The 43,215-nt window shown below is 70.4% G+C and carries 36 protein-coding genes; 21 read left to right on the plus strand and 15 right to left on the minus strand.

The genetic code is table 11. The features are described from left to right. Positions 1-270: 270 nt before the first annotated feature. From nagE to X946_RS21135, 6 genes are all read right to left on the minus strand, one after another. Positions 271-2,064, minus strand: a complete 1,794-nt coding sequence (gene nagE / locus X946_RS21110) for an N-acetylglucosamine-specific PTS transporter subunit IIBC (protein ID WP_038751531.1) — start codon at positions 2,062-2,064, stop codon at positions 271-273. Positions 2,065-2,168: 104 nt separating this feature from the next. Beyond that, positions 2,169-4,781: a phosphoenolpyruvate--protein phosphotransferase gene (gene ptsP, locus X946_RS21115; protein ID WP_038751533.1), complete on the minus strand. Its 2,613-nt coding sequence runs from the start codon at positions 4,779-4,781 to the stop codon at positions 2,169-2,171. Between the two features lie 25 nt (positions 4,782-4,806). Next, positions 4,807-5,814 (minus strand): SIS domain-containing protein, encoded by a 1,008-nt coding sequence (locus X946_RS21120; protein ID WP_038751536.1) that lies wholly within the window; start codon positions 5,812-5,814, stop codon positions 4,807-4,809. Then, positions 5,807-6,910, minus strand: coding sequence for an N-acetylglucosamine-6-phosphate deacetylase (nagA, locus tag X946_RS21125; RefSeq protein WP_038751539.1), 1,104 nt, complete (start codon positions 6,908-6,910; stop codon positions 5,807-5,809). Before nagA ends, X946_RS21120 begins: the two co-directional genes overlap by 8 nt. 100 nt (positions 6,911-7,010) lie before the next feature. Further along, positions 7,011-7,745: a GntR family transcriptional regulator gene (locus X946_RS21130; protein WP_038751540.1), complete on the minus strand. Its 735-nt coding sequence runs from the start codon at positions 7,743-7,745 to the stop codon at positions 7,011-7,013. A gap of 615 nt (positions 7,746-8,360) precedes the next feature. Further along, positions 8,361-9,284 carry a LysR substrate-binding domain-containing protein gene (locus tag X946_RS21135; protein ID WP_038751542.1) on the minus strand — a complete coding sequence of 308 codons (924 nt, stop codon included), beginning with the start codon at positions 9,282-9,284 and terminating at the stop codon, positions 8,361-8,363. Positions 9,285-9,728: 444 nt separating this feature from the next. On the opposite strand from X946_RS21135, the gene X946_RS21140 reads away from it, so the two are divergent. From X946_RS21140 to X946_RS21240, 21 genes are all read left to right on the plus strand, one after another. Next, the gene (locus tag X946_RS21140) at positions 9,729-11,495 is read left to right on the plus strand and encodes an AMP-binding protein (protein WP_038751544.1); all 1,767 of its coding nucleotides are present in this window, start codon (positions 9,729-9,731) and stop codon (positions 11,493-11,495) included. Positions 11,496-11,575: 80 nt separating this feature from the next. Next, positions 11,576-12,652, plus strand: coding sequence for a hypothetical protein (locus X946_RS21145; protein WP_038751545.1), 1,077 nt, complete (start codon positions 11,576-11,578; stop codon positions 12,650-12,652). A gap of 57 nt (positions 12,653-12,709) precedes the next feature. After that, positions 12,710-12,958: an acyl carrier protein gene (locus tag X946_RS21150; protein ID WP_038751547.1), complete on the plus strand. Its 249-nt coding sequence runs from the start codon at positions 12,710-12,712 to the stop codon at positions 12,956-12,958. Between the two features lie 32 nt (positions 12,959-12,990). Then, positions 12,991-13,878, plus strand: a complete 888-nt coding sequence (locus X946_RS21155; RefSeq protein WP_038751550.1) for a hypothetical protein — start codon at positions 12,991-12,993, stop codon at positions 13,876-13,878. Next, positions 13,875-14,435 (plus strand): hypothetical protein, encoded by a 561-nt coding sequence (locus tag X946_RS21160; RefSeq protein ID WP_038751553.1) that lies wholly within the window; start codon positions 13,875-13,877, stop codon positions 14,433-14,435. Before X946_RS21155 ends, X946_RS21160 begins: the two co-directional genes overlap by 4 nt. 18 nt (positions 14,436-14,453) lie before the next feature. Beyond that, entirely contained in the window at positions 14,454-15,437 is a 984-nt protein-coding gene (locus X946_RS21165) for a ferritin-like domain-containing protein (RefSeq protein ID WP_038751557.1), read from the plus strand. 4 nt (positions 15,438-15,441) lie between these two features. After that, positions 15,442-16,440, plus strand: a complete 999-nt coding sequence (locus X946_RS21170; protein ID WP_038751560.1) for a 3-oxoacyl-ACP synthase — start codon at positions 15,442-15,444, stop codon at positions 16,438-16,440. Beyond that, positions 16,430-17,626, plus strand: coding sequence for a PLP-dependent decarboxylase (locus tag X946_RS21175; RefSeq protein ID WP_038751563.1), 1,197 nt, complete (start codon positions 16,430-16,432; stop codon positions 17,624-17,626). Before X946_RS21170 ends, X946_RS21175 begins: the two co-directional genes overlap by 11 nt. A gap of 7 nt (positions 17,627-17,633) precedes the next feature. Beyond that, a complete protein-coding gene (locus tag X946_RS21180) occupies positions 17,634-19,193 on the plus strand; it encodes an acyl-CoA ligase (AMP-forming), exosortase A system-associated (protein ID WP_038751565.1) in 1,560 nt (519 codons plus the stop codon). Positions 19,194-19,210: 17 nt separating this feature from the next. Beyond that, complete coding sequence (locus tag X946_RS21185) at positions 19,211-20,299, plus strand: 3-oxoacyl-ACP synthase (RefSeq protein ID WP_038751568.1); 1,089 nt, start codon at positions 19,211-19,213, stop codon at positions 20,297-20,299. Continuing rightward, positions 20,296-22,167: an acyl-CoA dehydrogenase gene (locus X946_RS21190; RefSeq protein ID WP_038751571.1), complete on the plus strand. Its 1,872-nt coding sequence runs from the start codon at positions 20,296-20,298 to the stop codon at positions 22,165-22,167. Before X946_RS21185 ends, X946_RS21190 begins: the two co-directional genes overlap by 4 nt. 1 nt (position 22,168) lies before the next feature. Then, positions 22,169-23,320, plus strand: coding sequence for a citrate/2-methylcitrate synthase (locus X946_RS21195; protein ID WP_038751574.1), 1,152 nt, complete (start codon positions 22,169-22,171; stop codon positions 23,318-23,320). 40 nt (positions 23,321-23,360) lie between these two features. Further along, positions 23,361-24,026 (plus strand): class I SAM-dependent methyltransferase, encoded by a 666-nt coding sequence (locus X946_RS21200; RefSeq protein WP_038751577.1) that lies wholly within the window; start codon positions 23,361-23,363, stop codon positions 24,024-24,026. Next, positions 24,023-25,090 carry a TauD/TfdA family dioxygenase gene (locus tag X946_RS21205; protein ID WP_038751580.1) on the plus strand — a complete coding sequence of 356 codons (1,068 nt, stop codon included), beginning with the start codon at positions 24,023-24,025 and terminating at the stop codon, positions 25,088-25,090. Before X946_RS21200 ends, X946_RS21205 begins: the two co-directional genes overlap by 4 nt. A gap of 5 nt (positions 25,091-25,095) precedes the next feature. Continuing rightward, positions 25,096-26,121 (plus strand): ATP-binding cassette domain-containing protein, encoded by a 1,026-nt coding sequence (locus tag X946_RS21210; RefSeq protein WP_038751617.1) that lies wholly within the window; start codon positions 25,096-25,098, stop codon positions 26,119-26,121. After that, the gene (locus X946_RS21215) at positions 26,114-27,205 is read left to right on the plus strand and encodes an ABC transporter permease (protein WP_038751582.1); all 1,092 of its coding nucleotides are present in this window, start codon (positions 26,114-26,116) and stop codon (positions 27,203-27,205) included. Before X946_RS21210 ends, X946_RS21215 begins: the two co-directional genes overlap by 8 nt. 26 nt (positions 27,206-27,231) lie before the next feature. Then, entirely contained in the window at positions 27,232-27,765 is a 534-nt protein-coding gene (locus tag X946_RS21220) for a hypothetical protein (protein WP_038751585.1), read from the plus strand. A gap of 43 nt (positions 27,766-27,808) precedes the next feature. Further along, positions 27,809-29,161, plus strand: a complete 1,353-nt coding sequence (locus X946_RS21225; protein ID WP_038751588.1) for a diaminobutyrate--2-oxoglutarate transaminase family protein — start codon at positions 27,809-27,811, stop codon at positions 29,159-29,161. A gap of 74 nt (positions 29,162-29,235) precedes the next feature. Then, on the plus strand, positions 29,236-30,237 hold the full coding sequence (locus tag X946_RS21230; protein ID WP_038751620.1) for a fatty acid desaturase family protein: 1,002 nt from the start codon (positions 29,236-29,238) through the stop codon (positions 30,235-30,237). 214 nt (positions 30,238-30,451) lie between these two features. Continuing rightward, positions 30,452-31,648: an MFS transporter gene (locus X946_RS21235; RefSeq protein WP_038751590.1), complete on the plus strand. Its 1,197-nt coding sequence runs from the start codon at positions 30,452-30,454 to the stop codon at positions 31,646-31,648. A 43-nt stretch (positions 31,649-31,691) separates the two neighbouring features. Beyond that, complete coding sequence (locus tag X946_RS21240; protein WP_038751593.1) at positions 31,692-32,513, plus strand: hypothetical protein; 822 nt, start codon at positions 31,692-31,694, stop codon at positions 32,511-32,513. 127 nt (positions 32,514-32,640) lie between these two features. Here the strand turns inward: X946_RS21240 and X946_RS21245 are convergent, their stop codons facing one another. From X946_RS21245 to X946_RS21280, 9 genes are all read right to left on the minus strand, one after another. Then, entirely contained in the window at positions 32,641-35,838 is a 3,198-nt protein-coding gene (locus tag X946_RS21245) for an error-prone DNA polymerase (RefSeq protein ID WP_038751596.1), read from the minus strand. A gap of 5 nt (positions 35,839-35,843) precedes the next feature. Further along, positions 35,844-37,319 (minus strand): Y-family DNA polymerase, encoded by a 1,476-nt coding sequence (locus X946_RS21250; RefSeq protein ID WP_038751598.1) that lies wholly within the window; start codon positions 37,317-37,319, stop codon positions 35,844-35,846. Next, positions 37,252-37,962 (minus strand): translesion DNA synthesis-associated protein ImuA, encoded by a 711-nt coding sequence (imuA, locus tag X946_RS21255; RefSeq protein WP_038751601.1) that lies wholly within the window; start codon positions 37,960-37,962, stop codon positions 37,252-37,254. The genes X946_RS21250 and imuA overlap by 68 nt, the downstream gene beginning before the upstream one ends. 601 nt (positions 37,963-38,563) lie before the next feature. Further along, positions 38,564-39,358 carry an ABC transporter ATP-binding protein gene (locus X946_RS21260; protein ID WP_038751603.1) on the minus strand — a complete coding sequence of 265 codons (795 nt, stop codon included), beginning with the start codon at positions 39,356-39,358 and terminating at the stop codon, positions 38,564-38,566. Beyond that, positions 39,359-40,255 (minus strand): ABC transporter permease, encoded by an 897-nt coding sequence (locus X946_RS21265; protein ID WP_038751606.1) that lies wholly within the window; start codon positions 40,253-40,255, stop codon positions 39,359-39,361. Between the two features lie 264 nt (positions 40,256-40,519). Then, entirely contained in the window at positions 40,520-41,491 is a 972-nt protein-coding gene (locus X946_RS21270) for an ABC transporter substrate-binding protein (protein ID WP_038751609.1), read from the minus strand. Between the two features lie 260 nt (positions 41,492-41,751). Then, on the minus strand, positions 41,752-42,570 hold the full coding sequence (locus X946_RS21275) for a MetQ/NlpA family ABC transporter substrate-binding protein (RefSeq protein WP_038751611.1): 819 nt from the start codon (positions 42,568-42,570) through the stop codon (positions 41,752-41,754). Then, complete coding sequence (locus tag X946_RS31910; RefSeq protein WP_081989920.1) at positions 42,571-42,723, minus strand: permease; 153 nt, start codon at positions 42,721-42,723, stop codon at positions 42,571-42,573. Beyond that, on the minus strand, positions 42,720-43,215 hold a 496-nt coding region (locus X946_RS21280; RefSeq protein ID WP_038751614.1), incomplete at its 5' end, for a methyl-accepting chemotaxis protein. The genes X946_RS31910 and X946_RS21280, both read right to left, overlap by 4 nt.

Below are 43,215 nucleotides of genomic sequence, written 5' to 3' on the forward strand. Positions count from 1 at the left end.
GAGGTTCGAGGTTCGAGGTTCGAGGTTCGAGGTTCGAGGTTCGAGGTTCGAGGTTCGAGGTTCGAGGTTCGAGGTTCGAGGTTCGAGGTTCGAGGTGCGAGGTTCGAGGTGCGAGGTGCGCCTCCAACGTTCAACGCCCGAAGCGCGAAAACGACCCGCGCGAAACGCCGCGTCAAAGAAAAAACGGCTTGCGACAGCCGCAAGCCGTTTCCCGTATGGCGCGATCGAACCGAACCCGCGCCGCGGATTCGGCCGACCCACGTCGTCGCGTCAGGCGGGCTGCGCCGCCGCGCCGCCGTCCGTCGAAGGCAGGCGCACCGCCAGTTGCTGCGCGTAGCGCGCTGCCGCCGGGCCGCAAACGATGTGGAACGTGTCGCTCGCGACCCACGCGACGTCGAGCGTCGCGAGGCGCTGGCGATCGACCGCCGACGGATCGCGCACGACGACACGCAGGCGCGTCGCCGCGACCGCGTCGAGCGACGCGACGTTCGTCGCTCCGCCGAACACCGCGAGCCAGCGCGTCGGCTCCGGATCGAGCGGCCCCGCCTGCGCGCCAGCGGCCGATGCCGCAGCGCCGGTCGCGGCCGCGGCCGCCGACGCGGCAGCCGCCGGCGCGGCAGCCGCCGGCGCGGACGACGCCGCACCGCTGCCGAGCGTCGTGCGAATCTCGTCGGCGATGAGGTCCGCCTCCGGCCCGATGATCACCTGCACGCTGCTGCCGCCGCGCTTGAGCACGCCGCGCGCGCCGATCGTGCGCAGATCCGCTTCGGACACCTTGCCGGGATCGACGACGGACAGACGCAGGCGCGTCGTGCACGCGTCGACGACCGACAGGTTCGCCGCGCCGCCAAGCGCCGCGATGTAGCGCTGCGCGCGCGGCACGGCGGCGCCCGCCGTCGGCGCGACGAAGCCGCCCGACGCGAACGACTGCACTTGCGCGTCGGCGCCCGCCGGCTCGCGGCCCGGCGTCGCCATGTTGAACTTGCGGATGCAGAAGCGGAACAGGCCGTAGTACGCGGCGCCGTACGCAAGGCCGAGCGGAACCGCGATCCAGCCCTTCGTCGACAGCCCGTAGTTCAGCACGTAGTCGATCGCGCCCGCCGAGAACGTGAAGCCGAGCTTCACGCCGAGCAGCTGGCAGATCGCGAGCGACAAGCCCGTGAGCACCGCGTGGATCACGTACAGCACCGGCGCGAGGAACATGAAGCTGAATTCGATCGGCTCGGTCACGCCCGTCAGGAACGACGTGAGCGCCATCGAGAACAGCAGGCCGCCGACCACCGCGCGGCGCTCCTTCGGCGCTTCGTGGAACATCGCGAGGCACGCGGCCGGCAGGCCGAACATCATGATCGGGAAGAAGCCCGCCATGAAGCTGCCCGCGCTCGGATCGCCGGCGAAGAAGCGGTGCAGATCGCCCGTCACCGCCGCGCCGCCCGACGCCGGCGCGAACGTGCCGAACACGAACCAGACGAGCGAATTGATGATGTGGTGCAGCCCCGTGACGAGCAGCAGACGGTTCAGGAATCCGTAGACGAACGTGCCGATCGCGCCCGCCGTCAGCAGCCACTGGCCGACCGCGTCGATCGCGTGCTGAACCGGCTGCCACACGTAGCCGAACACGATGCCGAGCACGACGCACGCGAGCCCCGTGATGATCGGCACGAACCGCTTGCCGCCGAAGAACGCGAGGTAGTCCGGCAGCTTGATGTCCTTGTAGCGGTTGTACAGCAGCCCCGCGACGACGCCCGCGATGATCCCGGACAGCACGCCCATGTTCAGCTTCGGATCGATGTCCTTCATGATCGCGACTTCGATCAGATAGCCGATCGCGCCCGCGAGCGCCGCCACGCCGTTGTTATCCTTCGCGAAGCCGACCGCGACGCCGATCGCGAAGAGCAGCGGCAAGTTGTCGAAGATCGCGCCGCCCGCGTCGGCGATCATCTTGATGTTGAGCACGTCCTGCTGCCCGAGGCGCAGCAGGATGCCCGCCACCGGCAGCACCGCGATCGGCAGCATCAACGCCCTGCCCAGGCTCTGTATTTTCAGAAACGGATTCCCGTCCATTCGATCCTCCAATCCTTATCGTGTCTCGTCGTTGAATAATTGATCGGCTCTGTTGATTGAAACGCGCTTCGAACGCGCGCGATTGCCCGGACGGCGGACGTGCGTCAGTCCGCCGGCCAGATTTCGCGGCTTGCTGCCCTCACCGCCTGCGCCGATTCGAGCGCGAGCAGGTCTTGCGCGCGCTGTCGGCACAGCTGGTAATCGAGATGGCGCACCTGCGCCTTGATGCCCGGCACCGACCCCGGGTCCACCGACAATTCCGTCACGCCGAGGCCGACGAGCACCGGCACCGCGACCGGATCGCCGCCGAGCGCGCCGCACACGCCGACCCACTTGCCATGCTTCTGCGCGCCGCGCACGGTCGCGTCGACGAGCCGCAGCACGGCCGGATGCAGGCCGTCCGCCTGCGCCGCGAGATCCGCCTGGCAGCGGTCCATCGCGAGCGTGTATTGCGTGAGGTCGTTCGTGCCGATCGACAGGAAATCCGCGTGCTTCGCGAGCTGATCGGCGAGGAGCGCGGCCGACGGCACCTCGATCATCACGCCGACTTCGACGGCCTGCGCGCGGCCCATCGCGCGCGCGAAATCGTCGATGCGCTTCCTGATGCGCACGAGCTCGCCGACGTCCGTCACCATCGGCAACAGGATGCGCACCGAGCCGAACGGCTTCACCGCGAGAAGGCCCTGCAGCTGATCGTCGAGCAGATCGGGGCGCACCTGCGCGAGACGAATCCCGCGCAGGCCGAGCGCCGGGTTCGGCTCGGGCGGCAGCGTCAGGTAATCGACTTCCTTGTCCGCGCCGACGTCGAGCGTGCGGATGATCGCGGTGCGGCCTTGCAGCGCGTCGACGATCGATTGATAGCTCTGCTGATGCTCGGACGTCGTCGGCGCGGCCTGCCGATGGATGAACATCAGCTCGGTGCGCAGCAGGCCGATCGCGTCGGCGCCGTTGTCGACGGCGACGCGCGCGTCGTCGAGCGTCGCGATGTTCGCGGCGACTTCGATCTTGTGACCGTCGCGCGTGACCGCCGCTTCGCCCGACATCCGCCGGTTCGCCTCGCGCACGCCGGCAAGACGCTGCCGCTCGTGGCGCGCGCGCTCGACGTCGAGCGCGGTCGGCGCATATTCGAGGCGGCCCGCGCTCGCGTCGACGACGACCTGCGTGCGCTCCGGAATCGCATAGAGCGCGTCGCCCACCGCGACGAGCGCCGGAATGCCGAGCTGGCGCGCGATGATCGCCGCATGCGAGGTCGCGCCGCCGCGCGCCATCACGAGCGCCGTCACGCGCTCGCGATCGAGCGACGCCAAATCGGAAGGCGTGAACTCCTCCGCCGCGAGCACGGCTTCGGCGGGCAGCTCGCGCACGGTCGCGCTCCCGTAGCCGAGCGCGCGCAGCACGCGCTTGTCGATGTCGCGCAGATCGGCCGCGCGCTCGGCGAGGAGCGCGTCGTCGACATCGGCGAGCACGGCCGTCTGCGCGCGGATCGTCTCGCGCCACGCGAAGCCCGCGCTCTTGCCGAGGCTGATCAGATCGCGCGCGGCGTCGACAAGCGCCGGGTCCTCGAGCAGCACGCGATGCACGGCGAAGATGCCCGCTTCGCCGATCGCGCCGCGCTGCGACGCTTCGCGCACCGTCGCCTCGAGCTCGGCATCGACGGCGGCGAGCGCGCGGTCGAGCAGACGGCTCTCTGCCGCGGGCGTGCCGCTCGCGACCTCGGGCGGCGAGATGTCGGCGTCGTCCCCGCGCACGAGCGCGCCGACCGCGATGCCGGGCGCCGCGCACACGCCCGCGAGCGTGTTCGGATCGAGCGGCGCGCGCCCGATGCCCGTGACGACGGGCGCGGGCGACACGACGCGCGCCGGCTTCTCCTCGGCTTCGCCGTGCGTTTCGCGCAGCAGCTCGCTCGCCACCAGCTCGACCGCCTTCGCGGCGTCGCGGCCCGTGGCGACGAGCTCGACCGTCGCGTGCTCGCCCGCGCCGAGGCCGAGCAATCCGACGACGCTTTGCAGCGCCGCCTTGCGTCCTTCGAAATGCACTTCGACGTGCGCGTCGAGCCCGCGCGCCGCTTCCCGCGCGCGCGCGGCGGGCCGTGCGTGCAGGCCGCCCGGCTGCGTGAGCGTGATCGACTTGCGCGCGTCGGCGGCATCGGCCGAGCCCGCCGCGACACCCGCACCTGCACCCGCACCCGCGCCGGCGACTGCCCCCGCCGCCGCGCCGCGCGCACGCAGCGTGAGCAGCATCGTCTCGCCCGCCTTCACGACGCCCGCGCCCGCGCGCCCGACGACTTCGAACGCGTCCGAATTCGCGATCGCGATCACCGACACGAGGCTGTGCGCGGCGCGCGCGATCGCGTCCTGATCGAATTCGATCAGCAGATCGCCCGCCGCGACGCGCGCGCCTTCCGCGATCTTCGTCGAGAAACCGAGCCCGTTCAGCTCGACCGTGTCGATGCCGATGTGCAGCAGGATCTCCGCGCCGCCGTCGGCCGCGATCGTCACCGCGTGGCCCGTGCGCGCGACGTGCGACACGATGCCCGCGCACGGCGCGACGAGCCGGCCCTCGAGCGGATCGACGCCGATGCCGTCGCCGAACATGCCGCCCGCGAACACGGGATCGGGCACGTCGGCGAGCGGCACGACGGGGCCCGTCAAGGGAGAGACCAGCACGATCTGGTCGTGGGATGCATGCTTCAACTGTGACTCCTCGGCGCGTCTCATGGCTGTTTCGTCTCGTCGGTGATCGTCAGTGTGTTTCGGTGACTTTGTGCAGATGGCGCGGCGCATCGGGATCGCGGCCGCGTGCGGACGCGAGCTCGGCCGCCATCACGTAGAACGACAGGATCGCGGCGATCGGATCGAGCGCCGCGTGCGCGGTGCGCGCGAGCGGCAGCGTCGCATCGGGCATGCCCGCGGGCGCGGCGAGCAGCACGCGCGCGCCGCGTGCGCGCATGTCGCGCGCGAGCTGCAGCAGGCCCTCCTGCTCGGGCCCGGGCGGCGCGAACACGAGGAGCGGATAGTCGCGGTCGATCAGCTCCATCGGGCCGTGCCGCACTTCGGCGCTCGAGAACGCCTCGGCCTGGATGCCCGACGTTTCCTTCAGCTTGAGCGCCGCCTCCTGCGCGATCGCGAGGCCGAGCCCGCGGCCGATCACGATCATCCGCTCGACGTCGCGCAGCTCGCCGACGGCGCTCGACCAGTCGAGCCGGCCCGCCTGCTCGAGCGCGTCGGGCAGGCCGCGCAGCGCGGAGACGAGCGCGGCGTCGCGCTGCCAGAACGCGACGAGCTGCGCGGCGAGCGACAGCATCGCGATGTAGCTCTTCGTCGCGGCGACCGACAGCTCCGGGCCCGCGAGAAGCGGCAACGGGTGCTCGCACGCGTCGGCGAGCGGCGACGGCAGCACGTTGACCGCGGCGACGGTAAGCGCGCCCGCTTCACGCAGCGCCGTCATCGTGTTGACGAGATCCGGGCTCTTGCCCGATTGCGAGAACGCGAGCGCGAGCTGACCCTGCACCTTGAGGGGCGCCTGCTGCAGCGTCGCGACCGACATCGGCAGCGACGCGACGGGCACGCCGAGGCGGCTCATCGTCAGGCTCGCGAAGTAGCTCGCCGCGTGATCGGAGCTGCCGCGCGCGACGGTCAGCGCGACTTGCGGCGCGTGCGCGGCGAGATGAAGCGCGAGCGCCTCGACGCGGCGCGTGTCCGCGAGCTGCGCGGCGACGACGCGCGCCGACTCGCGCGCCTCGTTAAGCATATTCGACAATCGATTCTCCTTCGACGTAGGTCGCAGTCAGGTTCAGTTCGCGATCGAACACGACGAAGTCGGCCCACGCGCCGCGCTCGATGCGGCCGCGATCGGCGACGCCGAGGTAATCGGCCGCGTAGCGCGACATCCGGTTCGACACGTCGGCGATGGGCAGGCCGAGCGACACGAGATTGCGCAGCGCCTGGTCCATCGTCAGCGTGCTGCCGGCGAGCGTGCCGTCGGCCAGACGCACGCCGCCGAGGCACTTCGTCACGCGCTGGCTGCCGAGCCGGTATTCGCCGTCGGGCATGCCGGTGGCCGACGTGCTGTCGGTCACGACGTACAGCCGCGGAATCGCGCGCAGCGCCGCGCGGATCGCGCCCGGATGCACGTGCAGCAGGTCGGGAATGATCTCCGCGTACTCGGCGTGCGCGAGCGCCGCGCCGACGATGCCGGGATTGCGGTGATGCAGCGGCGACATCGCGTTGAACAGGTGCGTGAAGCCGCATGCGCCGTGCTTGAGCGCGGCGACCGCGTCGTCGTACGTGCCGAGCGAATGGCCGAGCTGCACGCGCACGCCGCGCGCGGCCATCTCCGAGATGATCTCGATGTGGCCGGCGATTTCCGGCGCGAGCGTGACGACGCGGATCGGCGCGATCGACAGGTACTTCAGCACCTCGTCGAGCACCGCGGACACCGCCGCGTCCGGCTGCGCGCCGAGCTTGCCGGGATTGATGTACGGGCCTTCTAGATGCACGCCGAGCACGCGCGAGCCGCCCGGCGTGCGCACGCGCGCGACGTCGCCGAGCTCCGCGACGACGCGCATCAGCTCGTCGCGCGGCGCGGTCATCGTCGTCGCGAGCAGGCTCGTCGTGCCGTAGCGCGCGTGCGTGCGCGCGATCGTCTCGATCGCGTCGCCGCCTTCCATCACGTCCGCGCCGCCCGCGCCGTGCACGTGCAGATCGATGAAGCCGGGCAGGACGTATTGCGCGTCGTTCTTCGACGGATCGGCCGCGTCGCCCGACAGCGCCGTGATCCGGCCGTTCTCGAACTCGAGCGAGCCGTGAATCCAGCCTTCGGAGGTCAGTATGTTTCCGGTCAGCATGACGTTCTCTGATATCTGGTGATGCGTATGGGATCGGTGCTGCTTACTGCTTGCGAGAGGGTTTGCGGGTCGTCCCGGCCGCCGCGGACAGTCTGTCGTGTCAGCGTTTCAGCTCGGCGACGAAATCGTAATAGTCGTCGCGGCAATAGGTTTCGGTCGCTTCGATCGCCCGCCGATCGGCGCCGTAACCGATCCGCGTGATGACGAGGAGCGCCGCGCCCGGCGCGAGGCCGAGCCACTGCGCGACGTCGGCCGATGCGTTCACCGCGCGAAAACGCTGCGACGCGCGCACCACCTCGACACCGTGCGACTGCAGGTAGTCGTACAGCGAGCCTTCGAGCGCCTGCGGCTCGGGCACGCAGGTCGCGGGCAGCGTCGAGCGCTCGTACGCCATCACGACGCCGTCCGCGCGCCGCAGCCGCTCGAGGCGCGCGACCGTCGCGCCGGGCGACAGGCCGAAGCGCGCGATCTCGTCGCGGCTCGCGGCGCACAGGCTGCGCGCGAGCCACACCGAATCGGGCGCGAACCCGCGCTGGCGCATCTTCGTCGTGAACCCGGCGAGCCGCGACAGCGGATCGGCGACGCGCGGCGTGATGAAGCTGCCCGCGCCGCGCACGCGGCGAATGAGGCCCTGCTCGACGAGGAGCGCGAGCGCACGGCGCGCCGTGATCCGCGACACGCCCGCCGCCGCCGACAGCCCGCGCTCCGACGGCAGCGCTTCGCCGGCGCGCCAGGCGCCGCCGCGAATCGCGCCGGCGAGATTGCGGGCGAGCTGCAAGTAGAGCGGGGTGTCGCTGCGAGCGTCCGGCGTCAGCGCCGACCAGCCGATATCCATAGGTCTCCGGGTGCGAAAACGGAAGGGCGTCGTCCGAAAGCGAGGCCATTATATAACCAAAATAATACCAGTCAATTTATCGCCGGCGGCCCGCCGGAAATCGCGGAAACGGTTGCCAGACAAGGGAGACGGCACGCTCAAACCCTTTATTTACAAAGCGTTTTGGGCTAGGTATTTACCCGATGGCGTGAAGCCTCGTTGACGTGCGTCAGATGCGCCAACCGGTTTGGGAAGCCGTTCGATTGAGACCGAAATAGAACCAGTCATCCGTACTGGTATGTACGGCGGACGCCGCTCGCGGCCCGCGTCGGATGATGTCGTCGCGCGGCGAAAGCGGAGCGGCGCATCGGCGATTCCCGCGACGATCCGGGCCCTGCCTCGTGGGCCGACGCGCGGCCCGGGTGCCCGGGCGAAGCGAAACGAAGGAGGAGGACGAATGGAGGAAGCCGCGAGCGGCGCGACGTGTGCGACCTGTGCGGCGTGTGCGACATGCGCCGTATCGGACTCACGGGGCGGCGAGCGTGACGGACGCTTCCCGCGGCAAGCGGGCGCGCCGGAGGGCCGCGAGCCGCCGCGAGCCGGCCGCAACGCTCGGCAGCGTGCGGCGCGCCTCGGTCACTCGACGCCGACCGCGCTCTCGATACGCTGCGTCACGTGCGCCTTGTGCCATTCGACGAACGAGCGCGCGGCAAGCGACAGTCCCGCCTCGCGCCACATCAGCACCAGCTCGATCAACGCCGAATCGTCGATGAGCGGCACGTATGCGACGCCCGGCTTGCGCAGCGTCGAGACGGCCGAGGGCACGATCGCGACGCCGCGTCCCGCCGCGACGAGCGCGATCATCGTCGTCATCTGCGACGCGCTCGGCCCGCGCCGCGGCGTGAAGCCCGCCGCCGCGCAAAGGTCGAACGCCTTGCGGTCGAGCGTCGAGCCGTAGCCCGGCGGAAACAGCACGAACGGCTCGTCCGCGAGACGATCGACGGACAGCGACGCCTCGTCCGCCAGCCCGCATTCTTCGGACACCGCGACGACGAGCGTCTCGGCCGCGATCGTCTTGACCCTGCATCCCTCGTAGTCGTCGATGGAATTCTTCCAGCCGATGCCGATGTCGAGCAGGCCCTCCTTGATGCTGCGGCTCTGCTGCGCGGAAGAAGCCTCGACGAGCGACAGCTCGATGTCCGGAAACGAGCGCGCGAAATTGCGGATCAGCGTGCCGAACGCATCGCAAAGCGGCACCGAGCTCGTGTAGCCCAGCGCGACCTTGCCTTCCTTGCCGAGCGCCGCGCGCTGCGACGCGGCCTCCGCGCGATGCACCGCGTCGAGCACGTCGCGTGCGTGCGGAAGAAACAGTTCGCCTTCGGCGGTGAGCTTCACCGAGCGCGTCGAGCGATCGAACAGGCGCAAACCGAGTTCGCCTTCGAGCGCGGAAATGTGTCGCGTGAGCGGCGGCTGCGCGAGATGCAGCCGCTGCGCCGCCTTGCCGAAATGAAGCTCCTCGGCGACGACGATGAAATAGCGCAAACGTCGTAGATCGATCATCTTTTCGTTCCAAGTATCAATCTGTCGCAATTCGGTATTGGCATTAATCAGCCTTATTGGGCGAGACTACGCCTCGTCAACAGTTATCGATATTTCAGAAATTCGACAACCATTTATACCTTAATTTTCGCTAGACGTTTGTACAGTTTTCTTAGCGTGTCCGTTACGCACGATAATTCGCCTCCGGCGATCGAAACCTGCCCACTATGCAGCCGGATCGGCCTTCCAGCGCGGTTTTATTGCGATCGACACAACGCCGCCCACCATTCCGGCAGCGAATGTTTCATTGACCGAAATTCGCCGCCACGCGTGTCGCAAATGAAATTCGGACCCGACATTTCATTTTTGTATGGAAATTGTCAGGAAAACAGGCCAATAAGCCAAACAATCCGAATTAATTATTGCAAATCGAGTTTTAGCGGATTTTTAATAAAGGGGCAGTCAATGCGCGATTCCTCGTCGCTGATCGACAAGCTGTTGGCTCCGCTCGGAGAGGGGCGGATCTGCCGCGCGCACGGCATCGGCACGCTCGACGAGAGCGGCATCGAGCACGTGCTGTCCTATCGTCAACTGAGCGAGGCGGGCTTGCGCATGAGCGCCGCGTTGAACGCGCTCGGCGCGCGCGCGGGCGATCTCGCCCTCCTCGCGCTGCCCGCGACGAACGACTATCTCGCGCTGCTCGTCGGCTGCGTGCTGTCGGGCGTCGTGCCGTGCACGGTGCCCGCGCCGCTCAAGCGCGCGAACGGCGCGAGCCCGCAAGTGCTCGAGGTCGCCTGCCAGCTCTATCGTCCGACGTTCGTGTTCACCGCATCCGCGCACGTCGCCGAACTCGAGGCGCAACTGCGCGGCACGGGCGCGCGCGTGATCGACGTCGGCATCCTCCGCGCCGCGTCGACGGGCGCCGAGCCGCGCCTCGCGCCGCGCGGCCGCGACGATACGCACCACATTCAACTGACGTCCGGTTCGACGTCGCATCCGAAGGCGGCGATCATCAGCCACCGCAACGTCGAGAGCAACATCGCGGGCATCGCGAACGCGTGCGGCTACAGCAAGCAAGCCGCCGACAACACCGTGATCTGGCTGCCGCTGCATCACGACATGGGCCTCGTGAGCCTGCTGCTGCATCTGTACTACGGGACGTCGCTGCGGCTGATGCCGTCGATGAGCTTCGTGCGCAACCCGCTCGGCTGGCTCAAGCGCATCGCGCACACGCGCTCGACGATCGCCGTCGCGCCGACCTTCGCGCTGCGCTACTGCGTGCGCCGCTTCAACGCGGCGGCGATGGAGGACGCCGACTTCAGTCATCTGCGCACGTTCCTCGTCGGCGCGGAACGGGTCGACCGCGCGACGCTCGCCGATTTCGCCGCGACGTTCACGCCGTACGGCTTCCATGCGTCGGCGCTGCAGCCCTGCTACGGCATGGCGGAAGCGACGCTCGCCGTCACGTTGCACCGCTCGATCGACGCGCCGGCGACTCGGGCGTTCGCGCACGTGATCGCCGATCGCATCGACACCGCGGCGCTCGCGCAGCATCACCGCGCGACGCCCGTGCCCGACGGCCACGCCGGCGCGACCGACACGCTGCTCGCCGTCGGCGCGCCGCTCGACCAGATGGCCTACGAAATCCGCGATGCGCAGGGCCGCGCCGTCGCCGAACGCGACACGGGCGAGATCTTCATACGCGGCGCATCGGTCATGCAGGGCTACCTGCCGAGTGCCGACGCCCCCGCGCCGCAACCGTTCGACGCGCACGGCTGGTTCGCGACGGGCGACATCGGCTACGTGAGCGGCGGCCAGCTCTTCATCCTCGGCCGCAAGAAGGAAATCATCATCATTCGCGGAACCAACTACTTCCCGCACGAGATCGAGGAGACGATCGACGGCCATCCGGCCGTCTACAAGGGCGCGTGCATCGCCGTCGGCATCCACGACGAAACGCAGGGCACCGAGAACCTCGTCGTCCTCGTCGAGGCGCATGCGAATCGCGTCAACAGCGATTCGCGCGCCGAGTTGCAGACGCGCATGCAGCAGCGGCTCGGCTATTGCGCGCAACGCATTGCGTTCGTCGAGCCGGGCGCGTTGCCGCGCACGACGAGCGGCAAGCCGCAACGGCTGAAGGCGCGCGCGATGTTCATGAGCGGCGAGCTGCGCGAAATCGCGCCGCCGCCGTCGCGCCTGCCCGGCGTCGAGCGCCTCGCCCCGCAGCCATGACGGCCGCCGCCTCGCGATCCTCCCTCTCGCGCGCCGCCCACATACGACGTTCATCAACGCATGCCCGAACCCGATTGCCCATGATGCTCGACACCCTGCCCGACACGCATTCGCACCTCGACGCCGCCGATCTGCCGGCGCTCGCCGCGCAACCGATCCGCGACCGCCTCGAAGCGTTCGGCGCGCTGCCCGCGCCGCTCGACGCGCTGCTGCGCGCGAGCGCGACGCGCCTGCTCGACAGCGACATGATCATCGCGCAGCCGCGCACCCCGGCCGAGCCGGCCGACGCCGCGCGCGCGACCACGCCGCTGCGCTACGAGCAATCGGCCGAGACCGAGGCCACGCTCGAGCGAATCGCGCGCGAGGGCTTCGCCCCGCACTTCAAGCCGTTCATGCGCGGCTTCTCGCGCGTGATGTCGACGCTCTTTCTCACGCCGGAGCAGGACGCGAAGGTCGAGGCGCACCGCGCGGCCGGCCACCATCTGCGCTTTCTGATGAGCGACGGCGGCGGCCCCGCGCTCGCGGGCTGGCGCTCGACCGTGCGCGGCGAAAACGGCCGCACGGTGCTGGCGATCGACAAGGTGTGGGGCATCGAGGCGCATCGCGAAAGCATCGGGCTCGTGGCCGTGCGCGCGCCGGGCGCGTTCATGCCGGCCGCCTATCTCGTGTGGCCCGAGCAGTACCGCACGCTCGAGCGCGCCGCATGCGGCGAGCCGTTCCTCGAAGGCGGCCTGCAGCTCGGCAACGTGCGCGGCGAAGTCGAGACGACGCCCGAGGATCGCCTGCGCATCGGCGGCCCGAACGTGTTCAACAAGTATCTGACGATCGTGCGCCCCTATTTCGTGCGCGCGCTGATGGCGCACGTCGGCTGGCTCGCGCGCGCAGACCGGCTCGCGCTGTCGCCCGCGCACGAATCGGTCTGGCGGTTCGTCGCGCAAGGCGCGCGCACGCAGTCGCGCTCGACCGTGTACGGCGCCGACAGCGTGCAGCGCGTGCTCGCGCTCAAGTTCGCCGCGAACGAGCTGCTCGGCGAGCTGGTGCGCCAGGGCGCGGTGCGCCGCTTCGACGATCAGCGCGACCTGCTCGCGCTGTCGAAGATGGAAGGCAGCGCATACCGCTGCTACTACGAAATCCGGATGGGCGCGAAACGCGCCTGATCCGTCGTTCATCGTTGTTTCGCCGTGTTGTCTCTCTACTCGAAAAAGGAAACCGTCATGAGCACGCCCGCCACTGAAACGCTGCCCCTTCTCGCACGCGAGGTCGCGAAGATCCTGAACGTCGAGGCCGTCGAAACCAACGTCGGCATCGGCGAGCTCGGAATCGACTCGCTGAACATCGTCGAGCTGATCGTCTTTTGCGAGCAGCTGTACGGCTCGATCGATCCCGAAGCGCTGAACATCACGCAATACACGACGCTCGCGCAGCTCGACGCCGAACTGCGCGCGTCGCAGACGGCCGCCTGACGCGCGGCGCGAAAGCAGCACACGAGGCCGCGATGATCGAGCTCGCCCCCATTCCGGAACCCGCCGCGACGACGCTGACCGCCGCGCGCCTGCAGGTGCGCGCGCTCGCCTACCGGCGCGTCGCGGCGCCCGCCGCGGGCGGCGTCGACGACCTGCTGGACGCCGCCGCGCGGCTTGGCCGCCTGCTCGGGCGCGAGGCGCTGGCGTGCGCCGGTTCCGCGCGCGCGGGCGACGCGATCGACGACTACGTGGTGTGCTCGACGATCCTGTCCGGCCTGCTGATGGACGACTCGCCGCATCATGCCGCGTTCGCCCGCGCGATCGCATCGCACGGGCCGCGCGCCGCGGACTGGCTCACGCACGGCTACGAGTGCGCGAGCTGGGGCTACGTGTTGCGCGAGACGCTCGGCAAGGCGATGCATACCGGCACGCGACGGCTGCTGCTGCAGATCGTCGACGTCGACATCCATCGCTTCAGCTACTGGCTGAGCCATCCGCAATGGGGCGCATCCGGCTTCGGCATCTGCACGCTCGCGCTCGACGTCGCGCCGGGTGCCGACTGGCCGCTGCATCTGGGCGCGGCGCCGCCCGCGCACGCGCTCGCGATGCTGGGCCGCGCGCTTGCCGCGTTCGGCCGCGCACGGCCGGGCACGCCTGTCGCGCCGCCGTTCTTCAAGGAGGCGTCGCGCCGCGCGCTGCTCAAGTGCCTGGGCGACGCGCCCGTGCACCCGGACGGCCACGCACGCTTCGGCCACGCGTTCGGCAGCGACCCATGGATCTCGCTGCTGCTGCATCGCTGCGCGCCCGGCGCGCCGGCCGCGGCGCGTGCGATCGTCGGCTCGCTCGCGCTCAACGGCTACTTCGCGATCGCCGAGATCGCGTACGGCGCCGACGCACGCTTTCGCCTGGACCCGGCATGACGCACTTCGCCACTCGCCGCTACCGGCTCGAACGCGCGCCCCGCGCACCCGTGCTCGTGCGCGCGTCGAGCTACGGCATCCCCGCTGCCACCACCGACGACTACGCGCGCCTCGCCGCGTATCAGCCGGATTCGACCGCCCCCGTGCTGCTCGACCACACGCAGTACGCGCGCTTCATGTCGGAGCTCGTCGACGCGCTGTGGCAGGCGCTCGGCGCCGATACGCGCGTGTACGTCCGGTTCCGGATGCCGTACAACGGCGCGCTGCCCGCGAACCTGCTCGATCCGCGCGTGCTGATCGGCAGCGGGCTCGGCTCGCAGATGGCGTTCTGGTCGCGCGTCGAGGCTCGGCCCGGCATAGGCATCGTCGACCGAATCCGCCGCGATCTCGACTACCCGGGCGACAACACGCTCGCCTTCGCCAGCGCGAGCGAGGAGCGGCTCGACACGCTGGAGGCCGCGCTGTTGCGCGACTGGCCGCGCTACGCGGTGCGGCTCGCGCGCGCCGACGGCGGCGCGGCCCGCCGCCCGGTCCGACCGGACGCCCGTTTTGCCTAACCGAACATGGAAGCCACTATGCAACCGTACGAAGACGCCGCCCGCGGCCATCGCTGGTCGATGCCCGTCGACGCGCTGATGATGAGCGACTACGAATATCGCGAGACCGCGCTGACGAACCTGTATCACAAGGCCAAGGCCGCCCAGTGGGACGTCAACCGCGACATCGACTGGAACGTGACGCTGAACCCCGACAACCCGCTCGGGATGCCCGACGGCATGCTGCTCGTGTTCGGCACCGATCTGTGGCACAAGCTCGGCGCCGCCGAGCGCGCGGAGATGCGCCACCACTGGCAGGGGTGGCTGCTGTCGCAGATCCTGCATGGCGAGCAGGCGGCGCTCATCTGCGCGTCGAAGCTCGCGAGCGCCGAGGAAAGCCTGTCCGCGCGCCTGTGCGCGGCGGCGCAGATCATGGACGAGGCGCGCCACGTCGAAGCGTACGCGAAGCTCGTCAACGAGAAGATCAGCGTGCGCTATCCGATGAGCCGCTCGCTCGAAGGGCTGCTGAAGGACACCGTCACGTCGAGCGCGCTCGACATCACGAACCTCGGGATGCAGGTGCTCGTCGAGGGGATCGCGCTGTCGACGTTCCAGACCGTCGTCGCGTTCAGCACCGATCCGTTCGTCAAGGATCTGTTCGCGCGCATCCAGCGCGACGAGGCGCGCCACTTCGCGGTCGGCCGGCTCACGCTCGCCCGCGTGTATTCGGACATGACGTCGGCCGAGCTGAAGGAGCGCGAGGAGTTCGTGAGCGAAGGCGCGTCGGTGCTGTACGAGCACCTGTGCGCGGACGACATCTGGGAGCCGCTCGGCTATTCGAAGCAGGCGTGCGCGCAGATGGTGCGCGAATCCGAGGTGTCGCGCGCGCTGCGCCGCTCGATCTTCCGCCGCCTCGTGCCGACGATCCGCGAGATCGGCCTGCTGACGCCGCGCGTGCGCCGGACCTTCGAGCAGCTCGACGTGATCGACTACGAAGACATGCCGCTCGCGATGGACCTGTGACGCCATGCGCCAAGATCAAGCGAACCACTGGATCGGCATCGACGCCGCCGCATACGAGCTGCCCGACGCGGCGATCGACATCGACGCATGGGCGGCCCGCCATGCGTGGCCGCGCGCGCAGGTCGACGCGATCCTCGAATCGGGCTGCCGCTTCTTCCATGCCGCGCCGCAGACGAGCGAAGTCGAGCTCGCGTCGCGCGCGGTCGGCGCGCTCGTCGACGCGACGGGCATCGCGCCGTCGTCGATCGATCTGATGGTGCACGTGCACACGCAGACTTTCAGCATGCCCGCACCGCCGCGCAGCCTGCTCTACGAAGTCGCGCACGCGCACGGCATCCGGCCGCTATGGAGCGGATCGATCGCGCAGTTGAACTGCGCGTCGATCGCCGCGGCGATCCGCATGATCGACGCGCTGTTCGCCGCGTATCCGCAGGCGCAGTCGGCGCTCGTCGTGTCGGCCGACCGCGCGTACGACGAAGCGACCCGCCTGCGCCAGTTCTCCGGCATCCAGGGCGACGGCGCCGCATGCCTGCTCGTGACCCGCAACAGCCGCCGCAATCGCGTCGGCGGCATCGCGCTGCGCAACCAGGCCGCGTGGTATCCGGGCTCCGACTCGGCGAAGGAAGTCGAGCGCACGATGATTTCGACCGAATGGCTGCATACGCACCGAATCGTCGACGCCGCGTGCGCGCTGACGGGCCGGCCGATCACGGGCTACGAGCGCATCCTGCCGATCAACACGGATCTGCGCGGCTGGCATGCGCTCTGCCGCGCGCTGCGCGTGCCCACCGAGCGGCTGTTCGGCGAGAACGTCGCGCGCTGCGGCCACGTGTGCTGCTCCGATTTCGCCATCAATCTCGCCGACGACGGCCTCGCCGCGCTCGACGCGGGCCTGCACGTGATGGGCGTCATGCAGTCGAACGTCGGCGCGTTCGCCGCCGTCGCGCTGCATCCGCTCGCCGCCGATTCGTCGTCCACTCCCCCCGAGGCCTATGAACATTGACACGATCGGAACCGCGCCGCGCGCCGCGGCCGACGCCGACCACGCCGACTGGCTCGAAGGGCTCGACACGCCCTGCTACGTGTTCGACCCGCAAAGCGTGCTCGCGAGCTACGCCGCGTTGCGCGCGGCGCTCGGCACGCGCGTCGTCGTGTCGCTGAAGGCGAACTCGCACGCGGATCTGTTCCTGCGCTGCGCGCACGCGTTCGAAGACGGCATCGAGCTCGCGAGCCAGGGCGAGCTCGACACCGTCGTCGGGCGCGGCAAGCACGTGAAGTACCTGAACAACCCGGCGATGGGCGACGCGCTAATGCGCGCGGGCATCGCGTCGCGCTGCCACTTCATCCTCGACGGGCCGGACATGGTGCGCCGCTTCGTCGCGCTCGCGTCCGGCAAGGAGACCGAGGACGTGATGCTGCGGATCAACGCGGGCGCGCTGCTCGGCGCGCATGCGCCGAAGTCGCTGCGCGACCATTTCGGCATGACGCCCGCGGAGGCGCTCGGCATGGCGAACCTCCTCACTCAGGCGGGCCGCCGCGTGGCCGGCCTGCACACGTTCGTCGGCTCGGGCAACTTCCGCGCCGGGCCGACGAAGGGCGGCGACGCGGATTCGGCCGATCTCGCATGGGCGCTCGCACAGCTCGCCGAGCAGATCGAATCGCTCGTGCGCGCGCCCGTCACGCATCTGAACCTCGGCGGCGGTTTTTCCGAGAAAGGCCATGACGACGCGACCTTCGAGCGCTATCGCGCGCGCATCGCGCCGCTCGCGAAACGCTACACGCTCGTTCACGAAGCGGGCCGCGCGATCTTCGCGAACGCGGGCGTGTTCGTCACGCGCGTGCGCGCCGTCAAGGTCTGGGACGACCGCGTGATCGCCGTGTGCGACGGCGGCATGAGCCACAACTTCCTGCTCGCGAAGACGGAGGCGGTCCTGAAAACCTGGGAGGCGCCGACGCTCGTGCCGGCCAGCCCCGCCGACGCGCATCGCGCGCCGAACGCGCTGCCGGTCACGTTCGTCGGCAACACCTGCAACCGCGCCGACGTGATCGGCCGGCTCGAGCGTCATCCGCGGCTGCCGCAGCCGGGCGACTTCGTCGTGTTCTCGCAGTGCGGCGCCTATCACCACTCGTACACCGTGAGCGGCTTCCTGTCCCACAAGCCGGCTCAGGTCTATATCCGTCAGGCATGAGAGCGCCATGAATCCGCACATCCGACTCGTCGATCTTCTCTACTCCGCCGCGACGCAGCGGCCCGACGGCATCGCGATCGCCGATCCGCGGCGGCGCGTGCGCTACGCGCAGCTCGCGGCCGACGTGCGCCGCGTCGCCGCCGCGCTCGCCGCGTCCGGCATCGAGCCGGGCGAGCGCGTCGCGACCTACGCGCCGAAAGCGTACGAAACGATCGTGACGATGCTCGCCGCGAATCTCGCGGGCGCGATCATCGTGCCGATCAATCCGCAGCTGCGCGACCATCAGGTGCTGCACATCCTCGCCGACAGCGGCGCGCGCCTGCTCGTCACCACCGCGCCGCGCCTCGCGCGGCTCGCGGCGCGGCCGGCCGCGCTCGTCTGCTGGCGGGTCGACGACGTCGCCGCGCTGCCCGACGCGAACGACTACGCGGGCCACGCGCTCGCCGTCGATTCCGATCCGGCCGCGATCCTCTATACGTCCGGGTCGACCGGGCGCCCGAAGGGCGTCGTGCTGTCGCACCGCAATCTGACGGCGGGCGCCGAGAGCGTCGCCGCCTACCAGCGGCTCGCACACGACGACGTGATCCTCGGCGCGCTGCCGCTCAGCTTCGACGCGGGCCTGAGCCAGCTGACGAGCGCGCTCGCCGCGCACGCGTGCTACGCGCCGCTCGACTTCCTGCGCGCCGAAGAAGTGCCCGCGTGGTGCGCGCAGGTCGGCGTCACGTCGATCACCGGCGTGCCGCCGTTGTGGATGCAGCTCGCCGCGCTCGCGTGGCCCGACGGCCCGCGCCTTGCCGTGCGCCGCTTCGCGAACACGGGCGGCACGATGCCGGCGCCGCTCCTCGAACGGCTGCGGCGGGTCTTTCCGAACGCCGCGCCGTATCTGATGTACGGCCTCACCGAGGCGTTCCGCTCGACGTACCTGCCGCCCGACGAGGCGGCGGCGCGCCCCGGCTCGATCGGCAAGGCCGTGCCGAACGCGCAGATCCTCGTGCTGCGCGCCGACGGCAGCGAGTGCGACGCCGACGAGCCGGGCGAGCTCGTGCATCGCGGCGCGTTCGTGACGCTCGGCTACTGGAACGCGCCCGAGCTCACCGCGCAGCGCTTCCGGCCGCTGCCGCACGCGCGCCATCCCGTCTCGCTCGCCGACGTCGCGGTGTGGTCCGGCGACATCGTGAAGCGCGACGCGGACGGCTTTCTCTACTTCGTGTCGCGCGCCGACGAGATGATCAAGACGTCCGGCTATCGCGTGAGCCCGACCGAGATCGAAGAGATCCTGTTCGAGTGCGCGCAGACGCTCGAAGCCGTCGCGTTCGGCGTGCCGCATCCGACGCTCGGCCAGGCGATCGTCGCATGCGTGTACGGCCGCGGCGATCCCGCGCAATGCCGGCAGGCGCTGATGCAGGCGTGCCGCGCGCGGCTGCCGTCGTACATGGTGCCGCAGCACATCGACGTCGCCGGCGCGCCGCTGCCGCGCAACCCCAACGGCAAGATCGACAGGCCGCTGCTGAAAAGCGGCCACCTGTCGCGTTTCGACGTCGAGCCGCGCGCGGCCGCGCTCGGCTGAATCAGGTGACCAAGACCATGCTCACGATCCATCACACCGCCATCCGGCAGCCGTCCCGCCAAACGGTCGACGCGGCGCAGGCGGCCGGCCGCTATCGCTACGACGGCCGGCTCACGCCGAGCGCGATCCGCTTCGCGATGCCGTACGAACGGCTCGACTACGACGCGGACGCGTTCGCGCATCTGTCGCGCTCCACGCCCGCGTCGCTGCCCGTCGAGACGGACGGGCTGACGCTGTCGGATCTCGCGCTCGCGGCCGTGCGCGACGTCGTCGACGCGGCGGGCCCGAGCGCGCGCGAGTCGATCTCGCACATCGTCGTCGCGCAGGCGTCGCTCAACGAGCAGGCGGGCGAATCCGTCGCCGGCCGGATGCAGCATGCGCTCGAACTGAAGCACGTCGTGCCGTTCGCGCTCGGCCAGTGCGGCACGCTCGGCTTCTATACGGCGCTGCCGCTCGCGAGCGGCCTGCTGCGGCACGGCGGCCGGATGCTGTTCGTCGCCGCGGACAAATGGGTATATCCGTTTCTGCGCGCGTACGGCGACTTCGTCGCATACGGCGACGGCGCCGCCGCGCTCCTGCTGAGCGACACCGATGCGGACGACGGCGGCGGCAGCGCCGAAAGAGACGGCGAAAGCGACGGCGGAGAAGGCAGCGGCAGCAACGGCGGCGCGCGCGTGCTCGGCCACGCGCTCGCACACGGCGACGCGATCGCCGATCCGTGGGCGCGGCGGCCCGCCGAGCTCGAACGCGCGCTGATCGCGCCGACCGTCGACGCGGCGCGCGCGGCGCTCGGCGACGCGGGCGTCGACGCCGCGCAAATCGACTGCTTCGCGCCGAGCGGCTTCGGCTCGTCGTTTCGCACGGCGCTCGCGCACGCGCTCGCGATTCCCCCTTCGCGTCTGCAAACGCGCGACGGCGCCGAGCATCTGTCCACCGCCGATACGCCGCGCGCGCTCGCGCGGGCGCAGGCGTCGCTCGCGCCCGGCGAGCGGCGGCTCGCGCTCTTTTGCGACACCGCGCTCGCGGGCGGTGCCGGCGCGCTCGTTGCCGAGCTGCGCGGCGCGCACGCGGCGCCTCCGTCCACCCGAACCCGGTATCCGTCATGAGCGCCTATCAAGTCAGCCTGCGCGAACTGCGCTTCTTTCTCTGGGAACTGTTCGACGCCGAAACGGCGTTCCTCTCGCACGCGCCGTACCGAACGCACGACCGCGCTTACTACGACCGCCTCCTCGAGCGCGCGCGCGACTTCGCGCTCGAGATCGGCGAGAGCTATCGCGCGAGCGACATCGAATCGTGCTCGCTGCGCGAGGACGGCACGGTGCGCATCCCCGCCGATTTCCACGCGCTGTGGCCGCGCTTTCGCGACGAATGGGCGGGCCTGCTGTTCGACCGCCACTCGACCGAAGCGGGCGACGCGCCGCACGCGGACGTGCCGATGGTCGTCAAGCAAGTGGTGTTCGAAATGCTGATGGGCGCGAACCCGTCGTTCATGACGTACGGCGGCTTCACGCATCCGGCCTGCAAGCTGCTGACGCTGCACGGCACGCCCGGGCAGAAGGCGCTGCGCAAGCCGCTCTTGCGCTACGACTGGGACGCATGCTTCTGCGCGACCGAGCCGCAGGCGGGCTCCGACATGACGGCCGTGCGCACGGCCGCGACGCCGCTCGGCGACGACGTCTACGCGGTGACGGGCGAGAAGGTCTACATCTCGGCCGGCATGCACGACCTGACCGAGAACACGCTGTATTTCGTTCTCGGCCGCATCGGCTCGACGGCGCCCGGCTCGTTCTCGCTGTCGTGCCTGATCGTGCCGCGCTTCTGGCGCAACGAGGCGACGGGCGAGCTCGAACCGAATCACGTCGAATGCGTCGCGGTGCCGCGCAAGATGGGATTGAACGGCTGCGCGAACACGCATCTCGTGTTCGGCCGAAGCGGCACGACGCGCGCGCATCTGCTCGGCAACCGCAGGAACGTCGGCCTGCTGCAGCTCGTGCCGCTGATGAACCAGGCGCGCATGGGCACGGGGCTATTCGGAATCGGCGTCGCGTCGAGCGCGTATCTGCAGTCCGTGTCGTACGCGCGCCGCCGCGTGCAGGGCCGGCGGATCGACGCCGCGTCGGACGCCGCCGCGCCGCGCGTGCGCATCGTCGAGCACGGCGACGTGCAGCGGATGCTGCTCGACATGAAGGCGCGCGTCGAAGGATGCCGCGGCCTGCTCGGCAAGCTGACCGCGGCCGCGACGCGCGCGGCGATCCTCGAGGCGACGCCCGGCGCGGACCCGGCCGATATCGAGCGCGAGCGCAAGCTGCAACTGCTGCTCACGCCGATCTGCAAGGCGTTCATCTCCGATCAGGCGTGGCGCATCTGCGAGACCGCGATCCAGGTGCACGGCGGCGTCGGCTACACGGACGCGAGCCCCGTCGAGCAGAACGCGCGCGACGTGAAGATCCTGTCGATCTGGGAAGGCACGAACTACATCCAGGCGCAGGATCTCGTGCGCGAGAAGCTCGGCTTCGGCCGCAAGCCGCTGTTGCTGCGCTATTTCCGCGACGCGCTCGATGCGGGCCTTTCGCGCATCGAGCCCGATGCGCCCGAATCGTTCGCCGGGTGGTTCGCGCAGCTGCGCGACGCCGCCGACGCGCTCGAGCGCGCGCTCGCCTCGATCGCGCGCGCGGTGCAGGACGGCCACATGCACGCGAGCAGCCAGGTCTACACGCGCTTTCTCGAGATGTTCGGGCTCGTCGCGTCGGCATGGTCGCTGCTCGAAGCTGCTTGCGTCTCCGAGCGCCGCCTCGCGCAGGGCGCGGTCGCGGCCGACGCCGCGCAAGCCGCGTTCTATCGCGGCAAGGTGAAGGCCGCCCGCTACTGCTTCGCGAACCTGCTTCCGCTCGCCGCCCAGCACGCCGCCGCGATCGATGCGCTGCCGGACATCGCGTGCGCGATCACCGCCGAAGAACTCGCCGAGGTCGAATGACATGGGACTCGCACCTGAGCTGCTGAAACGGCCGGCCACCCGCTATCGCGGCACCGACATCGACGGCGTGACCCTCGATCCCGAAGGACTATGGGTGCGCGAGCGCAACCTGAACGATCTGATCGGCGCGGTCTCGTTCGAGGACGCGCTCTGGCACCTGTGGTTCGAGCGGCTGCCCACGCCGTCCGAAAGCGCGGCGCTGCGCGCGCGGCTCGCGCAGTACGGCGTGCGCTTCGCGCACGGCAACCTGTCGACGGCCGCCGCCGCGAGCGTCGCGCAAACGGGCGTGGAGATGGTATTCGCCGCCGCGACCGGCTTGCTGCGCGACATCGAGCGGCCGCCGTTCGACGACGCCGTCGCGGCCGGCTGGGGCGCGGATTTCGACACGCTGCTCGGCTGCCTCGCGGGCGCGCCGTACCTGATGCGCGCGGCGCTCGGCCAATCAGGCGTCGACGATCCCGGCACGAGCCACGCGGCGCGCGTGCTGCGCGCGGCAGGCGCGAGCGGCGCCGGCTCGCCGCACGCCGAGCGCGTAATCGACGCGCTCCTCGTCGCGTGGCACGGCGGCTTCGGCTACGTGACGCCGACCGTGCTCGTGCCGCGCTGCGCGATCGGCACCGGCGTATCGCTGTCGCAAGCGATCGCGGCGGGCTTCATGTCGAGCGGCCCGAATCACGTCGGCGCCGCGCGCAACGCGATGCAGTGGCTGCTCGCCGTCGCGCGGCGGATCGACGAGGAACCGGCCGGGCTCGACGCCGCCGTGCGGCACGCGATCGATCGCGTGCTCGACGAATCCGGCGCGCTGCTCGCGGGCTTCGGCCATCCGCTCTTCGAAGCGGACCCGCGCCCGCCGCGCATTCGCGCGCTCTTCGCGGAGTGGGGCTTCGGCGGGCGCTACGTCGACATGTTCGACGTGGCGTGCGACCAGGCGCTGCGACGCAAGAGCCTGAAGCCGAACATCGATTTCGCGACGGGCGCGGCGCTCCTCGACCTCGGCATCGCCGAGCCGCAATGGGGAATCGGCGTCGGCCTGAGCGCGCGGATCGCCGCAATGGCCGCGCACGCGGTCGAACGCCGCCGCCGGCCCGCGTTCGGCGCGAACAGCGCGACCGCCCGCCGGATGCTCGCGGCCGTCCCCGTGGGCTGGCTGTAGCGCCCTTTCTCAACCGCTGGCGATTCAAGGAGAGTCCGACATGCTGCTCAAGAATCTGCGCCCCGCCGACGATTACGATCGCTTCGCGACCGAGGCGCTCGCGCCGTGGGACGCGCTGTTCATCGCGCGCATCCGCGACCTCGCACGCGCGCTGCCGCCCGGCACGCTCGCCGACATCGGCACGGCCACGGCCGTCGTGCCGGTGCGGCTCGCGGCCGACCCGTCGATGGCGCACTGGCGCTTCGTCGGCGTCGATCTCGATCCCGCGATGCTCGACGAAGGCGTGCCGCGCATCGCGCGGCTCGGCCTCGCGGAGCGCGTCGAGCTGAAGATCGGCGACGCGCTCGCGCTGCCGTTCGACGACGCGTCGCTCGCGATGGCCGTCAGCCGCGCGACGCTGCATCACCTGCCGGACAAGGCGCTGAGCCTGACCGAGATGTTCCGCGCGCTGCGCCCGGGCGGCGTCGGCGTCGTGCACGACATGCGCCGCGACGCGCCGCCCGCGCTGCTCGAGCGCTTCACGCAGATGCGCGCGGCCGCGAACTATCCGCCGACGCATCTCGAGGAAAAGCTCACGCTCGCCGAGGCGCGCGCGCTCGTCGCGGCCGCCGGCCTCGCCGGCCACGCAAGCGTGACGAGCCCGCCGTTCGGCCTGGGCGCGCTCGGCTTCGAGATTCTGCTCACCAAACCGGGGCTGCCGTCATGAGCGAGATCCAGGATTCGATCACCTTCCAGAACGCGTCGGCGCTGAAGGCGCAGGCGCGGCTCGACCCCGGCGTGCTGTGCGGCTTCAGGAGCGAACGCACGCTGCTGCCGCTCGTCATCACGCCGCACGACGGCGGCGCGCTCGCCGCCGAGCGCGCCGCGGCGCTCGCGTGGTTCGACGCGCATCGCGCGGACTTCGACGCACTGCTGCTCGAGCACGGCGGCCTCCTGCTGCGCGGCTTCGCGGTGCCGGACACGCACGCGTTCCGCGCGATGACCGATCTCTATGCGCCGCACGCGTTCGGCTACATCGCGGGCGCGTCGCCGCGCAAGGCGATCGACGGCAACGTCTACGAATCGACGCAGCTGCCCGCGCCGTTCAAGCTGAGCCTGCATCAGGAGAAGGCGTACATGTCGCGCTATCCGCGACTCATCTCGTTCTACTGCCGGCAGGCCGCGCCCGTCGGCGGGGAGACGCCGCTGTCGGACATGCGCGCCGTCACGCGCCGCCTGCCCGCGCGCACGCTCGAGCGGTTCCGCAGCAAGGGCGTGATGTACCGGCGCAATTTCTCGGCGAAGCCGATGCCCACGCACTTCAACCAGTTCTACCGGCGCTGGCAGGACGCGTTCATGACCGACGAGCGCGCCGAGGTCGAATCGCTGTGCCGCGCGACGCAGCTCGAATTCGAGTGGCTGCCGGACGGCAGCATCACGGTCACGCATGTCGGCCCGGCGACGGTCGCGCATCCGCGCACGGGCGAGGAGGTCTGGTTCAACCACGCGAGCACGCAGCACATCAACGCGCGCGTCGTGCATCCGACCATCCTGCGCGCGCTACAATCGTTCTACAAGACACGCGCCGCGCTGCCGTACGACATCCGCTACGGCGACGGATCGCCGATGCCCGCCGAGGACCTCGATCCCGTCTACGACGCGATCGACGCCGAGGAAACCGCGTTTCGCTGGCACGAGCAGGACGTGCTGCTGCTTGACAACATCCTCGTCGCGCACGGGCGCAACCCGTTCAGCGGCCCGCGCGACATCCAGGTCGCGATGATGGATTGAATGCGATGAACCCTGTTCCGTTTCCGGCCGTCGAGGCCGCTCAAGCCGACGGCGCCGCCAACGCCGCCAACGCCGCCGCCGCCGCCGGCCCGCTCGAACGCGAAGCGGCGCCGAGCCGAGCGGCCAGCGCGCTCGCCGCGCGCCGCATCGACGTGAAGGCGGGCGACTTCGCGTTCCACGCCACCGATATCGCCTTTCGCGCGGGCGCGCTGACGGCGATCGTCGGGCCGAATGGGTCCGGCAAGAGCACGCTGCTCGAGGCGCTGTTCGGCTTTCGCCGCGCGCGGCTCGAGGGCGCGACGATCCTCGGCGTGCCGGCCGCGCGATTCATGCGCGACACGCGCGAGCTGCGGCGCTTCGGCGCGCAATTGCAGCGCGTCGAATACGCGGAGCACGCGCGCGTCGACGAGATCCTCGCCGTGCATCGCGCGCTGTACCGCAAGCAGGACGCCGCGGTCGCGCGGGCGCTCGCGATCGACGAGCTGCGCGCGAAGCCGTACAGCGGGCTGTCGAAGGGCCAGAGGCAACGGCTCGATCTGTTCATCGCGTTCGCGCATCGCCCGGCGCTCGTCGCGCTCGACGAGCCGTTCACGGGCCTCGACCGCACGATGACGCGCAGCGTGCTCGACCTGCTGCGCGGCCCGCTCGCAGGCATCACGGTCGTGATGATCTGCCACGCGGGCGAGGAGCTCGCCATCGCCGACGACGTGCTGTGGGTGCGCGACGGCGCGCTGCGCTATCAGGGCGGCAAGGACGCGCTCAAGCGGCGTCTGGTCGGCGAATTTCGCGCGCTGATCCACGTCGACGACGACGCGCAGGCGGACCGCGTGCGCGCGGTGCTCGCGCGGGACGCGCACGTGCAGCGCATCGTCGCGCCGGCGCCGCGGCAGATCGGCGCGTTCGGCCGCGCGGGGCTCGATCGCACGCTGCGCGCGCTGATGGAGACGGCGGGCATCCGGCACTTCGAATTCGCGCCGACCGACGAGGGCGATCTGCTGCGCGCGTGCACCGAAGGAGCGACGGATGCTTAAGGTCTTTCTGATCCTCACGCGCAACGAATTGCTCGGGCAATTGCGCAGCAAGGCGCGGCTCTTCTGGACGTTCGTCTTTCCGATCCTGCTGATGAGCGTGATGCTCGTCGCGTTCGGCAAGAGCAGCTCGCTCGGCGTCGTCGAGCTCGCGTTCGACGGCGACGCCGCCGCGCCGCAGGCGCGCGCGTGCCGCGCCGCGATCGAGGCCGCGTTCGCGGGCAACGGCACGGTCGGCGCCCGCGTGGTCGCGCCGAACGCGGCGGGCGCGGCGAGCGGCGATCGCGTGCGCGTGATCTGGCCCGCGCGTGCGACCGATCCGGTGCGCGTCGCATACGACTTCAACGGCCCGCTCGCGGCGCGCGCCGCCGCGCGCACGATCGAGATCGCGCTCGTGCGCTGCGCGGCATCCGAGGCGGGCCTGCCCGCCGCGTACCGGGCCCGCTTCGAAAACGACGGCCATGCGCTCGCGCCGCTCGATTACGGCGAATTCTTCGCGACCGGCATCCTGATCATGGCGTTCATGTCGATCGGCGTCGTGTCGACCGCCACGACGATCGCGACGCTGCGCGAGCGCAACACGTTCAAGATGTACGTGTGCTTTCCGGTGTCGCGCTTCGTGTTCCTCGCGTCGCTGATCGTGTCGCGCGTGCTTTTGATGCTCGCCGCGGCGGTGACGCTGATGCTCGCCGCGCGCTACCTGTTTCAGGTGCCGCTGCCGCTCTGGAGCGCGCGCGCGCTGCGCGCGATCCCGATCGTGCTGCTCGGCGCGGCGATGCTGCTGAGCCTCGGCACGCTGCTCGCGAGCCGCGCGCGGTCGGTCGCCGCGGCCGAGGCGTGGTGCAACCTGATCTATTTCCCGCTGCTGTTTTTCAGCGATCTGACGATCCCGCTGCGCGCCGCGCCGCACTGGCTGCGCGTCGTGCTGCTCGTTTTGCCGACCAACCAGTTCGCCGTCGCGCTGCGCGGCGTGTTCATCCGCGACATCGGCTATGCGCAGGCCGCGTGGCCGCTCGCCGTGGTCGCGGGCTGGACGCTCGCGTTCCTCGCCGGCGCCGCGCTGACGTTCCGCTGGCATCAAGACTGACACACATCGAAGGAGGCCATTGCGTCATGCCCGATCTGATCACCGCTTATCTGCGCAACGCCGTGCTGTTCGTGCCCGCGATCGGCTTCATGCTGGTCATGCGCGCGCTGCCGGGCGACGGCGACGCGCACTGGCGGCTCGCCGCGCTCGCGGGCGCGCTGCTCGCGCTGCCGCACACCGCGTGGCTGCTGCGCCGCCGCCCGCTGCACGGCACCGCGCTCGGCCTGAACGCGTATCTGATCGTCAGCGCGGCGCTGCCGTTCGTGTCGGCCGACGCGAGCCGCGCATGGGGCGAAACGCTCGGGTCGGCCGCGATGCTCGTCTGCGTGCTCGCGACGCACGCGATCGGCCTGGCCGTCGCACCCGAAGCGTTCTCCGGCGCGGCCGATCCGGCACTCGCGCAGGCGCTCTGCAAGAAGATGGTCGCATACGGCGGCGTCGCGCTCGCCGTCGCGTTCCCGCATCGTCACGACCCGCTCTTCGGCGGCGTGCTGCCCGTCGTCGCGCTGATCCTGCTGCACAAGCGGCTGCGGCGCGGCGCGCTCGCGCCGATCGCCTGAAATGCGGGGCCGCCCCGCTCCGCCCTTTTTTCGTGAGGTAGCCATGCAAGACGTCGATCCCGCTTACGCTTTCGTCCGCGCCCGAGAATCGAGCGCGCGCACCTATGCGGAAACCTTCGACACCGTTTTCGCGCACGGCGCGGGCACGGTGCTCACCGACACGGCCGGCCGCCGCTACCTCGATTTCCTGTCGTGCGCGGGCACGCTCGCGACCGGCCACAACCATCCGGCGATCGTCGAGCGCGTGCGCGAGTTCGTCGGCAGCGGCCAGGTGATGCAGATGCTCGACGTGACGACGCCCGTCAAGCACCGCTTCGTCGAGCGCCTGTTCGAGATCCTGCCGCCCGCGTTCGGGCGGCACGCGCGCGTGCAGTTCTGCGGCCCGTCCGGCGCGGATGCGATCGAAGCGGCGATCAAGCTCTTCAAGACGGCGACGGGCCGGCGCTCGGTGATCGCGTTTCACGGCGGCTATCACGGAATGACGGCGGGCGCGCTCGCGCTGACGGGCAACTTGCGCGCGAAGGACAAGGTCGCCTCGCTGATGCCCGACGTGCACGTGATGCCGTATCCGTACGCATATCGCTGTCCGTTCGGACTCGGCGCGCCGCAGACCGCGGCCGCATCGCTGCATTACGTCGAATCGATGCTGAGCGACCCGGAAAGCGGCATCTCGAAGCCCGCCTGCGTGATCGTCGAGGCGGTGCAAGGCGAAGGCGGCGTGATTCCCGCGCCGCCCGAATGGCTCGCCGGCCTGCGCGCGCTGACCGCACGGCTCGACATTGCGCTCGTGATCGACGAGGTGCAGACGGGCATCGGCCGCACGGGCGCGATGTTCGCATTCGAGCGAAGCGGCATCCGGCCCGACGCGATCGTGCTGTCGAAGGCGATCGGCGGCGGCTTTCCGCTCGCGCTCGTCGTCTACGACGCGCGCTACGACGTCTGGCAGGCGGGCGCGCACGCGGGCACGTTCCGCGGCAACCAGATCGCGATGGCGGCGGGCGTCGCGTGCCTCGACGTGATCGACTCGGAAGGGCTGATCGCCGGCGTGGCGGCAAAGGAGGCGCATGTCCGCGCGCGGCTCGAATGGCTCGCCGCGCGCCATCCGGAAATCGGCGACGTGCGTGGGCGCGGGCTCATGTGGGGCATCGAGCTCGTCGATCCCGACGCCGAACCGAACGCGATCGGCGCGCGGCCCGCCGCGCCCGCGCTCGCGCGCGCGCTCAAGCGGTACTGCTTCGCGCACGGGCTCATCGTCGAGACGGGCGGCCGCCACGGCGCCGTCGTGCGCCTGCTGCCGCCCCTCACCGTCAGCATCGCCGAGCTCGATCTCGCCTTCGACACGCTCGACGCCGGCTTCGCCGCGCTCGGCGAGCGCGCGCATGCCGAATTCGCGTGACGCGGATCGCCGGCGCACGTCACGACTTTCAAGGACACACGATCATGTCTTCCGGAACCGCCTCCACCGACACCGTGAACTACCGCAAGAAATACGCGACCGAAGCGCATGCGCTGAGCACGATCCGGCCGTGGCGCTGCGCGTGGGTGATCGCGCGGCAATGGGCCGGCATCGCGATCGCGTTCGCGTTGCCGATCGCGCTCGTCGCGCGCCTGACGGGCGGCACGAGCCTCGCGCACGCGTTCGCCGTGCTGCCTGCGCCGCAGCGGCTCGCCGTCGTCGCGAGCCTCGTCGCCGCCTACGTGTATCTCGCATGCAAGCAGCATGCGCTCGGCATCGTGATGCACGACGCGACGCACTTTCGCCTCTTCGAATCGCGCCGTGCGAACGAGCTCGTCAGCAACTGGCTGTGCGCGTTCCCGATCGGCATGGTGACGTCGTGCTACCGGCGCAGCCATCTGCCGCATCATCTGTTCACGAACAAGCCGAACGATCCGTACTGGGCGCGCCTCGTCGAGGACGAGCACTACGCGTTCCCCAAGTCGCGCGCCGCGTTCGGCCGAATCCTGCTCGGCGACGTGTTCGGCGCGAACCTGCGCGCATGGTGGCCGACGCTGCGCAGCTGGACGGGCTGGAGCAGCGTCCTCAGCAACCGCGAAAAGCTGCTCACGCCGTCCGAGCGCCGGCAATTCGCCGCGTTCTGGATCGGCGCGATCGCGCTCGCCGCGCGCTTCGGCCTGCTGCCGTATTTCCTGCTGCTGTGGGTGCTGCCGATGTTCACGCTGTCGCTCGCGTTCATCCGCATCCGCGTGATCGCCGAGCACGATCTCGAGCAGGCCGGCCACGAGCTCGAACGCACGCGTCACGTCGACGGCAACTGGCTCGAGCTGCTCGCGATCGCGCCGCTCAATATCAACTTTCACGTCGCGCACCATCTGTTTCCGAGCGTGCCGCTCTACAACCTGCCGAAAATGCATGCGCTGCTGATGCAGGAGCCGGCGTTCCGCGAGAAAGCGCAGCTATGGCGCACCTATCTCGGCAGGAAGCACGGCATGGTCCGCTCGCTGCTCACCTGACGCGGACCGCGGCGAGTGAACGGACGCATCGATCGCGCGCGAACGCGGCGCCCGCGCGGCCGCGAACACGAGCGCGAACACGACCGCGGCCGCAACCGCAGCCGCAGCCGGTCCGCGTCATTGCGCCTGCGGTATCAATCGGTCGGAATTCGGTATTGGCCCGGATACGCGCTCTCGGGGGAGACTGTCATTCTTTCAGAATCCGAAACGAACCGTGGTGACCAACACGCTACGCTTTGCACTCTTCATGTGCGGCTGCGCGGCTTTTCTGAGCCTGTATGCAACGCAAGGCATCCTGCCTCAGATCGCGGCCACGTTCGGCACGCACATCGAGCAAGCCGCGCTCGGCATTACGGTCACGACGGTCGCGATGGCGACGACGGCGCCTTTCGTCGGCATGCTGACGCACCGCTTCGATCGACACCGGATCATCGCGTTCGCCGCGCTGCTGCTCGCGCTGCCCACGCTCTGGACCGCGCATGCGGATTCGTTCGCCGAATTCCTCGCGGGGCGGATCGCAACGGGGATCGTCATTCCGGTGCTGTTCGCCGTCACGGTGTCGTACATCGGCGAAACCTGGCAGGGCGACACGGCAACCGAGATGACGAGCTTCTTCGTCGCGGGCACGACGCTCGGCGGCTTCGGCGGGCGCTTCATCGTCAATGGCGTGACGGCGGCGAGCGACTGGCCGCATGCGCTCGACGTGCTCGCCTACACGATGCTCGCCGCCGGCACGGCGATCCATCTGTGCCTGCCGCGCACGCGTGCGCGCACGGCGCCCGCGGCGGCCCCGTCGGCGATGTCGCTGCGCGCGCTCGGCCGCAACCGGCCGGTGCTCGCGTCGTATTTCATCGGCGCGTGCATCCTGTTTTCGCAGGTGACGACGTTCACGTACGTCGGGCTCCATCTCGCGAAGCCGCCGTATCGGTTCGGCACCGCGGCGATCGGCTCGATCTACGCGGTGTTCCTGCTCGCCGTCGTCGTCACGCCGATGGCCGCGCGGCTGTCGCGCAAGCGCCGGCCGGCGGATCTGCTGCTGCTCGCCGCCGGGCTCGGCGTCGCGGGCGCGCTGCTGACGCTTCATTCGGGCGTGCCCGTGATCCTGCTCGGGCTCGCGATAGGTTCGACGGGCGTGTTCGTGGGCCAGACGGCCGCGAGCGCGTTCGTCACACGTTCGACCTCCGAGGGCCGGACATTCGCAGTGGGGCTTTATCTGTCGTGCTATTACCTGGGCGGCAGCGTGGGAACGGTATTGCCGGTTCCTGCATGGCAGCGCTTCGGCTGGGCAGGCTGCGTCGCACTCGTCGTGTGCGCGCACCTGCTCGCCGCGGTCGCCGCGTGCACGTTCTGGAAACCGGGCGGTATCGACGCAACGCGCACTCGACAATCATCCATTACGACATCGCGCTAGGCTGGCCAGAGCCGCAGCGATGCGCATCAGAGAGAAATCGTGCATGAACTCGATCACCATCACGCCAACCAATCTTGTCGACATCGTTTGTCCCGTGCTGGAAGGGATGGCGCCCGGCGCGCTCCAGCGCGCGCTCGTCGACGCGTTCGACGCCGAGGCGGATTCGCTCGCGCGCATCGAGCATGCGTTCAACGCGCTCACGTCCGGCAAGCCGTCGAAGAAGGCGCTGCGCGTCTTTTTCGCGAGCTGGTCGAAGACCAACAACTCGGCGGCGAGCGTGTCGGGCCTCGCGAACCGCGTGACGCTCCTCGCGCGCTCCGATCCGGCGTCGCCCGCGTCGGCGAAGCTCTACGACGCATGCGGCAGCCTGCAGCGCATCACCGACGAAGATCTCGGCGCGCTCGGCGGCACGCTGCACGCCGACCTGTTCTACAACATGGCGACGACGATCTGCGGCGACGACGCCTGGCTGCTGAGGGCGAACTGCCTCGCGGCCGCGCAGGCGTTCAAGGACTGGACCGACCGGCAGCGGCTGCGCAACCGCGATCTGATGCAAGGCCTCCTCACGACGCTCGTGCACGAGGTGTACACGCACGGCGAAGTCGAGTTCATCCATCCGCTGTTCAAGACATGGTTCGAGCATCGGATGAACGTCCCTGCCGAGCGCGTGCGCTTCGTCCTCGCATGGGTGACGGTTCATACGGGCGGCACCGAGAGCGCGCACTTCGCGCATGCCGTCCAGGCGGTCAAGACGTTCTGCGACGCGATGGACGTGCGGATCGATCCCGCATCGTCGACGGAGCTGTTCCGCGAATATCTGCGCCGCAAGGCGGCCGTCATGCAGGAATGCGCGGCCGCGCTTTGAGCGCGCGAGCGGGCCGCCGCGCCGCTTGACGAAGATCGCGCGCCGCCTTCGGGCCGCGAGCGGTGCCCGGATCGATGGATCGCGATCGCGCGGCAAGCGCCCGCCGCGCCGCGTGTGCCGGCGAGCGTCAATGGAACTCGCGGCTCTCGGTCCGCAAGCCGGCGATGAGCGGCGTCAGATCCTCGAGATATTGCGCGACGAGATGCCGGACGTCGCTCTCGCACTGCCACACGCCCGACACCGCGAGCAGCCGCGAATCGAGCGTCTCGCGCCGCTGCCGCTCGAGCAGCTCCGGCCGCACGATCACGTTCACGCAGCCCGTCTCATCCTCGAGCGTGACGAACAGCACGCCCTTCGCGGTGCCCGGCATCTGCCGCGCGGTCACGAGCCCGCATGCGCGCGCGAGCTGGCCGTTGCGGCGATCGCGCAGCGCCGCGGCGGACGACAGCCGCCGCGCGTCGAGCGCGGGCCGCAGCAGCGCGACCGGATGCCGGTTCAGCGTGAGGCCGATCGTGTGATAGTCGGCGAAAACGTCGTCGGCCTCGGACGGCGCGCCGAGCGCGGGCTTCTCGACTTCGTCGATCGGCGCGGCGGCGAGCAGATCGCGCTCCGGCGCCGCGGCGACCGCCTGCCACAGCGCATCGCGGCGATTGCCGGCCAGCGTCGCGAACGCGTTCGCGGCGGCGAGCGCCTCGAGATCGCGGCGCTCGAGGCGCGCGCGGCGCGCGAGCTCGTCGACGCTCGTGAACGGCCCCGCCGCGCGCGCCGCCTCGATCCGCCGCGCGGCGTCCTCGCCCAGGCCGCGCACGAGCGACAACCCGAGCCGCACCGCCGGCTGCCCGCCGGGCGGCGCCGCGCCGGGCCGCGCTTCGAGCGACGCTTCCCAGCCGCTCGCCGACGCGTCGATCGGCAGCACCGTCACGCCGTGGCGCTTCGCGTCCTGCACGAGCTGCGCGGGCGGATAAAAACCCATCGGCTGGCTGTTCAGGAGCGCCGCGAGAAAGATCGCCGGCTCGTGGCACTTGAGCCAGCTGCTCGCATAGACGAGATGCGCGAAGCTCGCCGCATGGCTCTCCGGAAAGCCGTATTCGCCGAAGCCCTTGATCTGCTCGAAGATCTGCTCGGCGAACTCGGGCGGATAATCGCGCTCGCGCATGCCGTCGACGATCTTGCGCCGATACTGCTCGATGTTGCCCTTGCGCTTCCACGCGGCCATCGCGCGGCGCAGCTCGTCGGCCTCGCCGGGCGTGAAGCCCGCGGCGATGATCGCGATCTGCATCACCTGCTCCTGGAAGATCGGCACGCCGCGCGTGCGCTCGAGCGCCTGCTTCAGATCGTCCTTCGGATACGTGACGGGCTCGAGCCCCTGCCGCCGCTTCAGGTACGGATGCACCGCGCCGCCCTGGATCGGCCCCGGCCGCACGATCGCGACCTCGATCACGAGATCGTAATAGTCGCGCGGCCGCAGGCGCGGCAGCATCGACATCTGCGCGCGCGATTCGATCTGGAACACGCCGACCGTGTCCGCGCGGCAGATCATGTCGTACGTCGCCGCGTCGCCCTGCTCGATGTGCGCCATGCCGAACGGCTTGCCGTCCCGCCCGCCGCGCCACGCGGTGACCATGTCGAACGCGCGATGCAGCGCGGACAGCATGCCGAGCGCGAGCACGTCGACCTTCATCAGCCCGAGCGCCTCCAGATCGTCCTTGTCCCACTGGATCACGCGCCGCCCCTCCATCGCCGCGTTCTCGACCGGCACGAGCCGCGTGAGCTTGCCGCGGCTGATCACGAAGCCGCCCGAATGCTGCGACAAATGGCGCGGAAAGCGCAGCAGCCGCGCGGCGAGCTTGGCCCACTCGCGAATGAGCGGCGTGTCCGGATCGAGCCCCACCGATTCGAAGCGCGCGAGCAGATCGCGGCTGCCGTCGAACCAGCGATGCTCCTTCGCGACCCGCTCGACGAGCATCGGATCGACGCCGAGCGCCTTGCCGGTCTCGCGCAGCGCGCCGCGCGGGCGATAGGTCGACACGGCCGCGGCGAGCGCCGCGCGATCATGGCCGTATTTCTCGTAGAGATACTGGATGACTTCCTCGCGGCGCTGATGCTCGAAGTCGACGTCGATGTCGGGCGGCTCGCCGCGCTCGCGGCTGATGAAGCGCTCGAACAGCAGCGTGCTGCGCTCGGGGTCCACCTCGGTCACATGCAGGCAGTAGCAGACGACCGAGTTCGCCGCCGAGCCGCGCCCCTGGCACAGAATGTTCTTGCTGCGCGCGTATTGGACGATGTCGTGAACCGTCAGGAAATACGGCTCGTATTCGAGCTCGGCGATCAGCGCGAGTTCGTACTCGATTCTTTTCCGCACCGTTTCCGGCACGCCGCCGGGATAGCGCGCGCGCGCGCCCGCCCAGGTTTCCTGCGCCAGATAGCTCGCCGGCGTGTAGCCTGCCGGCACGATTTCGTGCGGATATTCGTAGCGCAGCTCGTCGAGCTCGAAACGACACGCATCGAGAATCCGGCACGTCTCCGCGAGCGCGTCGGCCGGAAACAGCTTCCCGATCCGATGGCGCGTGCGCAAATGCTGCTCCCCGTTCGGCGCGAGCGCGTAGCCGCATTCGGCGATCGGCATGCCGAGCCGAATCGCCGTCATCGCGTCTTGCAGCGGCTTGCACGAGCGCCTGTGCATCGTCACGTCGCCGAGCGCGACGACGCACATTCCGCGCCGCTCGCCCGCCGCCCGGACTGCCTCGCCATGCGCGCCGTCGAGCGCGCGCTGCAGCTGCACGAGCCCGAGCCGCGCGCGTGCGCCGAACAGCGCGTCGAACCACGCGAGCTGCGCGTCGAGCATGTCGGCGCGCGCCGGATACGTCGGCACGAGGATCGCGAAGCAATCGGGCACGCCGCGCAGATGCGCGAGCGCCGGCGGCGGCGCGGCCAGCATCCGCGGCGTGAGCCGGTAGGTGCCCTTCGGCGCGTCCATCCGCCGCCACGAAATCAGCTCGGACAGGTTGCCGTAGCCTTCGCGGTTCCGCGCGAGCAGCACGAGGCCGAACGCGCCGGGGCCCGGATCGTGGCCCGGCGCGGCGTCGTCCGGCGTCACGTCGAAGTACGCGCCGACGACGAGCGGCAGCCCCTTCGCCTTCGCCGCGACGTGCATGCGCGGCGCGCCGGCGAGCGAGCATTCGTCGGTGATCGCGATGCCGCGATAGCCGTGCGCCGCCGCGCGCTCGACGAGTTCGTCCGCCGACGACGTGCCGTGCAGGAACGAGAAGTTCGACCGGCAGAACAGCTCCGCGTAGTCGGGCAGGATCTTGGATGCCGCATCCATGCCGCTCACCCGAAGAGGCCGTGCAGGAACCAGCACTGCCTCGCCGCGCCGCTGCCGCGCTCCTGGTAGACCCAGTAGCACGCGCCATCGTCGTCCTGCGCGATGCGATAGTCGCGCTCGACGAGCGGGCCGTCGAGCCAGCCGGCCTCGATCCGCTCGATCGACGACACGAACCTGAGCGGCGTGCGATAGAACGGCCGGTTCTCGCGCATCGCGAGCGGCAGCGGCTGGTCGAGCAGCCATGCGGGACGCGGAGCCGCGACGCCCGGCACGGCCGGCCTGCCCGCCGGCGCGCCGAGCGGCAGCCAGCGGTTCGCCGCCTCGGGGCGATGATCGGCGACGGGCGCCGCGCGCAGCACGTTGTCCGCGCCGAGCCGCGCGCTCAGGAGCTCGACGAGCCGCGCGCGCGCCTCGCGGGTGCCGCCCGGCTCCGGAAACAGATCGTCGGCGGGCGGCGCGACCGATTCGACGCGCGTCGCCGCCAGGCGCACCGCGATCACCGCGGCGGGCAGCGCGACGCGCGCGAGCCGCTCGCCGAGGAGGCGCATGAAGTGCGTCTCGTCGCGCGCGGGCTCGGCGAACGCGAGTTCGAGCGACGTCGGCGGCACCGCCTGGCGGCCGCGCTCGTGCTCGAGCGCGAACGTCATCGCCGACAGCGACAACTGCCGCGCGGCGAGCCAGCCGCACAGCTGCACGACGAGCCGGCGCGCGACGAACAGCACGGCTTGCGCATATTCGACGCGCTCCGGCAATTCGAGCCGAGCGTCGAACACGGGCGGCACCGCCATCCAGGCGAGCGGCTCCGCGACGTCGCCGTACGCACGATCGAGCGCGGCGACGAGCGCGGGACCGCAGCGGCGCGTGAGCCCCGCGCGCGGCAAGCGGCGCAGGTCGGCGAGCGTGCGGCAGCCGAGGCCGTCGAACCAGCCGGCATACGGACGCGCGGCGGGCAGCAGCTCGCACGGCAGCGCGTCGAGCGCGCGCGCGAGCGATGCCGCCCGCACGATCCGCCGCCGCGTGCGCGGCCGGCCCGGCCCGCGCGCGAGCAGCCATGCGCCGCGTCCCGTCGGCGCGGCGGCAAGACACGCCGCGTAGCCGAGCGTGGCGAGCGTCGCGCGCACTTGCCGGCACAGCGACGGCAGGCCGCCGAATAGCCGCAGGCTTGCGCCGACGTCGACGACGAGCGTCGCTTCGTCGTCGAGCGCGACGCATGGCGAGAAGCGCAACAGCGCGAGCGCGACCGCGCGCAGCGCGTCGGCCTCGCGCGCCGGATCGCGCTCCACGAGCCGCGTGCCGGGTGCGAGCGTCAGCACGCCGCCGCGCTTCATGCCGGCGCGCACGCCGCGCGAACGCGCGGCCGCATCGGCGATCAGCACGACGCCCTGCTCGAGCACCGCGCAGCCGTCGCCGCCGTCAGGCGACGACGGCGCGCACACGTCGAGCGGCAGGCGCGGCAGATGAATGCCGAGCAAGACGCGCATAGCGGCCCTCCACGATGGGCGACGGCAATTCGAGCGAAAGCGGCTCGCCGTGCGCCGGCCCACGACGCTTGACGATCTCGACCGACACGCCGCCCGGCGACGGATGCAGCGCGACGCGCAGCATCGCGGGCGACGGCTGCCGCGCGGCGGCCAAGGGCCGAAACATCACGAACAGCGTATCGCCCGCACGGGCGGCGGCGAGATGCAGGCGGCGCAGCGCATCGGCGCGCGTGTTCTGCTGCCACAGCAGGAGCGCGCCGCAGCAGCCGGTCTTGAGCGCCTGCTCGGCCGCCCACAGCGCGTTCGCGCCGCTGTCCGCGCGCAACCACAGCAGCGCGTCGAGCGGCACGCCGAGACTGGCGAGCGCGCACGCGTGCGGCGGCTGCGGCGGCGCGACGAACGCAAGCGGCCGCCGCGCGCTGCCGGTCGCCGCGAGCGCGGGCGCAAGCACGCGCATCTCGCCGCAACCCGCGTGGGGCACGAGCAGTTCGACGAGCCCGCCGAGCGGCCAGCCGCCCCCCGGCAGCTCGGCCGACAACGCCGCATGGCCGGTATCGACCGTACGCGGGCCGCCGCGCGCGAGTTGGGAGCCTCGCCAAAGCGACGGATGCAGCGATTCGAGGGAAAGGGAGGAAGCGGACATCGCATTGCCGATTACTGTATGTTTGTACAGTATATGGCAACGCATCCGCGACGCACAGCAACCGATGCGAAACCGGCCATTCGGCAGAGGAGTGAACGGAAAATCGATTCGGAACCCGCCGCGTACCGCGCGCAATGCGCTCTCGGCCGCGCCGGCCCGACCGCCGCAGGTTCGTCGCCGGCAGCCGCCCGAGACCGCTCGCGCCGGCCGGCCGCGGCGTCCGCCCGAGCAAAGCGGCGACAGTGACCGCAGTGGCCGCGGCGCGCACGAAGCCGCCACCGCCGCGCGTGCCGGAACGAAGCCGCCGCGCGTGAAGCCCGAACGAACGGCTCGCCCTCGTCGCAAGCCGCGGGCCGCGCGCCGCGGGCCACGAACCACAACCCACAACCCACGAACCACGAGCCGCAAACCGCAAGCCACACCCATTCGTCGACCGCCCGGAACGCCGTGCGCGACGGCCGCCACGCCGCGCAACCATCGATCGCGCAACCGTCGCGCAACCCGCACAACCCGCACGACAACCACGACACAGCCGCTCCGCTGCCCGCCGCCGGAACCGCGGCCGAAGCGTCGGCCCCGCCCCACCGCCGCCGGCAGCCCGTCAGCCGAGCAGCAACGCGTCGTCGTCGAGCTTCTCGTGCCGCGTCTTCTCGAACAGTTGCAGCAGGTCCGGCACGTCGAGCCCGCGGCGCTCATCGCCGGACACGTCGAGCACCACCTGCCCCTGATGCAGCATCACCGTGCGCTCGCCGTAATCGAGCGCCTGCCGCATGCTGTGCGTGACCATCATCGTCGTCAGCTTGCTCTCGGCGACGATCCGCGCGGTCAGCTCGAGCACGAACGCGGCCGTCTTCGGATCGAGCGCGGCCGTGTGCTCGTCGAGCAGCAGAATCCGCGACGGCCGCAGCGACGCCATCAGGAGGCTCACCGCCTGCCGCTGCCCGCCCGACAGCAGGCCGATGCGATCGGCGAGCCGGTTCTCGAGCCCGAGATTCAGTAGCCGCAGCTTGTCGCGAAACAGCTCGCGCGACGCGCGGTTCAGCGCCGATCGAAAACCGCGCCGCGCGCCGCGCGCCATCGCGAGCGACATGTTCTCCTCGATCGTCAGCGCCTCGCAGGTGCCCGCCATCGGGTCCTGGAACACGCGCGCGACGAGCGGCGCGCGAGCCCACGCGGGCTTGCGCGTGACGTCGACGCCGTCGATCGCGATGCGCCCCGAATCGACCGGCTGATCGCCGCTCACCGCGTTCAGGAACGTCGATTTCCCGGCGCCGTTCGAGCCGATCACGGCAACGAACTGGCCGTTCGGGATCTCGAGCGACAGCCCGCGCAGCGCGCGCGTCTCGATCGGCGTGCCGGGATTGAACGTGAGCTTCAGGTCTTGTGCGGACAGCATTTACGCGCCTCCCGTCTTGCGTGCGAACAGCTTCCTGCGCGTCGCGGGCAGCACGAGCGCGGCCGTCACGAGCACGGCCGTCACGAGGTTCAGATCCTGCGCCTTCAGGCCGATGAACTCGCTGTTCAGCGCGAGCGCGATGAAGAAGCGATAGAGGATCGCGCCGAGCACGACGGCGAGCGTCGTGAGGAAGAGCCGCCGCGCGGGCAGCAGCGTCTCGCCGATGATCACGGCGGCGAGACCGATCACGATCGTGCCGATCCCCATCGAGATGTCCGAGCCGCCCTGCGTCTGCGCGAAAAGCGCGCCCGCGAGCGCGACGAGCGCGTTCGACAGCGCCATGCCGGCGAGCGTCGCGCGGCCGGTGGCGACGCCCTGCGCGCGCGCCATCCGCGGATTCGCGCCCGTCGCGCGCATCGCGAGGCCGAGTTGCGACGAGAAGAACCAGTCGAGCCCGAGCTTCGCGATCACGACGACGACGGCGAGCAGCGCCGGGCGCAGCACGTAATCGGGCATCCAGTCGGGCTGCAGCACCGTGAAGAGCGTGGGCTCGGTGATGAGCGGCACGTTCGGCCGGCCCATGATCCGCAGGTTCACCGAATAGAGCGCGATCATCATCAGGATGCTCGCGAGCAGATCCATGATCTTCAGCCGCACGTTGAGCCAGCCGGTGACGAAGCCCGCGCACGCGCCCGCGGCGATCGCGGCGAGCGTCGACGCGAAAGGATCGTGGCCCGCGGCGATCAGCGTCGCGGCGACGGCGCCGCCGAGCGGAAAGCTGCCGTCGACGGTCAGATCGGGAAAGTTGAGGATGCGAAACGAGATCAGCACCCCGAGGGCGACGAGGCTGAAGATGAGGCCGATCTCCAGTGCGCCGAGAAGAGAGAAAAGGGACATGGTTGGGGAAATCCTGTTGCAGCGTGCTGCGCGTGGCGGAACGGGGCGCGGCGAACGGCGTCGCTCGGCAAGCGCGGCGGCCGCGCCCGGACCGGCCCGGACCGGCCCGGACTGGCCCGGACTGGCCCGGACTGGCCCGGACCGCCCGCCGCGCGCGTTGCGCGCTTCGTCGCGGCCCGCCGACGCGCGTCGCAGCCCGTCGGGACCGCCCGCGCGCGCCGACCGAGCCGCGTCGTCCGTCTTCCGACGGCTCGCGCGCCCGCGTTACTTGATGACCGTCTGCGCCTCTTTGACGAGATCGGGCGCGAGCGTCACGCCCTGCTTCGCGGCCGCATCGGTGTTCACGAACAGCTCGAGGTTGCTGCTCGTCTCCGATGCGATCGCGCCCGGCTTCTCGCCCTTCAGGATGCGCGCGACGACCTTGCCCGTCTGCCGGCCGAGGTCGCCGTAGTTGATGCCGAGCGCCGCGATGCCGCCGCGCTTCACGCTGTCGGTGTCGCCCGCGACGAGCGGAATCTTCGCCTCGTTCGCGACCTTCACGAGCGATTCGTACGCGGACACGACGTTGTTGTCGGTGTTCGTGTAGATCACGTCGACCTTGCCGATCAGGCTCTTCGCGGCCGGGCCGATGTCGACGGTGCGCGGCGCGGCCGCTTCCTTGAGCGTCATCCCCTGCTTCGCGAGGATCTCCTTGAGCGCCGTCACGACGACGACCGAGTTCGCCTCGCCCGGGTTGTAGACCATGCCGACCGTCTTCGCCTTCGGCACGACGCGCTTGATGAGCGCGACCTGCCGGTCGAGCGGCAGCTTGTCGGACACGCCCGTCACGTTGGTGCCCGTCGTCCCCCAGCCCTTGACGAGCTGCGCGGCGACGGGATCGGTCACGCCCGAATAGACGACGGGCACGCTCTTCGTCGACGCGACGACGGCCTGCGCGGCGGGCGTCGCGATCGCGACGATCACGTCGGGCTTGTCGCCGATGAACTTGCGCGCGATCTGCGCGGCGGTGCCCGTGTTGCCCTGCGCGCTCTGGTATTCCCACTTGAGCTTGTCGTCGCCGTAGCCCTCGGCCTTCAGCTCGGCGCGCACGCCGTCGCGGATCGCGTCGAGCGCCGGATGATCGACGATCGACAGCACCTTGACGGTCTGCGCGTGCGCGGCGCCCGCGCCGAGCATCGCGAACGCCGCGACGCCCGCCGCGATCGAATGAGCGGCAACGATCTTGAATCGTTTCATGAGTCTGTCTCCCCCGGTTCTGAATGGTAGGCGGGCCGCGCTCCCCGGAACGTGCGCGGCCCGCGCCGCCGCGCCGAAAAACGGGGCGCGGCGACAAGCGTCCGAGGATACCATTTCCGCAGACTATTCAATATTTCGGGACAGTACCGACGAGCCCGAGCCGGCGGCCCGCGCACCGCTTCGCCCAAAGAGCCTTCGCCAAAGCAAAAGGCCCGCGCGATGCGCGGGCCTTCCGGCGATTCGAGGCTATCGGGCGGCGCTCAGAACGACGCGACCATCGAGCCCTTGAACTGCTTCGCGATGAACTCCTTCACTTCCGGCGACTGATACGCCTTCACGAGCTTCTTCACCCACGGCTGATCCTTGTCCTTCGCGCGCACGGCGATCAGGTTCGCGTACGGGCTCGTCAGCGATTCGAGCGCGATCGCGTCCTTGGTCGGCTGCAGGTTCCCCGCGAGCGCGTAGTTCGTGTTGATCACCGCCGCATCGACGTCGGACAGCACGCGCGGCAGTTGCGCGGCGTCGAGCTCGGTCAGCTTCAGCTTCTTCGGGTTCTCGGCGACGTCGAGCACGGTCGCGTTGTTGCCGCCCGTGCCGGCGCCCGCCTTCAGCTTGATCACGCCTTGCGTCTGCAACAGCAGCAGCGCGCGGTTCTCGTTCGACGGATCGTTCGGCAGCGCGACCTTCGCGCCCGCCGGCAGATCCTTCAGCGATTTGAACTTCTTCGAATAGACGCCGATCGGCGAGATGTACGTGAGGCCCGCGCTCACGATCTTGTAGCCGCGCTGCTTCACCTGACTGTCGAGGTACGGCTGGTGCTGGAAGCTGTTCGCGTCGAGATCGCCCGCGTCGAGCGCCGCGTTCGGCTGCACGTAGTCGTTGAACTCGATCACCTTCACGTCGAGGCCCTGCTTCTCCTTCGCGACCTTCTGGACGACCTGCCAGACCTGCGCGTCGGGGCCCGCGACCGTGCCGACCTTGACCACCTTGCTCTGCGCCTGCGCGCCGACGGAAACGGAAAGGGCGGCCGCGCCGGCCGCGACGGCGGAAACAACTTTCAGGAGAGTGCGACGCTTCATCTATGTCTCGCTTGCTTGCAGAACCATCCAGGCTCGATAGAGGGGGCGCGACGGCCTGACCGGCCGGGCCGCGCTGACGAAAGCGCAGATGGTGTCACAAGATCGCAAGGCTGTGAAATACATCCCGCTCATATAGGTATGGGATTGCGTCATGCGAGCGCCGGCTCGACGCGGCCGGCCGATGCGGCCGCGCTCGGGCCGCCGCCCGCCGCCGCGCCCGCACCGGCAGCCGCGCCGTCGCCGACCTGGAACGCGCTCACCGATTCGCGCAGCCGCGCCGCCTGCTCCTGCAGCGACGACGCGGCGGCCGCCGCCTCCTCGACGAGCGCCGCGTTCTGCTGCGTCATTTCGTCCATCTGCGTGACCGCTCGGCCGACTTGCGAGATCCCGCTCGACTGCTCCTCGGACGCGGCCGCGATCTCGCCCATGATGTCGGTCACGCGCCGCACCGCCTGCAGGATCTCGGTCATCGTCTCGCCCGCCTGGCCGACGAGCGCCGAGCCGTTGTGCACGCGCTCGACCGACGCGTCGATCAGCTGCTTGATCTCCTTGGCGGCCGTCGCGCTCCGCTGCGCGAGCGAGCGCACCTCGCCCGCGACCACCGCGAAGCCGCGCCCCTGCTCGCCCGCGCGCGCCGCCTCGACG

This window comes from Burkholderia sp. ABCPW 111, from assembly GCF_000773065.1.
Taxonomy (GTDB): Bacteria; Pseudomonadota; Gammaproteobacteria; order Burkholderiales; family Burkholderiaceae; genus Burkholderia; species Burkholderia savannae.

Coding starts and splice junctions, on each gene's coding strand:
- nagE (WP_038751531.1), bottom strand. CDS start 2,064: ATGGACGGGAATCCGTTTCTGAAAATACAGAGCCTGGGCAGGGCGTTG.
- ptsP (WP_038751533.1), bottom strand. CDS start 4,781: ATGAGACGCGCCGAGGAGTCACAGTTGAAGCATGCATCCCACGACCAG.
- X946_RS21120 (WP_038751536.1), bottom strand. CDS start 5,814: ATGCTTAACGAGGCGCGCGAGTCGGCGCGCGTCGTCGCCGCGCAGCTC.
- nagA (WP_038751539.1), bottom strand. CDS start 6,910: ATGCTGACCGGAAACATACTGACCTCCGAAGGCTGGATTCACGGCTCG.
- X946_RS21130 (WP_038751540.1), bottom strand. CDS start 7,745: ATGGATATCGGCTGGTCGGCGCTGACGCCGGACGCTCGCAGCGACACC.
- X946_RS21135 (WP_038751542.1), bottom strand. CDS start 9,284: ATGATCGATCTACGACGTTTGCGCTATTTCATCGTCGTCGCCGAGGAG.
- X946_RS21140 (WP_038751544.1), top strand. CDS start 9,729: ATGCGCGATTCCTCGTCGCTGATCGACAAGCTGTTGGCTCCGCTCGGA.
- X946_RS21145 (WP_038751545.1), top strand. CDS start 11,576: ATGATGCTCGACACCCTGCCCGACACGCATTCGCACCTCGACGCCGCC.
- X946_RS21150 (WP_038751547.1), top strand. CDS start 12,710: ATGAGCACGCCCGCCACTGAAACGCTGCCCCTTCTCGCACGCGAGGTC.
- X946_RS21155 (WP_038751550.1), top strand. CDS start 12,991: ATGATCGAGCTCGCCCCCATTCCGGAACCCGCCGCGACGACGCTGACC.
- X946_RS21160 (WP_038751553.1), top strand. CDS start 13,875: ATGACGCACTTCGCCACTCGCCGCTACCGGCTCGAACGCGCGCCCCGC.
- X946_RS21165 (WP_038751557.1), top strand. CDS start 14,454: ATGCAACCGTACGAAGACGCCGCCCGCGGCCATCGCTGGTCGATGCCC.
- X946_RS21170 (WP_038751560.1), top strand. CDS start 15,442: ATGCGCCAAGATCAAGCGAACCACTGGATCGGCATCGACGCCGCCGCA.
- X946_RS21175 (WP_038751563.1), top strand. CDS start 16,430: ATGAACATTGACACGATCGGAACCGCGCCGCGCGCCGCGGCCGACGCC.
- X946_RS21180 (WP_038751565.1), top strand. CDS start 17,634: ATGAATCCGCACATCCGACTCGTCGATCTTCTCTACTCCGCCGCGACG.
- X946_RS21185 (WP_038751568.1), top strand. CDS start 19,211: ATGCTCACGATCCATCACACCGCCATCCGGCAGCCGTCCCGCCAAACG.
- X946_RS21190 (WP_038751571.1), top strand. CDS start 20,296: ATGAGCGCCTATCAAGTCAGCCTGCGCGAACTGCGCTTCTTTCTCTGG.
- X946_RS21195 (WP_038751574.1), top strand. CDS start 22,169: ATGGGACTCGCACCTGAGCTGCTGAAACGGCCGGCCACCCGCTATCGC.
- X946_RS21200 (WP_038751577.1), top strand. CDS start 23,361: ATGCTGCTCAAGAATCTGCGCCCCGCCGACGATTACGATCGCTTCGCG.
- X946_RS21205 (WP_038751580.1), top strand. CDS start 24,023: ATGAGCGAGATCCAGGATTCGATCACCTTCCAGAACGCGTCGGCGCTG.
- X946_RS21210 (WP_038751617.1), top strand. CDS start 25,096: ATGAACCCTGTTCCGTTTCCGGCCGTCGAGGCCGCTCAAGCCGACGGC.
- X946_RS21215 (WP_038751582.1), top strand. CDS start 26,114: ATGCTTAAGGTCTTTCTGATCCTCACGCGCAACGAATTGCTCGGGCAA.
- X946_RS21220 (WP_038751585.1), top strand. CDS start 27,232: ATGCCCGATCTGATCACCGCTTATCTGCGCAACGCCGTGCTGTTCGTG.
- X946_RS21225 (WP_038751588.1), top strand. CDS start 27,809: ATGCAAGACGTCGATCCCGCTTACGCTTTCGTCCGCGCCCGAGAATCG.
- X946_RS21240 (WP_038751593.1), top strand. CDS start 31,692: ATGAACTCGATCACCATCACGCCAACCAATCTTGTCGACATCGTTTGT.
- X946_RS21245 (WP_038751596.1), bottom strand. CDS start 35,838: ATGGATGCGGCATCCAAGATCCTGCCCGACTACGCGGAGCTGTTCTGC.
- X946_RS21250 (WP_038751598.1), bottom strand. CDS start 37,319: ATGCGCGTCTTGCTCGGCATTCATCTGCCGCGCCTGCCGCTCGACGTG.
- imuA (WP_038751601.1), bottom strand. CDS start 37,962: ATGTCCGCTTCCTCCCTTTCCCTCGAATCGCTGCATCCGTCGCTTTGG.
- X946_RS21260 (WP_038751603.1), bottom strand. CDS start 39,358: ATGCTGTCCGCACAAGACCTGAAGCTCACGTTCAATCCCGGCACGCCG.
- X946_RS21265 (WP_038751606.1), bottom strand. CDS start 40,255: ATGTCCCTTTTCTCTCTTCTCGGCGCACTGGAGATCGGCCTCATCTTC.
- X946_RS21270 (WP_038751609.1), bottom strand. CDS start 41,491: ATGAAACGATTCAAGATCGTTGCCGCTCATTCGATCGCGGCGGGCGTC.
- X946_RS21275 (WP_038751611.1), bottom strand. CDS start 42,570: ATGAAGCGTCGCACTCTCCTGAAAGTTGTTTCCGCCGTCGCGGCCGGC.
- X946_RS31910 (WP_081989920.1), bottom strand. CDS start 42,723: ATGACGCAATCCCATACCTATATGAGCGGGATGTATTTCACAGCCTTG.